Below are 57,671 nucleotides of genomic sequence, written 5' to 3' on the forward strand. Positions count from 1 at the left end.
CGAACCATACTATGCACATGTGTCAGATGGTTAATTAAGAAAATAAATAAAAAAAGGACAATCCAGTATAAAAAACTTATATATGGTAAATAGTCTATATAAATGAGGACAATCGATATATTACTTAAAAAACTCAAGAAAAGGATTTTCAAAAATGACCAATTAATATTAAGCAATAATGAAATCATTTCATAAGTCATGATAAATAAAATACCATTCATACAATAAGTTAATTCAACATAGACATCCATCTTGCTTACCCCTTTATCATCATATATGATGATAAATAAAAAAGATGTCAAAAAAGATATCTTGACATAAAAAAAGTATGAACCAAATCATACTTTTTACTCATTATTTTTTAGAACGATCAATAGCTTCCATTACAGCATTTCTAAAATTATTTTCTTCTAAAGCTTTAACACCTTTTATCGTAATTCCTCCAGGAGAACAAACTTGATCTTTCAAAATACCTGGATGTAATTGAGTCTCTTTAACCATTTTTGCACTTCCTAAAACAGTTTGACTAGCAAGTTTATAAGCCAATTCTCTAGGAAGTCCATTTAAAACTGCTCCATCAGCCAACGCTTCAATAAACATATAAACAAATGCTGGTCCACAACCACTCAAAGCACCACCTGCAACCATTTGGTAATTATCAATGATATAAACTTCTCCAATACTTTCAAACATTTTTTGAACATAACTTAATTCTTCAGTTGTTAATGTATTGTCCCTTTCAAACAAAGTTGTCCCTTCTAAAACTTTAGCTGGTGTATTAGGCATAATTGTTAGATGATGACTTCCTGGTAATAATTCTTCATATTTATCATTTCCATATCCCGCTACAATTGAAACAATCACTTGTTGATCAATAACTGCTTTGATTTTTGAAATAACACTTTCTACGACATTTGGTTTGACCCCCATCACCAAATAATCACAATTTTTAACAACATCTTGTTCACTTGAACATACATGAATGCCAAAATCATGTTCATACATCTTGAGTTGTTGACTATTTATATCATAGCCATATACCTCATTACCTTCTATAAAACCGCTTTTAATAAGTCCTTGGCAAATTGTCCCTGCCATATTCCCTAATCCTATAAATCCAATTCTCATTTAAATTTCCCCCTTTATAAAAATGAGCTAACATCGTTAGCTCACCTTATTAAATTCTTCTATTTTTGATAAATGCTGGTGGAAAACCATCATCTTCGTCTTCATCATCATAAGATTCAAAAGTTTGAGGTTCCTCACCTAAAGGTCTTGCAACTGAAGGTTGTACAGTAACTTCTTCTTTTTCTTCTTCAAATCCTGTAGCAATAACAGTAACAATAATTTCATCATCTAAGTTTTCATTAATAGCAATACCTAAATAAGTATTAATATCATCTCCAACTTCTTGTGAAATTGTTTCAAGTGCAATATTTGCATCATATAATGAAATATTTGGTCCACCAGTTACATTAATGATAGCATCTTTAGCACCAGCTACTGATACTTCTAGTAATGGTGAAGAAATTGCACGTTTTGCTGCTTCTTTTGCTTTATCATCACCTGATGACATACCAATACCAATTAACGCATTTCCTCTATTTTTCATAACTGCGCAGATATCAGCAAAGTCAAGGTTGATAAATGCAGGAACAGCAATTAAATCAGTAATTGTTTGAACACCTTGTCTTAATACATTATCAGCTTCTCTAAAAGCTTCTTGCATTGGACGACCACCAATTAATTGTAATAATCGGTCATTTGAAACAACAATAATACTATCAACATTGGCACGTAATTCATCAATTCCTTCAATAGCTTGTTTTTTACGTTTCATTCCTTCAAATGTAAATGGTTTAGTAATAACACCAACTGTTAAAGCTCCTAATTCACGAGCAATTTTAGCAAAAACAGGAGCTGCACCAGTACCAGTTCCACCACCCATACCAGCAGCAATGAAAACCATATCTGCACCTTCTAATGCAGTTCTAATATCTCCTTCAGATTCTAAAGCAGCTTTTTTACCTATTTCTGGATTACCACCTGCTCCCAAACCTTTAGTTAAATCTTTTCCCAAAACAATTTTATTTTCTACAGGTGAACGTCTTAAAACTTGTACATCTGTATTTGCGACAAAGAATTCTACTCCTCTAACACCTTCTTCAACCATACGATTAACAGCGTTATTTCCTCCGCCACCAACACCGATGACTTTTATCTTTGCAACTTGTTCAAAATCTAATTCTTCGTTCATGTTTTATCCTCTCTTTTATCTATTCTTCTTCGCCAAAGAAAGTATCTAGTAATCTACTAAATCTTCCTGTTTTCTCTTTTGGATCTTTTACTTTTGTAAGTCCTTTAAATCTCACAGCCATTGTATTAGAAATATCTGGTAAAATAACTGATGTTTCATAAGGACCTAAATATTTAGCACGATCAGACATATAAAAAATCATTCCTACAGCAGAAACATATGCCATATCTCTAATACCAATAATATCTGGACGATATACTCTTACTGGTCCTTCTAAAATACGACCAGCAACTTTATCTAGTAGCTCAAGTTCTCCTCCGCCACCAACAATAAGTGTTTCATAATGTTGACCATTATCAATAACACCCACTTTTTCTTTAATTACATTTAATATATCAACTGTTGCTTCTTCCAAAATACATGCAAAGTCTTTTTGAGTATAATCTTTACGTCCATCTGGAAGTTCAGTTGTATGAATAATATCTTCTTGTCCAACAGTATAATCTAAAGAACCATATTTGACTTTATAAGTTTCTGCTTGATTCATAGAAATTTGTAAATGTTGAGCAATTGCTCTTGTCAAATTGTATCCTCCAACAGAACATACTGTTAAATATTTCAAATATCCATCTTTATAGAAAGATATTGTTGACGTTTTATATCCCATATCAATAATCAATGCACCTTCTTGAAGATAAACCGCATCAAAAGCTTCTTTCGCACACGCAAAAGCATTGATACAAATATCCATTACCTCTAAACCTGACTTTTCTACAGCCGTAATATATGGATATAAAATTTGTTTTTGTGAAGTAATAATCAAAGTATCAATAATTAAATTTCTTGATGCTTCTCCAATTGGAGGCACTTGACTCATACCAAAGTCACCATTAAAACGTACTGGAATTACACACACAACTTCTTCATCATGTGATTTTTTAAATTTTGCTGATAATTTCAATCCCTTAACAATATCATCTTTCGAAATCTTATCATGGTCACTTAGTGAAACACTACTGTTACTTTGATAAAGTTTAGAACGAATAGTAGGAATTGTAAGACCAACTGCTTTAATCTCTCCATCAAGGAATTCATTAGCTTCTTGAACAACTGCTTTAATGTCATTCACTAATAAACCCTCATTTTCAATGATGCCTTTTTTTACACCATGACTAGGGACTTTTTTAGAAAAAAGAACATGTAAATTAGAATTGATAATTTCACCAACTAACAATTCAATTGAAGCACTACCTATATCTAATACTGCATAAACTTCATTCATGTCTATCTCCCCTTACTACATATACCATTATATTATCATAAAAGCTACGATATTTAAAGGTTTTAGTTTCAACCACGTAGCTTTTTCATGTACTATTTAATTGTATACATAGACATTTTTTCCTAAAAAATTATAGTATTTATAATCTGGATAACTTTGTACAACAAGGTAGTAATTTGTTGATGTAAGTTGTTTTTTCATATCTTCAATACGAACATAAAAAATCTTTCCATCATCTAATTCTAATCTACATCTTGTTTGATCTTTTTCATCTGGTTCAAAGACTATACTTGAAATTTGATTTTGAACAACAGATGGTAATTTTACATATGCTTGAACAAATGATTGAAAATGTTCTTCATCAAAATTCATCATTTGTGGACATCTTTGTACATAAGACAACCATTTTTGTTGTTGATCTTGTTCAATCACACCATCTTGATCAGCTACATAAAGAATATTATTAACATAACCATATAATGAAGCATTATTTTCTTTAATATTTATTTTAATATTCCCTATTAGATCCTTTGAAACAGTTGCTTTTTCAACAAAAATTATATTTTCAATTTGTTTAGCAATTTGTTTTTTATTAACCTTAAAAAAATACGTTTGTTTTGATTTAATAGGTAACTGTTCAACAATAGTTTCTTGACTTGTGACTTTACATCCTGTCACTGTAATCTTTTTTACTTTAGACATATCACTAAAGAAAAACACAAGTAAAAAAGCTAAAAACAAAGCAATGATAACTAAGCATCCTCTTCTTTTTCTTTTTTTCTTTTTTAACTTTCTTCTCATTGATTGAACTTGATTTTCATCATGTTCATTATATATATAAGTTGTCATTTTTAAGACTCCCAATTAATAAAACGTACTTCTGGTTTTAATAAAACACCAAATTGATCTTGAACTGTTTTTTGTACGTAAAAAATAAGATCATAAATATCTTTAGCTGATGCATAACCATTATTAACAATAAAGTTTGAATGTTTTGGAGAAACTTGTGCTCCTCCAATTTCATATCCTCTAAGTCCTGCATCATCAATATATTTCCATGCTGATGAACCTTCAGGATTTCTAAAAACACTTCCTGCACTTGGTTTATTCCAAGGTTGCGTTGACATTCTTCTTTCTTTTCTTTTATCTAAAGTTTCATTAATTTCTTCAACACTTTTATTTTCTAATTCAAAAGTTGCTTCTAAGACAATCCATTTTGGATGATCTTGAATAATAGAATGTCGATAAGAAAATTCCATTTCATCTTTTGATAATTCAACAACTTTTAAACGTTCATCTAATACTTTTACTGATTTAACAACTTCACTTAAACATGATTTATAGGCACCAGCATTCATAAAAATACCACCACCAATATTTCCTGGAATACCACCCATAAATTCAAATCCACTTAATCCGATTTTAGCACAATCATAGGCTAATTTAATCATTGTAACACCGCATTGTGCTGTTACTTCACTTCCATTGACATGATATTGATTCATATTTTCAAGTGAAATGATAATACCGTCAAAACTTTTATCTGAAAACAATAAATTCGAACCTCTTCCAATAACAAAAAGTGGAATACGGTGTTTACGACAATATTTAATAACTTCAATAAGTCCATCGACATGTTGAACCTTTACAAACAATTTTGCTGGTCCTCCCACACGATAAGTTGTATGTTTATACAATGGTTCATCTTTAAGAACTGTACCAACTTCTAATTGTTTAAGTTCTTCATAATATTTTTCAAACTTCATCATTAGTCTCCTAACATCGAAATAATTTCTTGATACATATCTTCTACAGCATTTGGTTTACCCAATTTTTTTGCATTTTCTGTTAACACATGAAGTGTAGTTTCATCATTAATAATTTCATCAATTGTTGAAATTAATTTTTCACCTGTTAAATCTTTTTCAAGAATCATTTTTGCTGCATGATTACTTTCTAATTCACGAGCATTATATTCTTGATGATTAGCTGCAACATATGGACTAGGAATCAAAATAGCAGGTACACCTAATGCTGTAAGTTCAGCAAGTGTACTTGCACCCGCACGAGAAATAATAAGATCTGTCGCATGCATTAAAGATGGCATATCATCAACGTATGGTACAATTTTAACATTTTCGTTTGCATAATCTTTCATTGATTCATAATATGGTTTTCCAGTTACATATAATACTTGATATTCTTTACCAATAAATTGGCTCATTGATTCTTTCATTGTTTGATTGACTGTTTGTGAACCTAATGATCCCATTACAATCGTTACAATCTTCTTATTTTTATCTAATCCATATTTATCATAAACATCCTTAGGAACTTCATGACTGACAACACTTGCACGAGGATTTCCAAGTAATAATGTTTTTTCTTGTGGAAATTCTTCATAAGCTTTTTGATAACAACAAATAATTTTATCAACTTTTTTAATCAAAATTTTATTTGTTAAACCAATAATTGAATTTTGTTCATGAATCATCGTTTTAATTTTTAAACTTGATGCAGCTTCTAAAGCCGAAGCGCTAGGATATCCTCCAAAGCCAATAACAATATCTGGATTAAACTTCTTAATAGCTCTTTTAGCACTTCCAATAGATTTAATAAATAATAAAGCAGCATGTGCTTTCTTTAAAGGATTACCAGCTAATCCTTTAACATTTAAACCAACATAATCATATCCAAGTTGTGGTACAACTTGTGATTCTAAACGATCCTTTGTCCCAATAAATAAAAATTCAGAATCAGGATCTTGTTTTTTTATATATTCAACTAACGCAAGAGCAGGATATAAATGTCCACCTGTTCCTCCAGCACCAACAACAACTTTCATCTCTAATCACTCCTTAAAGTTCATTATACTCTTTTTCTCTATTTTTGAGAATTGATAACTCTAAAATATGCCACTCTTTACTAAAAAAAGCAATACTTTTTTTCAAAAAAAAGATTAACCAATTTGATTAATCTTTTTTCCAAATGATAAAGCTCACTCCATTATTTCTATTAACGGCTTCAACTTTATATCCATACATTGTCACAGTTTTATAAACAATCGAAAGTCCTAAACCAAATTGTCCTTTATGACCTATTTCATAAGGTTGAAATAATGATTCTGGATGAGAATTATCTATCGGTTCACCATCATTAAATATTTCTAAATATTGATCCTTTAAAATAATTTTAATTTCATGATTCACATAACGTGCTGCATTTTCAATAATATTTTCAATACAAATACGCCAATAATCATCTTTACCTTTAAAAGACGCTTCTTGTAAATCAGTAATAATTTCTATTTGTGGATGCATAGCAGTTAATTGAAAAACAATATGTTCGATTAATTCTTTCATTGAACATGTTTCATCACCAATTTGTCCACTTATGTAATCTAGACGATTTAAATAAAGTAAACTTTTTACTTTTTTCTCTAAACGGTCTGTATTTTCTAAAATAACATCAACTGATGAATCTTTATCACCATAAGGATAAATATCATCTTTAATACTTTGAGCATATGTTTGTATTAAAGCAATAGGCGTCTTTAAATCATGAGAAATATTATGAATCATTTCTTCTTTGATTTCATTTTGTCGATCTATCTCTTCTTTCATCTCTATTAATGAAGAAGACAAGACACCTATTTCATCTTCTCTTTGTATATGCAATTCACTTTCTTTATCATTTTTTATATCATCTATATAATTTTTAATAAGCTTCAATGGTTTTATTAAAGAAGAAACCCAAATAAACAAGGCTATTCCAATTATTAGAAATGCAATATAAAAGATATCAATAACTTGATCTTTTAAATTATTAATTAACGTTTTAGAATAATCACTATAAACTAACGAAATAATATAATTAGAATCATCTGCTTTTACAATTTGATAATAAACTGTTTGATTTTGCATTTTGACCTTTTCTTGTAACTTCTTTTTATTTTTTTTAACCATTTTATATAGATCATTTTGAAAAACATAATCTAATATTTGATATTTTTTAGCAGAAATATTTTGTGCTGTTGTAAGTGTATCTTCATTAATGTTATAAGTAAAATGATAAATTTGTTTATCTGAGCCTGCATAATCAGGAGAAAAATCATATGAGTAAAAATCATTTTGTGAACGTGTCAATACATCATACATTTCATTATCAATAACATGTGTTAAGTTGTTATCGATAAGAGGTAACAAAATAGCTAAAACTCCTATCGCAATAATTGAAAAAATAATAACAAGTTGTTTTTGTAGAGAATATTTTGTAAGCATTAGTCTAAACGATATCCAAATCCATAAATCGTACGAATATTAATTTCTGGCATTTTCTTACGTAATCTTCTAAGTGTATCATCGACAACTCGATCACTACCAAAATAATTTTCGTCCCATACTTTTGATAAAACTTGTTCTCTTGAAATAGCCAATCCTTTGTTATTTAAAAAGTAAACAAGTAAATCATATTCTTTTGTTGTTAAAATGATTTCATTATTGTTATAGAATACTCTTCTCTTTTCTAAATCAATATCATAACCATCTATTTGGATTTTAGATGGATTATCATATGCACGTTTTAATAAATTATTAATTCTTAAAATAACTTCTTTAATATTAAAAGGTTTAGTAATATAGTCATCTGAACCTTTTTCTAAGCCAATAATACGATCAAATTCCTGATCTCTTGCTGACATAAATATAATTGGCATCTTAGGCTTACTTGCTTTTATTTCATTAAACAATTCAAAGCCACTTGCCTTATCTAACATAATATCTATAAGCCATAGATGTACATCATCATCTTTATGAAGTAAAGCTTCATCATAAGTATAAAACGAGCAAACACTATAGCCTTCTTTTTCTAAATAAGTTCTTACTAGATCATTTAGATTTTTTTCATCATCTATAATATTAATTTTAAACAACATCTTATTCACCTCATTTTTATCCTATTCTATTATGACCTATTATAGATAAAATATTGCCATAATCTATGGCAATATTTTGTGATAATATGTGATTTTATCTTTCAATAACAAATCCGCGTTCTTTCATTTTAGCAATGATATAATCTACAGATTGTAAACATTTTTCATTTGTATCAGCTTCAACCATGACACGTACAACCGGTTCAGTTCCTGATTCACGAACAAGAACACGTCCTTCATCACCTAATTTATCTTCAACTTCTTTAATGGCTTTTTGTACTTCTACATCATTTTGAGCTTCTTTTTTGTCTTTTACATAAACATTTTTCATTAATTGTGGATAGATTGTTACAGGTTCAACTAATTGAGCCAATGTTTTTTTACTTTCAATAACTGCTTCCATGATTTTTAAAGATGTTAAAATACCATCTCCTGTTGTTGCATGTTTAGAGAAAATAATATGTCCTGATTGTTCTCCACCAATACAGTGACCATTTTTCACCATATTTTCATTAACATATTTATCTCCTACAGCAGTTTTTTCATATTTAATACCTTCTTTATCTAAAGCTTTATACAATCCTAAGTTAGACATAACTGTTGTAACAATTGTATCATTAGATAATTCCCCATGTTCTTTTAAATATTTACCACAAACATAAAGGATTAAATCACCATCAATAACTCTTCCAAATTCATCAACAGCTAAACAACGATCAGCATCTCCATCATAAGCAAATCCAATATCTAATCCTTTTGCTTTTACTAACTCTTGTAAAGATTCGATATGTGTAGATCCACAGTTTGTATTAATATTTAAACCATCTGGTTCACTATGAATAACATATGTTTTAGCTCCTAAAGCATCAAATACACTTTTAGCAAGATTAGAACTTGCTCCATTTGCACAATCTAATCCAACTCGAATATTTTTAAATGCACGTGTAGGAATTGACATTAAATATCCTAAATATCTATTTCTTCCTACTGAATAATCTGTAGCACATCCGATTCCATCTTTTGTAGCTAGAGGAATTTCATCAATTTCCCCATCAATATATTGTTCAATTAAGCCTTCAACTTTGGCATCCATTTTATGTCCATTACAATCTAAAACTTTAATTCCATTATCATAATATGGATTATGTGATGCTGAAATCATAATTCCACAATCAAATCCATCTGTTCTTGTAATATAAGCAACACTAGGTGTTGTTGTAACATGCATTAAAGACACATCTGCACCACTTGCTGTAAGTCCAGCAACAAGAGCATATTCTAACATATAAGAACTTCTTCTTGTGTCTTTTCCAATAACGACTTGTGCATGATCTTTGTTTCTTCCAAAGTACCATCCAATATATCTCCCTACTTTATAAGCATGTTCAACAGTTAAATCTTTATTAGCTTCACCTCTAAAGCCATCAGTTCCAAAATATTTTCCCATCTTTAATCACTCCTATTTCTTTATATTAATACGAATTTGTTCATCACTATCTAAACGATACGTTAAAGTTTCGTCACTTAATTCTACTTCTATTTTTACATTATGTCGACCCTTTTTTAATCCTACAACATCTACATAAACTTTAATGTCATCATTTGTAAGCGCATTAATACGATCACTTGTTCCAATCACTGTTAAATTACAAGTATCACTAGACATAGAAATATTACTTTCTTTACCATTTTTAATATGAATTGGAATATCTGTAAATTGTCTTTGTTCCGAAGGAATAAGGGTAATCGTACCATCAACTTTAGTAAATGACATTTTATTAACACCCGAAACACTCAATAATTTTAAATCTTTAAATGTACGTCCTTCTTCTAAATCACTTACATCTACTTTAACTTTAATATTATCAATACTCTTTAATTTACTTTCATCGCCATAAATCTTTACTTTATCTTTTGAAAAAGTCATTTGATCGATTGCATATCCATTTGCAACATTTCCTGTATATTCAGGAACAAGTGGTACTGTTTTACTATAATTAGAAAGTGAACAATCCACTTTAACCGTTGAAGGAATAACACTGACATTTAAAGCTTTTCCACTACGATCAAATGCTTTTACTTTACATTCTTGAGTAAATGAATCAGTTACTCCATTTAAATCAATAATTGCTTCAACTGAATAAACATTATCAATATTATCTTGAGAACCTCTTACCTCTACTTCACTATGTTCTATATTATCTACAGAAACAGAATGTTTATCTTTTAAGCTTTCTTCATTTTTAAAACGATATCCTAAACTGAATGTTTTGGTTACTTTTTGTGAAACTGTTACCGTTACTGTTTGTGGTACAATTAAGACTTCTAAATCATTAGAAAAATTTCTTGATTTTAATTCTACCGTTTGTTCACCTTCACCTATTCCTGAAAAATCTGCATATATTTCATAATTTTTCATTAATTTCGTATTATAAATATCAATAGATGGCCCAACAAGTCCTACACTTACTGTCTCTGGCATTCCTGCAACAACAAAATCATCTTGTAAATTTTCTATTTTAACAGGCACTTGTTGAATGTAATCTCCTGAATTTGGAGTAGAAAATACATTTTCAAAATTACCACCATTAACTGTAAATAGTAAAATCGTTGCTAAAATAAATGATAATATTTTTAATGATAACGCTGATTGTAACATTCTATCTAGCGTTGAATTAATAAAATTCATAATTTTAATAGCACCATTTACAAAAGCTCTACTTTTAGAATTTATTTCTTCATTTATAGATTGTGGTGTTATATGTTTTTCTTCTGTTTTTGGTTTATCTTTTTCTTTTGAAATAAAATTCAAGAAAAAATCAGTTGTTGAATCTCGATGTTCTTGATTATTTTTACTCATCTTTATCACCTTCTTCATCTTCTGATTTAAACCAACCTAACTCATTGACCAAACTTGCTCTTAACTCTTTTCTTGGTATTTTAATAAGTTCTCCTTTAATAGCAAAGGAAATCGTTCCTGTTTCTTCAGAAACAACAACTGTCAATGAATCAGTAATTTCACTTATCCCAATAGCAGCTCGATGTCTTGCTCCATAAATAGGAGAAAGATCTTTTTGAGTTGGTGGGAAAAAGGCTGCAGCACAAACAACTCGATCATCTTTAATAATAACTGCTCCATCATGTAAAGGTGTTCCTTCCCAAAAGATTGTATTAAATAATTCTGACTTAATATCAGCGTTGATTTTAGTACCAGTATTAATATAGTCTATCAAAGATTGCCCCCTTTCAAAAGTAATTAAAGCACCTGTTTGTGTTTCAGATAATTTTGTTACTGAATCAACAATTTCATCTAATAAATGTTCTTTTTGATCATTAGATAAACGTTCCATATGATAATCTCTTTTTGTTTGCCCCATTTTTTCAAGCAACGAACGAATTTCTGGTTGAAAGATCACAATTACAGCAATAATTCCCCATGTTAAAATCGTATCAACTAAATAAGACATTGTTGAAAGTCCTAAAATACTTGTTACTAATTTAATTAACAAAATAATCAGAACTCCTTTAAATAACTGCATTGTTCTCATATTTTGTTTGAACATACTAATTCCTAAATATAAAACATACCACACTAATAATAAATCAATAACTGTACGAATAATGTTTAAAATTAATGATAGATTAACTTCTATTCCTGCTATCATTTTATCCCCTACTTTCTTTACACATATTATACTTGATGTTTTATATTTTATAAAGAAAAGATAGATTTTTATTCAAAACCTATCTTCTCTTCTTTATTATTAACAAATCTTTAAATTCTTCAATATTAACTTCTTGACCCTGTTCTTTCTTTTTCAATGCTTCTAAAACATCTTGATATCTTTTTTTCGTAAGGGGATTCGTCATCATACAAATAATAGATAAAAGCAAACATGCACATGTTACACCTATAAATAAAAGAGCAATGCCATGTTGTGTCGCTAAACTTTGTGTTGCTAATTGACCATTATAACCAATTTTATCCATACAATTTCCTAAAATACTTACCCCAATGGCTGCTGCTATTTTTTGTGAAACAGTAGCCATTGAATAAAAAATACCATCTTTTCTAACATTATTTATCAAACAATCAACTTCTACACAATCACTAATCATTGCATAAATCACTTGATACAATGCATTAAGTCCAACTACTAAAATACTTGTCATGATAATAGGACCAATAGCTGATTTTGGTTTTAAGATAAATAGAGGAAATACAATCATACATACAAACCAAATTCCCATCGAAATACACCAAGCTTTGGCTTTAGAATATTTGATAGACCATTTATTAATAGGAAACACCCAAAACAAAGCAACAATCCACATAATAATATTGACCATCGATACTTGCATATTATTTAATTGTAAATTATATGTAAGGTAATAAACTAATACACCTAAAAATACAGCTTGTGCTAAAATAGCAAAAATAAATGCTGCTGTTAAATGTAAAAAAGCTTTATTTCTTAATGGTCCATTTAATAAATCCTTAAAAGTTACTTTTTCTTTAATAATGATGACTTCTTGATTTTCATAACCTTTAGAAACTTTCCAACCAATTAAAATACTGATTGTACAAATAAAGCCAAAAATAGCAAAACAAACAGACCAAGCATTCTTTATACTTCCTACAAAAGGAGCTAAAAAAGAAGTATATGCCATGATGCCACTTCCTAAAGCAACACCTACTATAGCCCAAAATGTTCTAATAGTGGCTAATCGACTTCTTGTATCATAATCATTTGTAACTTCACCACTTAAAGAAGTATAAGGAATATCTATTAATGTTTGAAATGTATAAAATAAAATGGCAACAACAATAAAATAAATCTTTTGTGTGGTTTCTACAAAATTCCATGATGTAAATAAAAGCCATGTAACAATTCCAAAAGGAATAGCAAAAGCAATTAAAAATGGTCTTCTTCGTCCTTTTTGAGGATCTCTTGCATCAGAAATCATGCCTACTAAAGGATCTGTAATGGCATCCCAAACAGTCCCAATAGTCATAATAAAACCTGCAAAGCTTCCTGAAAGTCCTACAACATCTGTAAAGAAATATAAACCGTAAGTTGTAAACATTGTAAATGTAAACAATGTTGCAAGACCAGGTAAGCCATACAAATACATTTGTTTTTTAGTCATCTTTTTCATCTGCCATACCAGCTATCTTATAAGTATAAGGTTTAAAATATGGTAATAAGCGATCAATAACTGGTCCATAAACAAAAACTGCAATAAGTGTTCCTATTCCCCAAGAAGCTCCCATGAAAACTCCCAAAGCAAATAAAATACAATAGGAAACTGATAAACCTATACCATAACTTTTATGTAATAAATCAGCCATTGCAAAAGCAAAATATCACTTGATTGATATCCAAGACCAATAGGAATATAGTATGCTAGAGTAAGGATAATGATTAAAGATCCAGCAATAATACAACCTACTTTTAAACCAAATGACATCGCATCTACAGGTGGTAATATTGGTGCTAAAAAATCTAACCAAACATTTTCAAATGGACCTATTAAAAAGCACCAAGCTAATGTTCCTAAATGTACTAAATCTCTTCTAATAATTAAAAATACAAAGAAAACAATTCCTTCAAAAACAAGTGCTGCTGTTCCTAATTGAACATGAAAAACATTAGATAGTCCTATTTCAAAAGTAGTAAGAGGATCGCTTCCCCATTCTGGTGAAACAAGTAAAGCGACCCCTAAAGCACAAAAGAAAATAGAAGGAATAATTGCAAGTAATCTACGTGTATATCCTAAAATAGTCTTTTTATCCATCATTAATCCTCCCACTCAACAGCAATTGCTCTTACTGGTGAACCATCACAACCTACAACTTTCATTGGAATAGCAATAATATAAGGATTTTCAAAATCAATTTGATCAAAATAAGCCCAGTTTTCTCCAATCATTAAGCGTTTTTCAGAAAATAAATCATGAACTGGGAATTCTGTTCCACCTGTTTGATCAGCATTAATTGTATCAATTCCAATAAATCTAACACCTTGTTCTACTAAATAATGAGCAACTTCTCCATTAACATAAGGATGATGGAAAAATTCTTCTGTTCCTCTTTTTTTATACCAATTTGTATTAAATAAAACAATTTTACCAGGTGTAATTTGTTCTTTATAAGGTTCAATATCTTCCATTGTAATTGCTTCTTCAGCTTTTTTATCAGTAACTCTTACAATAACAGCATCTCCTAAAAAGAAATCTAATTCCATTTGATCAATTGTTGCTCCTTCATTAGAAAAATGATAAGGGGCATCTACGTGTGAACCTGTTTGTGTTCCCATTACTAATGTTGATAAATTATAACCTTCGTTTTCTAAAGTTGTTGCTACAGTAACTGATGGTTCAGGATCTCCTGGATAAATTGGTGTATCAGCTGTAAATTCCCATGATAAATCAACAATTTTTTTAATCTTATGCATTTTCTTTTTCTCCTTCATCTTTATAAGCTTTTTTTTAATAATTCTAAATAATCTTCTTTATGAATTTCTCTTGCATTATCATTTGATAAAACATTATCTGCTGATCTTTGAGCAATTGCTTCAAACTTATCTTCAGTAATTCCTTTTATTTCTTTAATTGTAGGAATATTTAATCTTCTATTTAAATCTTTTACATATTGAACAGCACTAGATGCATACTCTTGATCATTCATGCCATTTCTTTCAATACCTAAAGCATCTGCAATATCTACAAATCTATCTAAACATGCAGGAATATTATATTCCATAATATAAGGTAAAAATAAAGAATTAGCGACACCATGTGGTGTATCAAACCATGCACCAACTGTTTCAGCAAAGGCATGAACAGCACCAACATTAGAGCTAATAAATGACATACCTCCTATTGTACTTGCTATCATCATATTTCTTCTTGCTTCTTTATCATGACCATTTACATAAGCCTTTTCTAAATTTTGAGCAATTAATGAAATTCCTTTTAAAGCAAGTGCATCTGTAATTGGTTGATGAACTTTAACTGTGTAAGCTTCTATACAATGTGTTAAAGCATCCACTCCACAAGATGCTGTAAGTGATTGTGGCAAATCCAAAGTAATTGTTGGATCACAAATTGCAAGTGTTGGAATCATATGAATAGGATCTCCAACTGTCATTTTATACATTCTTGCTGTATCTGTAATAACTGCACACCATGTAACTTCACTTCCTGTTCCAGCAGTTGAAGGAATACAAATAAGTGGTAAAATTGAATGTTCTAATTCTACATCTCCCCATTCAACAGTTGTTTTTCCGTTTGTAACAATTGCAGCAACTGCTTTTGCTTGGTCCATTGCTGAACCTCCACCTAAAGCAATGATGGCATCTACCTTTTCTTCAATAGCAATTTTTGCCATTGCATCGCAATCTTCAGCTCTTGGATTAGGTTTTACATTCGTTTCTAATAAATATTCAATTCCTGCTTTTTCTAAACTTTCTTTTAATACTTGATAATGAGCTGATTTAGATAAAAAATCATCTGTAACAATCAACACCTTTTTAAATCCTAATGTTTTTACTTCATTCCCTGTTTCATTTAAAACACCATATCCTTCAACAATACGTGTTCCATGAAAAAAATTATTGACTTCTAACATATTTTCCTCCCGTTTCTTAACTACAAGTTTATTTTATGCTATATTGTAACTATACAATCAAGTGTTATTTGTGAATTTTTTAATTTAGGAAGGAATTGGCTAAAAAATGGATAATATTTATGTTTCACCAACAGAATTTGCAAGTATTTCAGGAGTGAGTCGTCAAACTTTGATTTTTTATGAAAAGAAAGGTATCTTTTTACCTGCGTATAAAAATGAAAAAGGCTATAGATTTTATTTAATGTCCCAATTAGACATTATAGCTACTATACAGTCTCTTCAAAAAATAGGACTTTCTTTAGAAGAAATCAAAGATTATATTGAACATCGTAATGCTCAAAGTACGTATGAATTATTTTCTAATAAGATTAATACTTTAAAAGAAATTATTACTACCTATCATAAAATGATCAATATGATGGAAACAAAATGTCAACTTATTACCAAAGCTAATCAAATATTGACAGATATGGTATATATCGAATATCGAGATGAGATTAAAATTATTAAAAGTGATTATATTCCTTTCAATAGTAAAGAAATCAATCAATATAAAATTTTAGGAGAACATATTAAATATAGAAAAAAACAAAACCATTCCTTAGGACATGCTATTAGTGGAATGGTTGAATGGAAAAAAATGTTAAAGTCAAAAAGAAAGAAAACATTTTATCAATATTATTACACAATTTTAGATAATCAACTAGAAGATGAAAATTATGATATTATACCTTCTGGTAATTATTTAGTTATTTATCATAAAGGAACTTATGAAACATCTTATCAATCCTATCATCTTTTTTTAGATTATGCTAAAAAAAATCATCTAGTATTAGATGACATTGCTTATGATGAAAGTTTAATTGATGAACTCACTGAAGCAAATCCACAAAATTATATTACACAAATTAGTGTCAAATTTAAAAAAGAGCTCAAATGAGCTCTTTTTTATCCATTATTTTTTCTATATTGTTGTCTTCTTTCGTTTTCAGTTAAATAGCGTTTTCTTAAACGAATGTTATTTGGTGTTACTTCTACAAGTTCATCTTCATTAATATAATCTAAGCAAGATTCTAGATTAAATTGACGAGGTCTTTTTAAAACAACTGTAGAATCTTTTGATGATGAACGTGTATTTGTCATTTGTTTACCTTTAGTAACATTAACAGTTAAATCATTATCTCTGCTGTGTTCACCAACGATCATACCTTCATAAACATCTACACCAGGACCAACGAACATAACTCCACGATCTTCAACACTTCCAAGTGAATAAGCTGTAGTTTGTCCACTATCAATTGAAATTAAAACTCCTAAGTTTCTCTTACCAACTGTTTCACCTTCCATTGGACGGTAATCAATAAATGAGTGAGAGATAATTCCATATCCTTTTGTCATTGTTAAGAAGTTTGTCATAAATCCAAATAAACCTCTTGATGGAATTGTATAAACAACACGTGTTTGTCCATCACGAGAATCCATTGTTTCTAAGACACCACGACGATATCCTAAAGATTCAATAACAGCTCCAATACAATCATCAGGTGCTTCAATTGTAACTTCTTCATATGGTTCACATAAAACACCATCGATTTCTTTCATGATTGCTTTAGGTTTAGAAACTTGTAATTCATAACCTTCACGTCTCATATTTTCAATTAAAATAGATAAGTGTAATTCTCCACGTCCAGAAACAATCCATTCTTCTTTATTTTGAATTCTTTCAATTTTTAATGAAACGTCTCTATTTGTTTCTTTAAATAATCTTTCTTCAATTTGTCTAGCAGTCACAAATTTACCATCTTGACCAGCAAATGGTGAAGTATTTGTTCCAAAAACCATTTGAATTGTTGGTTCATCAACATGTAATAATGGTAAAGCTTCTTCTTGACCAGTTGTACATACTGTTTCACCAACACCAATATCAGCAAGACCAGCGATAGCAACGATATCTCCTGCACTTGCTTCTTCAATTTCAATACGGTGTAATCCAATAAATCCATATAATTTTTGAATTCTAAATTGACTGTGGCTTCCATCAGCTCTTACACAAGTAACTGATTCATTAACATGAATCTTACCTCTTTGAATACGTCCGATTCCAATACGTCCTACATAATCATTATAGTCTAATAAAGCTGGTTGGAATTGTAAAGGTCCATCAACATCTACTAATGGTTCAGGAATTTCTTTAATAATCATATCAAATAAGCAATCCATATTTGGTACTTGTGTTGAAATATCAGGGTCTAAACTTGATGTTCCTTGTAAAGCTGAAGTATAGATTGTTGGGAATTCTAATTGGTCATCATCTGCACCTAATTCCATAAATAATTCTAAGACTTCATCCATAACTTCATCAATACGTGTTACAGGTCTATCTACTTTATTAATAACTACGATAGGTTTTACTTTAGCAGCTAAGGCTTTCTTTAAAACGAAACGTGTTTGTGGCATTGTTCCTTCATAAGCATCTACTACTAATAAAACACCATCTACCATGTTCATGATACGTTCTACTTCTCCACCAAAGTCAGCATGGCCTGGTGTATCCATGATATTGATTCGATAATCTTTATAATTAATTGCTGTATTTTTAGCAAGGATTGTAATTCCTCTTTCTCTTTCAAGGGCATTGCTATCCATCGCACGTTCACTAATTTGTTCACGGTCTTCTAATGTTCCAGATAGCTTTAATAATTGGTCTACTAATGTTGTTTTTCCATGGTCTACATGGGCAATAATCGCTATATTTCTAATATTCATACGCTACTCTCCCTTCGATAACTTCCTCATTATATCACAATAATTTGAATTGTCATTATTTATTTTTTTATGTCAAGAATTATTTTTCAATGTAAGAGTTTACACTCTATAATTTATTCAATACTTCTTGTTTAATTACTTCTAAAACACCTTGATGATCATTACTTTTAGCAATGCCATAAGCAATATCTTTAATACGTGGAACAGCATTAGCCATGGCATAACTATATTTTACCGCTTTAAGTAAAGTATAATCATTCATTTGATCACCAAATGCCATACATTCTTCAGGTTTGATATTTAATTCTTTTTGTAATAACTTGATAGCTACACCTTTATTAATATCTTCATTTTGAATATCGATCCATTCATTACCTGAAGTTGTTGCTTTAACACCTTTATCTAATCCTCTAGCAATATCATCAGCATAACGGATAATTTGATGATTAGGATCATAGATTGCTATTTTCATAATTTCGTCATCAATTTCATCATAACTTTCTACAAATTGATAATTACAATAATATGTACGGATAACTGGTTCTAAATGTTTAAATTCACTTAAACAATACGCACTTTTTACACCACATAAAATCATATTCAATTCAGGATGTTTTTCTACTAATTGAATAACAGCTTGTACTTGTTCCTTTTTTAAAGTATTTGTTGAAATAAGTTTTGCTCCTTTAGCTATATAACTTCCATTTTCACCAATAAAATACATTTCATTAGAAATTGGTAAAAATTTTTGATATAAACGGAAATATTGATTTCCTGAAGCAATGACAAACTTAATTCCTTTTTTTCTAAGTTCAGTAAAAATATCAAAAAATTCCATTGAAAATCTTTTAGAAGAATCTAAAAAAGTTCCATCCATATCTGTTGCTATTAATTTAATCATTCACTTGTCCCCTTTTTCTTCAAAAATATATTAAAGAAATATGATTTATTTTTCAATATTAAAGCAAAAGAAAAGTACGATTTCTCGTACCTTACTTTTCTATTATTCTCTTTATTACTTCTAAATCTTCATTATTTAATAACATATCAAAGATTTCATCATATTGTTTTTCCGTGAGATTTTCTAACCAGTTTATAGCTTCATTTGGATATTTCGTTTTATAGAACTTTATGACATGCGATTTTGACTTTTCTACTTTGCCTTCAGCTATTCCTTCAATTCTTCCTTCAGCCTTTCCTTCAACTCTTCCTTTAGCTTCTCCATCGACATAATGAGCCATCTTATCAAATTCAGCTTTTTCATAAGCCCAGGCTTCTTCTCTTAAGTTCATATCTTCCATAAACTTATCATATTTTTCTTTCATGATTTGTCCCACCTTTGTCATATTAATTCTATCACATTCATTTCCTTTTTCAATGACATAACAAAGCTCTTCTAATTCATTTAAATGATCTTTTCCCTTTTCTTTAACTATTTTTTCAATTTCTTTTAAAAACACATAATAAATATGTATTAAACTACCTTTATCATCATGATACTTATTATCCATAATACTAAATTTTCTTATTAATTCATGATATTTTTTATCTTCTTCATGATATAGAATTATTTGATATACCGATTGCAACTTTCGATATTCATCCCCACTTTTTATTTGTGAAGCAATATTTTTAAAAGCATAATATTGAAATCTTCGATGCAAACTTTCAAATAAACCTGCTGATTGTACTTCAATATTAATATACTCTCCTTCTTGTGTTTTTACTCTAACATCTAAAATAGATCTTTTTTCACGATAGTGATGTGTCATTAACTCAGAATTAATAACATAAAGTTCTTTGCAGCGAATAGGTGTTACTTCTTCAATAATCTTTTTTAAAATATACTGACATCCTTCATCTTCATTATCATAAACAAAATACTTAAATAATAGGTCATTATAAAATGGTATGGTTATCTTTTCTTTCATCTTTTGATCCTCCTATTATTTATATTGTATTTTTTTATACGTTTTTCTTTAAAAAAAAGAATTTATTTATTTTGATACAAATAAATTCCTTCTTTAAAACGATTTAAACCATCTTTTAATCTTTCAAATGGACAAGCTACATTCATACGAATAAAAGCTTTTCCATTTTCACCATATTCTAAACCATCACTTACATAAAGACCTGTTTTCTCTCTTATAAAAGAAGTGAGTTCAACACTATCTAAGCATACTTTATGACAATCAATCCATAAAAGATAAGTTGCTTCTGTAGGCACTACATAAACATCTTTGATTTCTTTTTGAATGAACGAAATGGCATAGTCTTTATTATTTTGAATATATTGATTTAATTCATTAAGCCAATCTTCACTTTGATTGAAAGCTGCTTTTGTTGCACATATTGCAAAACTATTTGGTTCAGCTACTTCATCTGTATTAATCCCACGATTGACTTTATGTCTTAATACTTCATTTGGTACAACAATACAAGCTGTTTGCATTCCTGCCATATTAAAAGCTTTGGTTGGTGCAATACACATGATCGTATTTTCTAAATTTGTTTTTGAAACAGAAGCAAAAGGGATATATTCTTTTTGAGGATTGGTAATATCACAATGAATTTCATCACTTAAAACAATAACATGATGTTTTGCACATAAATCACCGATTCTTTGTAAAGTTTCTTTATCCCAAATTTTACCTATTGGATTATGGGGATTACAGAAAATCATTAATGTTGTTTGACTTAAAGAAAGTTTTCTTTCTAAATCTTCAAAATCAATATGATATTCTTTTCCATCAAAAACAAGGTCACTTGATAAAACATGTCTTCCATTATTTAAAATAGAATTATAAAAAATATTATAAACTGGTGACATAATCAAAACATTTTCACCTACTGTTGTCACCTTTCTAACTACCGAAGAAATAGCAGGAACAACACCTGTAACAAACATCATCCAATCTTTTTCCATATGAAAATGATGTCTTCTTTCCCACCAATTTTGATAGGCTTCAAAATAATCATCAGGAACAGTATTATAACCAAATACTTTATGATCTACCCTATTATGTAAAGCATCTATAATGGCTGGAGCTGTTTCAAAGTCCATATCAGCTACCCACATAGGAAGTTCATTTTCTTTAACATCCCACTTATATGAATTTGTATTAAAACGATTGGTCATCTTTGAAAAATCGTACATTTTTACATCTCCTTTAATTGAATCTTTGTTTGACTTGGATCAATGATTTGATCATCAATAATCATTTCACCAATACTATGAGCACTAATTTTACCAGAAATAGGATTTGTAATACTATCAATATGACTTACAATTTGTGCATCAATATCTTTACAGAATTCAAAAGCAAGAGTCGTATTAATTAATTTACAATTAACCATCTTTAAACCTTCGATATAACATAATCCTTGTAAACTTTCAATTGTACAATTTACAAAAGTAATATTCTTTGTATTCCATGCAAGATATTCACCAATAATTACAGAATCATAAACCGTTACATTTTCACAATTCCAAAAAGCATCTTTTGAAACAAGTTTAGAATTTCTTACAACAATATTCTTCCCACCATCAAAACAATAATTACCTGATAAATTTAAACCATCAATTTCAATATTTTCACTATTCATTCCAAAATAATCACCTTTAGCAACCACATTATGTAACTTAATATCACTACATTTCCATAAGGTTTCTTGAGCATTGACCATATTAACATTTTCTAAAGAAATATGTGTCCCTCTTCTAAATGTTTTAGGAGCATCAATCACGCTATCTTTAATATTAATATGATGAGTATACCAAATACCTGATCTCGCTGTTTCAAGTAAAGTACTATTTTCTACATTGATATGATTACAATACCATAGTGGATATTTCCATTTAAAAATACTTCCACTAATATCTATATGATCACTTTCTTTTAAAGGAGATTCTCCATCTGCAAAAATACTATCTTCTACTTTTAAATCATGACTTTTAAATAAAGCTCTTTCTCCTTTTAAATAAGCTTGTTTAACTAATTCCATTTTAATCCTCCTTCATTTGTTTCTTTAACGTATATATTAAATAATCTAAACAATCTATTTTCTTTTGTTCCTCATGTAATTTATCTAATAAACAACAACGATGACACTGTAATGATTTTATCAACATCTTCAAATCATCATTATTATATTTTTTAATACACTTTGTAATAAGTTCTTCATCACATCCTGCATCTTTTAAATTCATAATTAATTCTTCAATTACTTCTTTTCCCAAAGCTCTCACCACTTTCCTTTATTATTGTAATTCTTTATCTCTATATTATCAAATACCTATAACAAATACATTTCTATACTTGCAAGGCATAATAAAGATGATTAAAATAAAAATAAAGGATGTGAAAAAATGGAATTTAGACTTTTACAATATTTTCTTGCGATTGCAAGAGAAGAAACAATTTTAAAAGCCGCTGAAAGTTTAAATGTGACTCAGCCTACTTTATCAAGACAAATGAAAGAACTTGAAGATCATTTAGGAAAACAACTTTTTATTCGTGGTAATCGTAAAATCACTTTAACAGAAGAAGGTATTTTACTTAGACAGCGTGCTGAAGAAATTGTTAGTCTTGTCGAAAAAACAGAAAGTGAAATTATGTTATTTGATGAAACTTTAAGTGGTGAAGTATGTATTGGTAGTGGTGAAACGTTAGGAATAGAAATCATTTGTAAAGCCATTCAACGTGTTCAAGAAGATTATCCTCATATCAAATTCCACTTATTTAGCGGTAATGAACAAGATGTAACGGATCGTCTTGAAAAAGGTCTGATTGATTTTGGTATGATTATTGAACCCGCAAATATTTATAAATACAATCATTTATCTTTACCTTATCAAGACTTATGGGGCATCTATATAAAAAAGGATCATCCTCTTGCTTTAAAAGAAACAATTACCCCTCAAGACTTAATGAACGTTCCTCTTTTATGTTCTTCACAAGAATTAAAATATAAACAAATTGAAAATTGGGCCAATTCTTATTTTTCTAAGTATCATATTATTGCGACTTATAATTTAATTTATAATGCAAGTATTTTAACAAAGGAATGTAATGGTGCCGTCATTTCTTTAAAAAATCTCATAGATACAAGCGGTGAAGGTTCATTATGTTTTAGACCACTGGAACCACAAATCACCTCATCACTGGCTTTTATTTGGAAAAAATATCGTGTACTTTCAAAACCTGCACAATATTTCTTAAAAGTATTAGAAGAAGAAATAAAAAAGTATTCTACCTTTTTTAATAAATAATCACTGGATAACCTTGTTCCACATTTTCATAGATTGTTTTAGCCTGTTCTTGTGGCAAATTAATACAGCCATGACTGCCATCGACCTTATAAATTTCACCACCAAAATTTGTACGCCAAGAGGCATCATGTAATCCTTGACCACAAACAAAAGACATCCAATACGTTACTTTTATTTGATAATCATATTCTTCACTTTTTAAAGTATAAGGACTTGCTTTATAAGGAATCTGCCAAATACCTGTACATGTTTCTCGGTCATTTGTTGGAAGTCCACTTACAATATCTGTTTCTGTTACCAACGTTCCTTTTTTATAAAACCATAAATGTTGTTTTTGTAAACTAATTTCAATATAATTACCATTTAAATCATCTTCACCATTTCTTTCAATTCCTTGAAATTTATAAATTGGTTCTTTTTGTATGGAAACTTTATTTTTAATATCCGCTATAATTTGTTGTTTTTCTTTTTCCTGATCTATTTGATAACCATATTTTCCTTGATTAATTGTTATTTCTTTCCCATCCGTTGTATGAAAAATTCTACTTTTTCCATATGTATCATATTTTAAAGATAACTTTGATACATATTCTTGTATTTTTTCTTCATTTATTATTCTCTTTTTACCTTTAACTTTTACCCATGATTGAAGTTTGGAATTACTTAATACTTCTGTTTTGTTTCCAAATAAATAAGTTATGGACATCTTTTCTTTTTGTACACCATTATTCAATAATCCTTTTATTTTAGAATTCAATTCTTGATCTGTAATTTCTCCAACATAATCTTTTATAAGATAACCCTCTTCATCTATAAATAAAGTTCTAGGTAAATATAAAAGTTGATATGTTTTTTCAGCACTTCCATTTATATCATATAAAAAATTCATTTTATAACCTTGATTATTTATAAACATCTGCGCATTATCCTTTGTTTCTCGATTGCCATCTGTTTCATTAATCATTAAAAAAGTAATATCATTCCCATATTTCTCATACATTTTTTCAAAGTTGGGCATTTCTCTTTTACAAGGTGGACACCAACTTGCCCAAAAATTAACAACAATTGGCTTCCCCTTATAATCTGATAACTTTACCTCATGATCATTTTCATCATACACTGTAAAATCCATTGCTTTTTCTTTAGAAATTGCCTTAACCGTTTTCTTTTCGTTATTTAAATGATAGTTTTGCCCTAATTGATTATATACATAGTTAGAAAATATCAATATTCCTATAAAACATAAAAATAAAATAACTAAATTTCTTTTCTTCATCTATCCTTCTCCTATAACATTAAAATGGAAAGCAATTTATAATACATACCTGACATCATTGCTATACCAATCACAATTAAAAACACTCCTGAAATCATATTGATTTTATTTAAGTTTCTTCTAAAAAATGCTATTGTATCTTTTAACGATTCAACAAAAATACCACATAAAACAAAGGGTATCCCTAATCCAAAACTATAAATCAAAAGAAGAAACATTCCCTTTATAATATTTCCTGAAATAATTACACTCATTAAAGCTGTACCTAAAAAAGTTCCCACACATGGACTCCATCCTATCGCAAAAGTCATTCCAAATAAAATCGCAGGAATAAAATGATAGCTTTTCATTTTATAATCAATTTTGAGCGTTTTTGCTAAAAATTTAATATTTAAAATTCCTAAATAATTAAAACCAAAGAATAATACTATTGCCCCCGTTATAAAATTAATAATCTCCTGATGATTTTTAATAACTGCCCCTATCGAACCTGTTAATGCCCCAATAAGTATAAAAATGATAGTAAATCCTAAAACAAAACCAAATACATTCGCGTTTGTTTTTTGTTCTTTTTTTTCATTATTTCCACCTAAAAGATAGGATAAATAAATAGGCAGCATTGGCAAAATACAAGGAGATAAAAAGGTTAAAATTCCTTCCAAAAATAATAATACATATTCCACTTCCTTTTTCCTCCTCGTTATTGTTGTAAAATGCTACTTAATATTTGATTATCAAAATCATTTTCTACTTTCCATTGTCGATCTTTTTTATATAAAATAACTTTAAATGTTATTTTATGATCATTATCAGGTCCCTTTTTAAATTCATTCGCAATTATTTTATAGAGTTCATTAATCATTTTTTCTTTAGAAAACTCTGTTTCTTCTTGCATTTTTTGAGCTAATTGAGCTTGTCCATTTTGTGTTATTCTTTTTAATCTAAATGAACCTATTGTTACTTTAACATCAGCTTTATCATGAGATTTTGAAACTAAATGAACTTTATAATTTATTTTTTCTAATCCTTTTGTAATATTTTTAAAAAAATCATCTTGATGTTCTGTTGGTTCTACTAAAGCACAAGCGAGCTGTGTTTTTTGTATTTTCTTCATAAATAGTTGTGATAACTTCTTTTGGTCTTTGTTATCTTTTTTCTCTTTAAAAAGTGTATCTAATCTTGCTTTTACAACAACCTCTGGTTTTGTATCATCCTTTATAGAAAATAATGTAATTATCATAAAAAAACATATAAAAGTAATTCCTAAAATAATTTTTTTATTTTTCATAATGCACCTCATTTCATAACGCATACTATCAAATAAAGTAATATCAAAAAAGCAATATATTTTATAATTAAATCGTGGAATTTTCATTATTTAGGTTTATAATTTAATTGAATATTAGAAAGGAAATGAAAAATGAACAAAACAAATATTGAAGCATTTATTGCTTTACTAAACGAAAAAAATATTGTAAAAGCAGCTGAATCTCTTTATTTATCGCCATCTACAGTAAGTACACAACTCAAGGTTTTAGAAAATGAGCTTGGTTTTAAGTTATTTGAACGTCATAAAGGGCATAAAACAGTTACCCTTACACCTAAAGGTGAATCTTTTAAAAAAATAGCTTATGATTTTTTATCTTTGATAAATGAATGTGATCAATTAAAAAGTAGCGAAGAGAAGAACTTTATTTCAATTGCGACAGCTGATAGTTTTTTAGCGTATAATCTAGCACCTTTTTATCGTGAACTTGTTTTTGGAAAGGAAAGATTTAATCTTGAAATTAAATTACAACCTGCTGATATGATTTATTCTCTCATCAGCAAAAAAGAAGTAGATATTGGTTTTGTTACATACCAAATTAATTATCCAGATGTGAAGGTCGAAGAAGTTTTTTCTGATGAAATGGTTGTTCTTGTTCATCAAAATTCTCATATAACAGGGAATACAATTCACCCAAGTAACCTTGATCCAGAAAAAGAACTTATTGTTGGCTCTCCAAAAAATAAACATATTGGCTGTGGTGCTACTTTTAATACCTGGCGAGCAACTTGGATTGACGCTAAAAAAAGACCTTTAGTTCGAGTTAATAGTATTTCTGTTCTATATCATTTTTTATCTTCAAATGAAATTGAGTTTTGGATGTTTGCTCCTATGACTACCGCAAAAGAGTTAGTTAAAGAATATAATTTAAGAATTTTAACATTAGAAGAACATCCACCAAAACGTGTATGTTATAAATTAACTCATCGTCACACTACACAAACTGTTCAAAAAAATATTGATTACTTTAATTCAATATTAGTTGACTATATTAAAGAACATTTTATTTAAATGATTTTATCACAAAGTAAACATTCCTCGTTTTACAACATTTTCTTAATATATTCATTTATCAAAAATATTAGAGGAAATAAAAAAGTATTCTACCCTCATTAGAATACTTTTTCATTATTATTATTTTAAATCTTCACCATTTGTTTCGATGACTTTTTTATACCAATAGAATGATTCTTTTCTTCTTCTTGCAAAATCACCTGTACCATCATCATATCTTTCAACAAAGATAAATCCATAACGTTTAGCCATTTCTCCAGTTGAAGCTGAAACTAAGTCAATACATCCCCAAGGTGTATATCCTTTTAAATCAACACCATCTAAAACAGCTTCATGCATTTGTTCAATATGACTTCTTAAATAATCAATACGATAACTATCTCTTACTTTACCATCTTCATCAATTTTATCATAAGCACCTAAACCATTTTCTACAACAAAGATAGGTAATTGATAACGATCATAGATTTCATTTAAAGAATATCTTAAACCAACTGGGTCAATTTGCCATCCCCAATCAGAAGCTTTTAAGTATGGATTAGGAACACCACCTAAGATATTTCCTTTTCCACCTTCTTTAGTCTTATCAGCAGTTTGACAATTTGACATATAATATGAACATGTATAGAAATCTACTGGACCAGAGGCAAGAATTTCTTCATCGCCATCTTCCATTTTAATTTCAATATTATTTTCTCTAAAATATCTCTTCATATAATTTGGATATTTACCACGACATTGAACATCACTACAGAACCAGTTCATTAAATGATTTTTTTGTTGATTTTCAATTTGATCATCTGGATTACATGTAAGGCCATAACTTGTAGCCATAATTTGCATACATCCTACTTGATAATTTGGATCAATTTCATGAGCCATTTTAACTGCTAAAGCACTGGCAATAAATTGATGATGTAATCCTTGAAAACGATTTTGAGGAACATCCACTTGATCCATAAATTCCATTTCTTTAATTTCATTTAAGATTCCTTGCCCTAAAAAAGCACCCATTGCTGTTGTAGCACTATTGATTTCATTAAAAGTCAACCAATATTTTACTTTTCCTTTATATCTTGTAAAGATAGCTTTACAGAAATTCAAATAACAATCAATCATACGACGATCAACCCATGAATTCCATTTTTTAGTTAGATTAAATGGTACTTCATAATGTGAAATTGTAATAAGTGGTTCAATACCATATTTTAAACATTCATCAATTAATTCTTCATAGAATTTTAAACCTGCTTCATTTGGTTTGTCTTCATCACCATTTGGGAAAATACGTGTCCAAGCAATAGAAAAACGATACATTTTAAATCCCATTTCTGCAAATAAAGCAATATCTTCTTTAAAACGATGATAATGATCGATTGCATCATGACTTGGATAGAATGTTCCTTCTTCTAAAACTGGTGTAATTCTTTTACTTTTTGTAGCAGTTCCTCCTGTACAAATATCTGGACAAGAAATACCTTTACCACCTTCTTGCCAGCCACCTTCTAATTGGTTTGCAGCAGTTGCTCCACCCCAATAAAAACCTTTTGGAAAACTCATCTTTCTTCCTCCTTATTTTTGTTATACAAAATTTCAAAGCTATTATAACGTATTCCTTTAAAAACCATTATTTTTTTCATTATTGTAAAATTACTTGACAAAAAAAGGAGCTGTAACGAATAAATAGTTTTTACTGTTTATCGAGGAGTTACAGCTCTTCTTTTTTTATTCTTAGTTTCTATTTAAAATGTGAATTACTTTTTTCAAAATGTTGACGCACTTAAAAAGAACTAACCCTTTTCTTAAAAAAAATTTTATGCTAGTTGCTTTCTTCTGTGCTTACCATCTGCTTTTGTTTATGATATTTTCTTATATTATGTCCTATCGCTACCATGATGATTTCTGTTTTTACACCAGAATTTCCTCTTCGATGCATCTTGTCATACTTCTGGTTCATTTTCCAATCTCCAAATGTTCCTTCCGTTTCATTGCTTCTTTGAAACATCAGTTTTATTCCATCTGCACTTTTTACATTTTTTTGAACTTCTTTTTCATACTCTTCCAGCTGAAAGTTATGTACTATCGTTCTGCCTTCTTTTGATTTTGTGCATTTTGATTTCATTGGGCATTCTTTACACTTGTGACATCTAAAATGCATATTTATTTTTTCATATTCACTTCTGCTGTCCTGAGTTACTTTTTCAAGTTCAAACTCATGACCGGCTGGACATATGAAGTTTCCTTCTTCTGTTCTTTTCATATGTTTCTTATGAAATTTATTTTTTTCATTTGTTTTTTCCTGTGACTTATAATATCCTGAATATTTCATATACAGTTCGATATTGTTTTCTTTACAGTAACTGTAGTTGTCATAGCTTCCGTATCCTGCATCAGCCGGTGTTTTCTTTGGCAATCTCCCATAGGCACTTTTATACTTCTCCATGAATGGAATATATGTTCTAAGATCATTTCCGTCACTGCTGATATAGATATTTCTTATATATCCATCACTTACTCCTATTTGAACATTATATCCTGGCTTGAATACGTTTGTGTGATTATAATAATCATATTTCATGTGCATGAATGTTGCATCTGGATCAGTCTTTGAAAAACTGTTTCGATTTCCTAAAAGCTCCATATGAATGGCATATTCCCATAGCTTTATTGCGTGTCCCTTAAGTTCGTCATACAATCTTTGTATGTTGCTTTTTCTTTTTCCTTTTCCATGAACAAATTCGATATTGTAATCTTTCATATATCTTTCGATTCCATCGGCAACGGCAAGCATGTATTCTATGCTTGGTTCCTTAAGAAGCGAATAATTCAAGGCAATATTCTGTTCTGCAAAATATTTATTGATTTTCTTTAGACAGAGTATTACCTTTTTCCATCTTTTAGTTCGATTCCTGATTGTATTTGCACGCCAAACGAATGTGTTCTTATTGGCGTTGGCTTCATATTTGGTACCATCAATACACAAAACATCCGTATTGATAGAAATTTTTGATTCTATGTATTTATTGATTTCATAAAAGATATCCTCAATCGGCATAGTCAGATCATCATGAATAAATCTTTGAAATGCCTGATGAGACGGCTTCTGATTTTGAGCGATAAACATATATCGGATATCGGTCTTACATAGTTTACTGAGTTTTCTGGTAGAAACATATCCTCTGTCGGCCATAGCCAACATGATGAGTTTAAACATCATAACTCCATCATAGCCATGAGTATTTCTGTTAGTGAAGTCGACATATCTAGCAATATTAACCTCCTCAACGACTTCAATAACAGTTCTACAAATATCATCATGAGCAATATCTTTTTCAAAAGACAAATTAAAATTTAATAGCATATATGGTTGATATGCGTTATAATTCTCAATGTATTCTAGTGTTTTCATCGACAACTATTATACCAAAAAAACGGGCTTATGCCCGTTTTGGCTATTCAAATAATTTAGGGGCCTCAACTTTGGGGGTCTACTTTAGGGGGCAACTTTAGGGGGATGAACTTCTAATAATTGCCATTGAAAAACAACAGCTAGGATTCTGGCTGTTGTTTCTTTTTATAGTTCATTTATCATTTATATTGTCTAGATACTATGAAAGGAACTATATGAATAATGATATCATGAAATTTTTAAACATTGAAGATAAAGACATAATTATCTCTAAGATTTTAATTGATGGAAATACTAAGATAATTTATTTAGAAAAGACTCTCAAAGTCGAATATTGCCCTGCCTGTTCTTCTAGAATGCATTCAAAAGGAAAATATATTAGAAAAATAAATCATCCTATCCTACAGGATGGCTATCAATTAAAACTTATTGTAACTCAAAGAAAATGGAGATGTACCAACCCTCAATGTAATCTTTACTTCAATGATCAGTTTAACTTTATTAGTAAATATAAACAGTCATCTAATATTACTCCTTATATGATCCTTAATGAAATGAAGAATATACATATCACTACTGCAGATGTCGCTAGAAAATATAATATTTCTGATACTTCCGTACATTATATATTTCTACAATATTTGAACATAAAACGTCTTCCTTTACCTGAAATAATTTCTGTCGACGAAGTATTTTTAGATATTGACTATAAGCATCGTTATGCTCTGGTCATTATGGATTTCAATACTCTAGAAATCGTTGATATCCTTCCCAACAGATGGGAGGAAACAACAAATGCCTACTTTTTATCCATTCCATTGGAAGAACGAAAAAACGTTAAATACCTTATATGTGATATGTATAACCCCTATATCAACTATACAAAACGCTATTTTCCTAACAGTATTGCTATCATTGACAGCTTTCATGTTGTTTCTTGGATCATAAGAAAGATAAATAACTATATCAACGATCTAAAAAAGAAATTCCAAATAAGAGATAAAAAGCTTTACGAAGACACTTGTATAAAAAATAATAAACCTATAGATTTTAAAAATATGCCAACATCTAAAGAGGTCTATCTTCTTAATAATTTTAAATGGCTCATATTACAAAATGTAGAAAATATAGACTATCAAAGTAATGTTAGATACAACCACAAATTAAAAGCTTATTTAAATACTTATGACTATGAAAAAATGTTTTTCCAATTGGACGATAATCTTATACAAATCAGACGTCTAAAAGAAAAATATATCGAGTTTAATAAAACCAAAGAAAGGAATCTAGAAAAAATCAATACTCTCTTAAGCTATATTATTGATTGTTATTCTCATTCAACATTAATCATGTTTAAAGAATTTCCTGAATTATTAAAAGATCATAAACAAGAAATCATCAATTCATTTATTTATATAACTGATAATAATGGAAATGAACGAAGACTATCTAACGGGCCTATGGAAGGATATAATAGGACTCCTAAAGATTTCAAAAGAAATTCAAGAGGATTAAGCAATTTTGAATATGCAAGAAGTAGATTGATTTGGGCTAACAGGAAAAACGAACCTATTTTAGCCACTCCTAAATCAAAAAAAGAAGTATATAAATTTAAAAAATAACTTGTTAAATGTATCTAGACAAAATTAAAGGAACAACCTATTTGATTGTTCCTTTAAACTTATTTTCTATGAATTTTTAGGTTGCCCCCTAAAGTGCCCCCTAACTTTCAACAGGGTTTTCTTAAAACCCCTAAAGTTGTCCCCTAAATAATTTGGCTTTCCCCCTAAATTATTTGGTTACCCCCCGTTTTTGCGTTATAGAAACTATTTTTAAAAACTATTTATTCGTTACAGCCCCTTACTCTCCAAATGAAATTCCCATTAATTTAGCATTTTTAACAACTTCACCAGCAGGATCAACATACTTTAACTTTCCTGCTGTTTCTTGTAAAGGAATTGCTTTTACTTCAGTTTTATCAAGTATAATCAATTTTCCATAATCATGATTTAAAATCAATTGTGCTCCTGCAATTCCAAAACGTGTTGCCATTAAACGATCATAAGAACAAGGATTTCCACCTCGTTGAATATGTCCAGCACATGAAACACGTATTTCACTATCAATATATTCTCCTAGCTCTGTTGCTATTTCATAAGCAACAGACATACCATTTCTACTAGCAACTTTTGCTTTATATTTTTTCTTTGATAATAAACTATCAGCCTCACTAATAGCTCCTTCAGCACAGGCAATAATCGTATAATTTTTTCCATTCTTTTGATTTTCTTTAATCTTTTTTACAACTGCCTTAATATCATAAGGAATTTCTGGTAATAAAATCACATCTGCATGACTTGCAATACCAGCAGCTAAACAAATATGACCTACACGATGTCCCATAATTTCTACAACAAAAACACGATCATGGCTTTTAGCTGTTGTTTGAATTTCATCTAAATAATGAGTTGCAATATCTACTGCACTTTGAAATCCAAAAGTATAATCTGTTCCCCACGTATCATTATCAATCGTCTTAGGTAAACCAATAACATTCAAGCCTTCTTGACTTAACATATTTGCTGATTTTAAAGAACCATTTCCTCCTAAAACAACTAATCCATCTAATTTTAATTTCTTATATGTTTTTTTCATTGCTTCAACTTTATCAAAGCCATCTTCAATAACACGCATTTTTTTAAAAGGACAACGTGAAGTTTTTAAAATTGTCCCACCAACATTTAAAATATCCTCAAAATCAGTAGGTGACATTTTTTTATAATCCCCATACATTAATCCTCTATAACCTTTAAAAAAACCAATTAATTCAATATCTTTATCTTGACGATAAAGTGTTTTTGCAAGTGAAGCCATTGTTGCATTTAAAGCTTGACAATCTCCACCACTTGTTAAAATTCCTATTTTCATAAAAACCTCCTATTTAACATCATTTTTAAAAAAGTATTCTTGACTATTCATTAATGCCTTTTTATTTTTTATCTTCTTGTATTTACCATTATTTTCTAAACGTGATGCTTTAACATTATCATTTAGCATACATTCAAACATCATAAGTAATTTATGTTTCAATTTACTATCTAAAACAGGCGCTGCCACCTCAACTCTTCTTTCCAAGTTTCTAGTCATTAAATCCGCTGAAGAAATATAAACTTGAGGATTTGTTTTTCCAAATATATAAATTCTTGAATGTTCAAGATATCTTCCTACAATAGAAATTACCCTAATATTTTCAGTATACCCTTCTACACCTGGAATAATACAACAGATACCTCGTACAATTAAATCAATTTTAACACCTGCTTGAGAAGCTTCTACTAATTTATCAATCATTTTTTTACTTGTTACTGCATTACATTTAAAGCCTATATAAGCTTCTTTTCCTTCTTTAGCTAAAGCAATTTGTTCATCTATATAAGTAAAAATATGAGATAACATACAATGAGGTGCAACCATTAATAAATCTGTATGATTTTCTGTTTCTCCTAAACATAAATGATTAAAGACACCATTGATTTCTTCACCTATTTCATACTTAGATGTCATTAAAGATAAATCTGTATATAATTTTGATGTCTTTTCATTATAATTTCCTGTTCCAATTTGACTAATATAATTAATATCTCCACTATTTTTATAAGTAATCAAACATAATTTAGAATGTACTTTAAGTCCATCTAATCCATAAATAACACGACATCCTGCTTCTTCTAAACGTTTTGACCAACCAATATTATTTTCTTCATCAAAACGTGCACGTAATTCAACTAAAACAACAACCTCTTTACCATTTTCAGCTGCTTTAATTAAAGATTTTACAATTTTAGAATTTTTAGCAACACGATATAACGTCATTTTAATACTTACAACATTTGCATCATGACTTGCTTCATCTAGTAATCTTAAAAATGGTGACATGGATTCAAAGGGATATGTTAATAAAATATCTCTTTTTAAGATTTGTTTAATCATTGGTACTTTATTTTCAACCATGGCATTATTACGAGATTCTAATCTCTTATAAAATAATTGAGGTTGTATATATTTCAAATGATCTCTTAATTCACCTACAAAACCAAAATCTAATGGTGAATTACTTACAAAAACTTGATTTTTCTTTAAATTTAAGAAATTCATTAACATTAATACTTCTAATTCTTCTAATCCTGGAGACATCTCTAATCTCATTGGAGATAATCTTCTTCTTTATTTAATCAAAGTTTCCATCATTTCACGATAATCATCATGACCATCCAATGAATGATCATCTTCATCAATATCAGCACTTCTTGTTACTCTAATAAGAGCTTTACTTTTTACAGTATATTTAGAAAAAATACGTGATACAAAATGTAAAATAAGATCTTCCACTAAAATAAACTGACCTGGTTGACTAGGAAGTTCTACTAATCTTTCATCCATAGCATTTGCACAAGAAACAATTCCCATTTTACGTTTTCCTTTTTTGGATTCTAGACGTACGACAACATATTCTTCTCTATTATTAAGAAATGGAAAAGGTTGTCTTTTAGAAATAACTTGTGGTGATATCAAAGGCAATAATTCTCTTTCAAAATATTCTTCAAAATAATGTCTGTCTTCTTTATTTGTAATATCTTTATATTTTATAATTGACCAATGGTATTGTTTTAATTCCTCCATTACTTGAAAATATATTCGATCTTTCTTTTTGTTTAAAAATGCTGCTCTTTTTAAACAAGCTTTTAATTGTTCTTCACCAGTCATTAATGTCTTATTATCTTTTGAATCAGGATAAAATAACATCTGATCATAAATAGAACCAATACGTACCATAAAAAATTCATCTAAATTTGTTTGAAAAATAGAAATAAAACTCAATTTTTCAGCTAATGGTACTTGAGGATCTTTTGCTTGCATTAACACACGATCATTAAACTTCAACCACGATAATTCCCTATTTTCTTTATAAACACTCATAGTATATTACCTCCATATCTACTTACATTATACTCTTTTCATTCGTTTACAAATAATTTTTTGCCTTTTTATTTTATAATTTTTAATTCGACATAAACTATCAAGATTATGTAAATTTTTTATCATTCACCGTGGTTTTAAAAAAAGGTTGTAATCTTTATAAATAGTCAAGCTATTCATTCATTACAACCTTTTAATATTATTTATCTTCTAATAAAACTTCACCATTAGATTCAATAATTTCTTTATAACGATAATAAGAATCTTTAAGTTTTCTTTCTAAAGTACCATGACCATCATTAAAACGATCCACATAAACAAAACCATAACGTTTTTTCATTTCTCCTGTACCAGCAGAAACAACATCAATTGGTCCCCAATATAAATATCCACGACAATCAACACCATCTTCAATTGCTGCATTGACATTTTTTAAATGTTCTTCAATATAATGAACTCTAAAATCATCATGAATTTCACCTTTATCATCAATATTTTCATCTAAACCAACACCATTTTCTACAATTAATAATGGTAAATGATAACGATCATATAAAACATTTAAAGTATAACGTAATCCTACTGGATCAACAGCCCATCCCCAAGGTTGAGGTGCTTTATCTTTAAGATATGGATTATCTCTACAAGTAAGACCACCAGTATCTACTTTTAAATTCACATCTCGATCAAATGTTGTAGAACGATAATAACTAAATGATAAGAAATCAACTGTATTTTCTTTAATTAATTGTAATTCTTCATCACTAAATTCTACAGTTACTTGATCTTCTTTCCATACTTTCTTTAAATAAGTTGGGACAATACCTAAACAGAAAGGATCAGCCATAAAGAAAATATTCATTCTTTGAGCATCTAATGTACCTACAACATTTAAAGGATCACAGTTATATGGATAAGTAGCTACTGAAGAAGCAGTCATCATACATCCAATTTGATAATCTTTACTGATTTCATGTCCTAATTGTACAGTTTTAGCATTAGCAATTAAAATATTATGATAAGCATCCCATTGATCTTGTTTTGTAGTTGAACCAATTGGATCACTTGGATCTTTAGGATCTTTAATTGTTAAAACCCCACCAGCTACAAGTGGCATTCTAAATAAAGCATTGACTTCATTAAATGTAAGCCAGAATTTAACTTTTCCTTTATAACGAGTAAAAACAGTTTTTACATAACGTAACCAAAATTCAATCAATTGAGGATTAGACCATCCACCATATTCAGTAATTAAATGTAATGGTGTTTCGTAATGTGATAAAGTAATTACAGGTTCCATTCCTAATTCATTCATACATGCAAACATATCATCATAATAAGCAAGACCTGCTTCATTTGGTTCTAATTCATCTCCATTAGGAAAAATTCTTCCCCAAGCAATTGAAGTTCTAAAACTATTGAATCCCATACCTTTCATTAATTTTAAATCTTCACGATAACGATGATATCCATCTACAGCATCATGTGATAAATAAACTTTATCTGGATTTAATGACATTTCATATTTTTTCTTATTTTCATCCCATTTAATACCAGGATCTTTAGACATAATTCCTACAAGTACATCTGTAACGTTTGGTTGTTTACCATCTTCCAACCAAGCACCTTCATATTGATTAGCAGCAATAGCGCCACCCCATAAAAAATCTTTTGGAAAACTCATTTTCTCTACCTCCGTTTATCTAGCTGTATTATAGCACTTACAAAATACAAGATTTACTCGTTTAATATTTTGAAAAAAGTAAAAAAGAAGAATCATTGATTCTTCTTCTAATACTTATAGAAACCTTCTCCAGAAGCCATTCCTAATTTTCCCTCATCAATATATTTCTTTAACATCTTAGCCATACCTTTAAAATTATAAGGTGCTAAAAATGATGGAACTTTCAAATACATTGAAACTATATTATATGCTGTTGTAAGTCCTACTGTATCTAATATTTGGAAAGGTCCTTTAGGAGCACCTGTACCAAGTGTCCATGCTTTATCAATACTTTCAGGATCACTTATACCATTAACATACAAATCCATTCCTGAAAATAATAAAGGAACAAGCATCGAATTTAATAAATAACCAGATTTTTCTTTTCTTACAGGTAATGGTATCATTCTTATTTCTTTAGCAAACTCCATAATTATATCAAAATATTTTTGATCTGTTTGTTTTTGTGCCATGACTTCTGTCATATTATTTTTCCAAATACTATTAGCAAAATGCAACGACAAATATTTATCTGGTCGTTTTGTATATTTAGCAAACTTAGATGGTAATAATGTAGATGAATTTGTGACAATAATTGTTTTTTCAGGTAACAAATCCGCCATTTTTTTATAAATATCTATTTTTTGTTCAACATTTTCTGCCATAGATTCAATAATCAAATCTGCATCACTAACAGCTTTATTTAAATCTAATTCTAGTTTGATATTTTCATAAGCAAGATTTGCTTTTTCTAAACATTTATCTTTATCAAAATCTTCATAATCACTAATACCCATAGCCCAATTTTGTGGTGTCTTTCCTTCATCACTATCCATCAAAGTAATTGTATCATGATAAACCTCTTTTAAATGATCTAATTTAGGCTGACATCTTCCTATACTTCCCTCACTTCTAAGCCAAATCGTTACATCAAAACCACAATAAGCTGCTTGATAAGCAATTTGACTTCCTAAAACGCCTCCACCAATAACAACAACATTTTTAATTTCCATAAATCATACCTCCTACCTTTATTTTAACATTTTGTTAAAATATTCACAAAAGTTATTTTTACTTTTAGTTTGAACTTCATAGATAAAAAAAGAGTCCTTTTAAGGCAATGTCATTAAGTTAAGACTTTTTTAAGAGAATTTCTATATTTTATAAAATATGGGGGTTCTTTTTTTTATCTATTGACATGACTTTGATTTTGTGCGGCTTATAATGAATATTCTTTATATTCATTATAAGCCCTTTTTAGTAGGTGTATTTTTCAAAGGAGGATATTATCTATGTCAAATAAAAATACTAAAATTGCCTACTATTCCCCAAAGTGGATTTCTCGTCGCTTGGATGATGTTATCGATTCTACTGTAGAGTCTATTGGATGTTTTTGTGTTGATCCGGTTTCTAATTTTACCAGAAGCCGTATTCTTACTCCCAAGACACTTATTAAATTTATTTTAGGTTTGCAGGCTCACTCTTTGCCAAGTGAAGTTTCTGATTATTTTACTTCTTCAGATACTGATATCCCATCAGTATCTGCTGTTTCACAACGCCGTGACCTGTTGTACCCTGAAATTTTTAAATCTATCAACAGAAGATTTCTTTCTTCCATTGATAATCTGTCCACATTGAATGGTTACTATATTCTTGCACAGGATGGTTCCGATATCAATCTGCCCTTTTTACAGGATGATACTCAAATCTCTTATGGTCAGGATTCTATTGTTTGTCAATATCATCTGAATGCCTTGTATGACTGTATCAATCATGTATTTTGGGAATCAAGAATTGATCTGCCAACCAAAAAAAGTGAAGTAAGCGCACTGATTGATTTTATCAATCACCGTAATTATCCTGAAAATTCAATTATTACAGCTGATAGAAACTATGAAAGTTACAATCTCATGGCTCATTGTATTGAAAGTAATCAAAAATTTGTATTCAGAGTTAAGGATATCGATACGAAAAAAGGAATTTTGACATCTCTATCCCTACCCGATGAAATATTTGATATTACTGTTACTCGTACGCTTACAAATGTACAAACAAATGAAGTCAAGAAAAATGAAAACAATCAATTTGTATTTGTTCCTTCAACTTCTGTTTTTGATTATCTCGATGCCTGTAATCGTTTCTATGATCTTAGTTTTAGAATCATAAGATTTAAAATAGCTGGTGATAAATATGAAACATTGGTTACCAATCTTGATGAAAATGAATTCAAATTAAGTGATTTCAAAGATCTTTACCATCTTAGATGGAATGAAGAAACGGCATTCTATTATCTCAAATACGCAGTTGGCATGCTTTATTTCCATTGTAAAAAAAGGCAGCATATACAGCAGGAAATATACGCATCAATTTTATTTTATAACTATGCAAATTTGATCATTCAAAATATAAAAAAGAAGATGGAGATTAAAAAGACAAAGTACATATACAACATCAATGTAAGATCAGCATTGACCAACATAAGAAACTATTTTCGTAATCAAATAAAAGAATCCATCCTGATCAGAAACATAAAAAAATATCTGACCCCATCAAGGCCAGATAGAAACGTTCAACGTTCTATAAAACGACAATCACCAAGAGCGTTAAATAATAGAACAAGTTGACAGAGTTATTCTAACATAATTTTTTCTAGATATCACAAATTTTTTTGAGCCTAGACACTGGTTCTTTTAAAGTGCGTCAAAAATAAGATAATAAACCAAATTATTTAGGATAAAACAAAAAGAACAGAACATAGAAATATGTCTGTCCTTAACTTAACATAAATAGAACTGTCTTTTGTACAATGCCACCTTAACTTAATGACATTGCCTTTTAAGGACTCTTGACTTCTATTCAGCTTTTGTTGAATTTACTTCTTCAAACATTTGAGGAATAACATGTTTATCTTCTTTATTTTTATATTTGAAATAAACAATTGTTAAAATTGAACATACAATTAAGATTCCTGCAAAGACTGCAAATTCAACTGAAAGAGATGGAGCAGTCATACTAATTGTTTTTCTGAATCCATCTACACTATAAGTATATGGAACAAATTTATGAATAGCTTTGTAGATAGCTGGACCTGTATCTAATGGATATGTACCAGCAGAACCACCTAAGTTAATAATCATAAATACAAGTAATAAGAAGTCTCCAATAAATCCAGTTGTTAAACTTAACAACATGACAAGTGACATGAATGCCGCCGATACAAGAATTGCAAGTAAATAAGTTAAACCTAAATTAACAGGTTCAAAACCATTGATAAGTCTTAAAGCTGTTACCATTGCAATTGCAGCTAATGTAGAAACTGTATACATAACAGTTGCTTTACTTGCCCAATATTTTAAAGCATTTTCAGCTTTTTTAATACCATGTCTAATTGGATACATTAAAGCAAAGGCTAAGCATGTTACATATAAACCAACTGACATCATATATGGAGCCATTGCATGACCATTATTTTCAACTTTTGAAATTTCTTTATGACTTGTTTCAACAGGTGTAGCAACCATATCAGTTGTTTTATCTGTTGAATCTATCTTACTTTCTTCTGCACCAGATTTTAAGGCATCATTTAAAGTTGTAACACCATCTGCAGCACTTTTAATACCATCACCTAAAGTATCAGAACCAGCTGCTAATTGACTAGCACCATCACTAATTTGACCAGCACCAGAAGATAATTGGTTAGCACCATTCATTAATGTTGAATTATTGCTTACTAATGTTGAAGTACCTGCAGATAATCTATCAATACCACTTGTTAGAGCTCTAATACCTTCAGTCAATGAAGGAACATTACTATTTAATGAAGAAGTTCCTTGTGCTAAAGCAGAAGCTCCACTTGTTAAAGCGGTATTATTTGTAGTAATTGTTGTTAAACCACTTTGTAAAGTAGTAACACCACCCATGTAAGATTGTACACCAGCATTTAAGTTTTGAGCACCACTAGCAAGTTGAGAAACATATTGTTTTAAACCTGCTTGTTGAACATTACCATTTGCATCACTTACACCATTAATTCCTGCATTTAATTGTTGCACACCAGTATTTAAATGTTGTGCTCCTTGATCTACTTGATTAGCACCACTTACTAATGCTTGAATTTGTTGAGTAGATTCAGTTGATGAAAGCGAACTAGCTAATTGTTCTCCACCATTCGCTAATTGTTGATAAGTAGCTAATAATGTTTGTAAAGTACTTGCATCAACATTTTGCATCAATGCTTGGAATTGAGCAGTACTTAATTTACTAAAGTCTGTTGTACCAAAACTTTGTTGCATTAAAGCAGTCAATTGAGCATTAACAGCTTTATTACCATTAATAAGAGATTGTCCAGCTGTAGCTGCACTAGATAATTTACCAGCTAATGTTTGAACACCTTTATTTAATGCTGAAGTACCTGTTACTAATTGAGCACTTCCACTTGCTAAATCTGAACTACCTTTTGATAAAGTTGTACTTACTGAGGAATTAACACTTGTTAATCCTTCAGATAATGCTGTAGCTCCAGCAGTAATAGCATCATTATTAGCAACTAATTGATTTGCACCATCTAAAGCTTGGCTTACACCACTTGTATATTGATTAATTCCAGTATTAAGTGATTGTGCACCACTATTTAATTGACTAATTCCATTAGCTAATGCAGGAGTTGCACTACCTAAAGAGTTCATACCAGTTTTTAATTGATAAACTCCATCATTTACTGTAACAACCCCATCAGTATAATCTTTTAAACCATTTGTTAAAGTATTTGTTCCATCTTTAAATGTTAAAGAACTGCTTGCTAATACTTTTAAATTATCACTAATTGTTTTGTTACCATCTTCTAATTGATTCATTCCATCAGATAATTGTTGAGTACCATCACTTGCCTCAGCAAATCCATCTGACATTGTTCCAATTGAAGTAAAGATTGTTTCCGCATATGTCTTAGTAACTGATGATGAAACTTCAGCTTTAATTTTAGCGATTGCTGAATCATCCATCTTTGATGCAACATAGTTTGTACCAGGATTTGTTGTATAATTTAAAATCATCTTTTTAGGATTTTTATCCAACAAAGTTGTTGCATTCTTTGAAAAATTACTTGGAATCGTAATGACCATATAATAGTCACCATCTTTTAGTCCCTTATTTGCTTTTTTAGCACTTACAAAATGAAAATCTAACGAATCGTTGTCTTTTAATTTATCGACTAGTTGACCACCAACATCTAATTTCTTATCGTTGTATTCAACTGCCTTATCTTTATTAACAACAGCGACAGGAAGATCTCCACTGTTACCATATGGATCCCACATAGATCCAAGGAAGACAACAGTGTAAATACTAGGAATAAGGATAAGAGCGACTAAAACGATTTGAATCCAATGGTTTTTTAAAATGTTTTTCCACTCTTGCTTAATCATAAATATCCTTCTTTCTATCTTCTATAGATATTTTACATCCATAGATATATAATATCTATAGAGTATTATAATTTTTTCAATACAAAAGTCAACATTCTTACATACAAAATATAAAAAATTAAGTATAATAAAAAAAGGGAAGGGATTACAAATGAGAATTAGAAAGAGTTTTGAACAAGCAATTTGTATTTTATTACTTATTGGCACAAGCGAAGGACCACTTAAAAGTCATGAATTAAGTAAAATGTTAGATGTTTCTGATTCATATTTAAAAAAAGTAACAAGACAGCTTGTTGTTGCTGGTTTGATTACTTCTAAGGCTAGTAAATTAGGTGGCTTTATTTTAAATAAAAAAATGAATGATATTTCTTTTTTAGATATTTTTGAAGCAATTGAAGGAAAAGAAAAATTTATTGAAACAACACATTTAGTAGATAAAGTTTTTGATCCAGCATTAAATGTACAACATACCGAAGATATCATTATCAATCATTTAGATGCCGCTGAAAATCAATATAAACAAAAGCTTAAAGAAATCAATCTTGGTGAAATCACAAATTATGTTCATCAAAATTCCATCTAAAAGCAGGCTTGGGAATATGGTTCCCTTAATAAGCCTGTTTTTAATTAGATCTATTTATTAAATAATAATTCTAATAAATGAATACCATTTCCTTTTCCTAAAAGAATTCCTTTTAAGCATCGATTACAAACACAAATAATTTTCTTATTATCAAATTGTTGCACATATTCTCGCATATATTTTTCTTGTACTTCTTGAGGGTAATGTGATAAATGTGTATCGTCTAATTCTTTTGTTTCATAGTGGAGTGTTCCACAAAAAATAGAATTTTCTTTATTATTTTTTATTTCAATAACTTCAATATTCATTTTCTTTAAAAGACTTCTAACAGCATGATGTACTTCAGGATGATTTCTATCACGAAAACAATCTTGTAAATACATTTTTTGTCCATGATAATCAGGAAAATCAAAATTATCTAATTGATCAAAATATTCCCAAACAGACATGGTCTTTACTTGATTCTCTATTTGTTTTCTACAAGCTTGACAAACATATAAACCAATATCATCCTTTTTAAATTCTCTTTTATCAATTCTACAACATTTTGCAATCGGCATTTGTTTTTCAAAATAATCCTTTACTTTTTTCGCTGTTTGAAGATGCATTGTAGCAAAATTACAACTTGGATAATAAATATACATATTCTTTCCTCCTATAGCATTTGAATCAACACTTCACTGATTCCTGCAAGAATCATGACTAAAATAGGATTCAATTTATATTTTCTAAGCAATATTAAACAAATAACAAAAACAATCATTGCATGATATCTTAAATAAGATATCCCAATAATAGATTCTTTAAAAAATGAAGAAATTAAAATACTTATACCACTAATTGCAATCATCGAAACAACTGCTGGTCTTAAATAAGCTAAGATTGTTTTCATCACTTCCAAATTTTTATATTTTACATATAAATAAGCAAGTATTGAAACAATCACACATGAAGGTAAAATACATCCAAGTGTTGCAATCAATGCTCCTGGTAAATGAGCAACATATTGTCCTACGAAAGTAGAAGAATTAACTGCAATTGGGCCAGGTGTCATTTGAGAAATTGTAATAAGATCTGTAAATGTATTTTGACTGATCCAATGATATGTAGAAATTACTTGTTGACTAATAAGTGGTAAAGCTGCATATCCTCCACCAAAGCTTAATAAACCTATTTGAAAAAAGGCCCAAAATAATTGTAAATAGATCATGCTTTTTCCCTCCTCATTACTAAATCAATAATAGCAAGTAAAATACATCCTAAAATAATGTACATAATATTAATATTAAAGAAATAATTTAAAACAAATGAGACAATCATGATTAAAATATTTCTACCCTGATGTTCATCCATAACACTTAAAGCCATATCATAAACAACACTTACAATAATTGCTCCAATTCCTGCACGCATTCCAAGTAACATCGCACTTATAATTTTATTCGTAATAAATATTTTATAAAAATAAGCTATCACACTAATGATCACAATTGGAGGAATAATTGTTCCTATCACACAAACAACAATCCCTAAAATGCCTGCCATTTTATATCCTAAAACAATAGCTCCATTAACAGCTATTGCTCCTGGAGCACTTTGTGCAATCGCTACTAAATCCAACATTTCTTTTTCATCAATATAATGGAGCTGATCCACAAATCTTTCTTTTAATAAAGAAACAATCACATAACCTCCACCAAAAGTAAATGCTGATAAATAAAGTGTTGAGGTAAACAACTCCATTAATAATTTTCTTTTTTCCTTCATTTCTATCACCTATTTCATCTTAATACACATTGATTCATCTGTAAAATATTATATAATTATATTATACATAGGTATTTACCTATATAAGGAGGTATTATGACATTTCGACATCTAGAAATCTTTATGAGTGTTTATCAAAATCAAAGTATTACCAAAGCATCCAAAGAATTACACATTAGCCAACCTTCTGTTTCATTAGCTATTAAAGAATTAGAGAAAAAATATCAAACACCCTTATTTGATCGTATGAACCGTCAAATTTATCCTACAGAAAAAGCTCATCTTTTATATAATCATTCTTTACAGATTCTTTCATCTCTTGAAAATATGGAGAATGAAATGTATGAAGATCATTTAGAAAATATATCTTTTGGTTGTAGTGTTACTATGGCACAAGTTTTTTTGCCTCATTTATTAAAGAAATTAAAGAAACTATATCCAACCATTCATTTTCATATTATTGTTAATAATCTTGAATATATAGAAAATTTACTTTTAAAAAATGAACTTGATTTTGCTTTAATTGAAACAACACCACTTCATCAATTAAAAAAAATTGCTTTCTATCAAGATGAACTTGTTATTGTTGTTCATCAAAAGCATCCTTTATTAAAATCAAAAAATTTAAAAGAATTAGAGCATTTTGATTATTATTCACGTGAAAAAGGAAGTTCTATTTATGAACTTGTTCATAGTTATTTTATAAGTCATGATTTAGGTATTGTGCCAACTATTGAATGTACAAATCCACATGCTTTAATTGAACTTGTTAAACAAAACGATGGTTTTACGATTCTTCCTTATTCTTTAGTTAAAGAAGCAAATGAAGTATCTTATTTAAAAAGTAATGATTTTCAAATACAAAGAACTTATCATATTGTCATGCACAAAGACAAAAAACTTCTTCCTCTCTATCAAGAAATATTTGAGCTTATTAAAAAGGAATAATGACCAAAAATCATTATTCCTTTTATTATTTAGCTTTAATTGCCCAACGCATTTTTGTTGATTTAGCTCTTGAATTTCGATGACATTCTTCTTTAGTAGGGCGAATTACATTTCGACATACATCTTCATAAACGCCACTATTTTTCATTTCTTTAAAAGCCTTTTTAACAATACGATCTTCACCTGAATGGAAAGTTAAAATAGCTACTTTTCCTCCTGGTTTTAAGATAGTAGGAAGTTTTTCAACAAATTCATATAAAACTTCAAATTCTTGATTTACTTCTATTCTTAAAGCTTGAAAAACTCTAGCTGCTGTTTTATTAACAATATCTTTTCTATTTCTATCTTCTATAAAATTTAATGTTTTATCAATAATTTTATAAAGTTGACCTGTTGTTTCTACTTCCATTCCTGAACGAATAAATGAATAAATATTTCTAGCTAGAATATCTGCATAAGGTTCATCTGAATTTTCTACTAAAATATTTTCAAGTTCTTCTTTAGATAGTTCTTTTAAGATTTCAGAAGCTGGTCTTCCAGCTTTGGGATTTAATCTTAAATCTAATGGTCCTTCTTTTTTATAAGAAAATCCTCTTTCAGGATTATCTATTTGCATAGATGAAACACCTAAATCAGCCAATACAAAATCAAACTTTCCATATTTTTCACTTACTTCATCAATATTTCTAAAATTTGTTAAAATCGATGTGAAAATATTTTCATCAAATCCTTTATTTCTTAATCTTTGTGTTGTCTTTTCAATTTCAATTGAATCAATATCTAATCCATAAACATGACCTTGACCTTCTAATTTTTCTAACATTTTAGAAGTATGACCGCCATAACCTAATGTACAATCTAAACCAACTTGTCCTGGTTGAATATCTAAAAAATCTAAAATCTCATCAACCATAATAGAAATATGCATTCCTGCTGGTGTACTTCCTTTAGAAATAACTTTTTCAATCGTTTCTGGATATTTTTCTGGATTTAATTCTTTATATTTATCTTCAAAATTTCTAGGGTGTGTCCCTTTATATCTTTTTCTTCTTTTATGTATTTGTTCACTCATAATTATTCCTCATTCTTTTTACTATTATAATATAACGAATAATTGTCTAATAAACAATAAAGAAATAAGATATTATTTTTGAAGTGCATTTCTCTTTTTCATTTCATTACGATAAAATTTCATAAAAATAAATAATATCATAATACTTATTATCGAAAATATTATTAATAACATAGAAGGCATAACATATGTATTTGTATGACTTTGAACACTACCAATAATTACAGGGAAAAAAGCTGCCCATATTGCTTGTGTACTTAATATTGAATAATTAAGAGAAAATGTACGATGTCCAAATAATTCTCTCATTACAGATGGAATAGAAGTTGCATTACATCCATATGAAATTAATAATAAAGCTGCTCCAATAATATAGATGATTATATTTTTTGAAGATAATCCTATAAAAATAAAGATTGTTGACATAAGGGTTCCTAAAGATACAAGAATCAAACTTTTAATAACACCTAATTTATCAAAGAAAAATCCAAAAATAAATCTTGCAAAACCATTACAAAATGATACTAAAGAAACAACTGTTGCTGCTAAAGCAGCACTTATACCGATTGTTTCTGTCATCATTGGAGCATTATGATTTAATATACATAAACCAACTCCTGGAAGAATCACAATGATAAGATAATAAATCCAAAACATGGGCATTTTAACCATATCAGCTGTAATGACATTATAATCTTGTTTTCCTTCATGACGATTTCTTTGAGGCAATAAATCTATTTCTTTCAAGTTTGGATCACCTACATAAAATCCAAGTAAAAATAAACCGCATCCACAAACCATAGCAACCATTCTAAAAGCAATTACAATTCCATGATTTTCAATATTGAACTAATCATTGGTCCAAAAACAGCAGTCGATAAAGCATATCCCATTAATAATAAACCTGTTGCTGTTTTTTCTGGCATCCATAAAGGACAAGCTGAAATAACACAATTATATCCCATTCCTACAATGATTCCATAAGATGCATACAACATATAAATATTTGTAGAAATACTTGTTAAATAAAAACCAATTCCAATTAATATTCCTGATATTTTGATAATATGAGAAAATGATATTTTTTTACTCAAAATTCCTGTAAGAATACTACCTACAGAGAAAAACAAAGTATTGATCGTAAACGCGAATGATGTTTGACTTCTTGACCATCCATTTAACGTTTCAATTGGTACCACAAATAAACTCCAGGCAAGAGTCACTCCTAAACATAAACAACATAAAAAACCTGCTATTAATTTTAATATTCTTTTTCTTTTGATATTCATTTTATTTTTTCCTTTCAAGATGCATATACATCTTAATTAATAAAAAAAATAAATGTGAGCACTTTCAAAAATTGAAAAAAAAGATAAAGTCAAATGACTTTATCATTAAATATTTGCAGCTTGTTTATTTTGATACTTTTCATAAGAAATAAGAAAAGGTGTATAAATAACAATAGAAACCACAATTAAGATAGCTTGTGTAATTGCACCAAAAATACTTGCTCCTGTTGCTAGAAAACCAAAGATAATTGGTGGTGTTGTCCAAGGAACTGTTAAACAAGCTACTGGACAGAATCCAATAATAGTAAGTATATATCCGATTACAATATTAATAAGTGGTGTTATTACAAAAGGAATACCTAAAATTGGATTTAATACAAGTGGAATACCAAAAATAACTGTTTCATTAATATTGAATAATCCTGGTACTAGTGATAAAGAAGCAATTGCTTTATTATCATCACGTTTTGAGAAAATCAATATCGCAACAACAAGTCCTAGTGTTGCTCCTGCACCACTGAATTCCCCACACATTTGTAAAAAATACATATTAATAACATTTTTAGGTGTTTGACCTTTACTAAAAGCTTCTACATTTTCAAGTGCTAAAGGTGTAAATAAAGATTCTTTAACAGCAGCTAACATATTAGCACCATGAATTCCTACTAGCCAAAATAACCCAAGTAATAAATAGATGACAAGAACACCTGGAATTGTTGCACCAATAGAGCCAAGTGGTCCTTGAATACCATTTTTAATCACATCGTTTAAGTAAAGTCCTGTTAAATGATAACAAGCAGACCCTATACATGATGTCACAATAAGTGTAAGTGTTGCTGGTATTAAAACTTCAAATGCTCGTGCAACACCAGGTGGTACTTGATCTGGCATTTTAATTTTTAAAGCATCTTGTTTTTCAAAGAAACAAAACAATTCAACAGATAAGATTCCAATAATCATCCCTGTAAATAAACCTGTTGCCCCAAGTTCATTACTCGCGATTCCCGTAAAAGCTTCTTTAGCGCCTTTAACTACATGTGACGTATTTGTTACTGATAACCATGCTGCAAGTCCTACAAGTCCTGGGATATATCCTGCTTTTTCAGCTGTCATATTCCAAACACCTATTTCTTGAGCAATCCCTAAAGTAATTCCTACTGTAATACAACTAATTGTACAAAAGTTAATGGCTTGAAATGCTGGATTTAAAAAATCTAAAATCATAATTGGTTTAAAAAACATTCCAAGTCCTGTGTCTGCATTTACAAGAACATTACACCATAAAACGCCTACAGCCCCCGCAATTGTAAGTGGCATAAAGTTTTGAAATGCATTTTTAATTGCAGATAAATATTTGTTTTGTCCACACCATGCCCCCACACGGCCTAGAACATCTGCCATCTTGTCCATAAATTTTCCTCCTTCATCCTTACTTCGACTTTTGTCCCCAACAAAAATCTTGATAAAAATATATCACTATGATAAATAATTGTCAACATAATAAAAAAAACAAGGTTTCCCTTGTTAATCTTTAAAATAATAACCAACACCTACTTCTGTCACAATAAAATGCGGATGATTCGTATCTTTTTCTATTTTTCGACGAAGTGTAGCCATAAATACTCTTAAAGCATTTTGATTAGAATGATCTTGATAACCCCAGATTTCTTTTTGAATGTAATTATGTGTTAATACTTTACCTCGATGTTCAATTAAAAGCTTTAAAAGATTAAATTCAATCGGTGTTAAATGAATTTCTTCTTGGTCTATTAATACCTTTCTAGAAATAAAATCAACCTCTAAATAATCCTTTTGATATTTCTTTATTTCTTCATCTTCTTTTTTAGATAATCTTTTAGCTACTCTAATTCTAGCTAGAAGCTCTCCCATATAAAATGGTTTTACAACATAATCATTTGCTCCTAAATCAAGTGCTTTAATTTTTTCTTGTTCTTCTAATCGTGCAGAAACAACAATAATAGGTTTTGATGATATTTTCCTAATTTCTTGAATTACTTCAAGTCCATCAATATCAGGTAATCCTAAATCTAAAATAACAATATCAGGTTGATGACTATAAAAAAGACTCAAAGCTTCATGTCCTTGTGTTGTCATTAAAATACGATATCCTTCTTGTTCAAAAGACATCTGTAGAAAATGAGAAATATATGGGTCATCCTCTACAATCATGATTAAATCATTCATTATACATTCAACTCCTTATCGCTAGGAATAGTAAATATAAAACATGCTCCATCTTTTTCATTCTTTGCCCAAATTTTTCCACCATGAGCTTGAATAATTGCTTTACAAATAGCAAGACCTAATCCTATTCCTTTTTGACTATCATTGGAAACATTAGTATCTGTAACAAATTCTTCAAAAATATCATCTAATATCTTTTTAGAAATCCCTGTACCTGTATCTTTAATCATAAACTGTACTTCATCTTCCAATTTCTTTACATGGATCGTAATTTGATCTTTTTCTTTTGTATACTTGATTGCATTATTTAAAATATTAATAAATACTTGGACCATTAATTTACCATCCACATTAATAAATAATAAATCTTGAGGTACATCCACAACCACATTTCTTTTTTCTAATTCAGGTAAATGTTGAATAGCTTCATAAATCAAATCATCTACAACTTCTAAGTTTTTATGTAAAACTAAATTTCCACTTTCTATTTTAGACATGTTTAAAATATTTTCAACGATTTGAGTAAGCCAATGTGCTTGATCATGTATGTCTTTAGCAAGTGAATAAACATCCTCATTTGTAAGATGTTCTTGATTCATCATAAGCTGACTTGCTCCAACAATTCCTGTAAGTGGTGTTCTTAAATCATGTGAAATACTTCTTAACATACTATTAAGCATATGTTCTCTTTCCATTGCTACTTTTATTTTTTCTTGTTCTAAATAAGTAAGTTCTCTTTCTAAAGCATTTCCTAATTGATTAGCAGCTGCTTTAATGATGATCATTTGATCTTCATTTAAATCTTGTTGACTTAATATTTCAATACTTCCTAAAACACGATTCATTCCTATAATAGGAATTATCTTTTTGCTTTCTTCTTTTACTTCTAAAGAAATATGTGTTTTTATTTGAATACTTTCTTCAATATATTGATTTCCTTTTAATAAAATATATTCGATCCTTGAAACATTCAATAATCTTTCTGATAAGCTATATAATTGTTTAGAAATACTTTCATTCTTTTTAGAAATAATAATTTGTTTTTGAAAACGATCCGTTAAACTACAAGCAATAACAGAAGTCATCAAAAAGAAAAGAATAAGCATAAAATCATTAGGATCACTAATATGAAAATCATAATTAGGATTAATATACAAAAAATTAAAACATAATACACTAACAATAGATGCTAATAAACCATAAAAATATCCTTTAGTAAATGTAGCAATTAATAAAACCCCTACAATAAATACCATTAAAATATTTTCTTTTCCAATCCCCATTGAATTTAAAGTAAGCGAACAAAATAATTCAATCGAAATAATAATACCAAAATAAACTAAATACCTTAATTTTTCTTTCATAAAATCACCAAGATTATCATGACATACATTTTAGAATCATATCAACATCTTTTTTCTTTCCTATGACTAAAAGATGATCTTCTACATTAAAAACATAATCTACCGAAGGTAAAAAATCTGTTTTATTATCTTTTTTTATTCCTATGATATAAATATGAAAAGCTGCTCGAATATTAATTTGTTTAATTGTTTTTCCTAACCATTGACGTAATGCAGGAATTTCATAAATAGAATATTCATTATCCAATTCAACATAATCATACAGATTATCATTACTTACACGCACAGCTAGTTTTTCAGCACTATCTCGATTAGGATAAATAACCTCATCCGCCCCATTTTTTAATAAAAATTTAGCATGTATATCTCTTGTCGCTTGAGAAATAACATACTTAGCTCCTAATTCTTTGAGTAAACTTGTTATTTCCAAACTACTTTGGAAATTAGTCCCAATACAAACAAAACAAATATCAAAATTAGCGACACCAAAACTTTGTAAAACATCTTCATTTGTACAGTCTCCTATTTTAATATTCGAAATCAATTTTGTTAGATCTTTTAAACGAGATTCATCTTTATCTACGATCATCACTTCATTTCCAAGTGAAATCATATTACTTGCTAGATGGTGACCAAAACGTCCCATTCCTATAATTAATACTGTTTTCATAACTCCTCCTATCCAATAGCTATTTTTTCTACTGGATTTTTACAATTTGAAATTTTCTTTTTTCTTGAAAGACTTAAAGCTAAAGTTAAACTTCCTACACGACCACAATACATTAACAAAATAATCACAATTTTAGAAAGCATTGTCAGTTTTCTTGTAATTCCTGTTGAAATTCCTACTGTTCCAAGTGCTGAAAAGATTTCAAAAAAGACATCTTGCATTGGAAGTTGTGGTTGCGTGTCAAAAAGTACAATTGCACTTATAAAAATAAATATAAAATTTATTAAAAAAACAGAACATGCTTTTTTTATTGTTTTACTATCAAAACGACGATTAAATGCATTAGCTTCACTTTTATTGGTCATTGTAGCATATACAAAAATAGTCAAAACCGCAAAGGTCGTTGTTTTAATACCTCCGGCCGTTGAACCAGGACTACCACCAACAAACATTAAAAACATCATTAATAAGCTTGTTGAAGGTTTTAAATGAGAAACATCAACTGTATTAAATCCAGCTGTACGACAAGTTACAGATTGAAAAAATGAAGCTAAAATTGTTTCTTCTTGAGACAATGAAGAAAGTGAATTTTGACATTCAAATAAATAAAATAATACAGCTCCAACAACAATTAAAATGATTGTTGTTAGTAAAACGATTTTTGTTTGTAAAAGATATTTTTTAAACTTGAGTCCTTTTTCATAAATATCTTGCCAAACAATAAATCCCAAGCCTCCTATCATAATTAATACCATGATTGTCATATTAACAATTATATTAGAAGCATAGGGTGTTAATGATCCATATGGTTCTATTGTTCCAAGTAAGTCAAATCCTGCATTACAAAACGCAGATATCGCATGAAAGATTCCTAAATAAATTCCTTTTAATAAACCAAAATCTTCTATAAAAACAAGACTTAAAATAATTGCTCCAATTCCTTCAAATAAAAAAGTCCCTTTTATAATATGTTTAACAAGTTTAACCCCGCCTGCCAACTTTAAAGAATTGACACTTTCTTCAATCAAACCTCTCTGTCTTAAACTAATTTTTTTCTTGAGATAAGTGGCTAGAAAAACCCCAATCGTAATAAAACCTAAACCACCTATTTGAATTAAAAGTAAAATTACAATTTGTCCAAACAATGTCCAATGTGTTGCCGTATCATAAACAACTAAACCTGTTACACAAGTGGCACTTGTCGCTGTAAAAAGCGCATCTAAAAAATCCGTATGATTACTAGAAACAGGTAACAAAAGTAAAAACGTTCCAACTAAAATAACAATTGCAAACCCTAATGCAATGATTTCAACATTTGTTCTTCTTTTGATCATATAAATGTTTTATTAACCTTTCTATGTCTTCTGTTGTTTGTAATAATTCAATATTTTCTTGATATAATTCTTCATACTTTTGTTTGCCAATTAAAGAATAAACTTGGACATCTAACATATCTCTATGAATACGATAATTCATTAATAAGTTATAATAATCATCTTCACAGCATAAAATGACATATTGATAACTTTGTTCAAAGTGATATATTTCTTGTTTTGGTATACATTTGATTGTATCATTTTCATATTTTTTTACCATTTGATACGTTTCATCATAAATAATAAGCATCGTTGGATATTCTATACTTTCTATAAGCTCATCAAAACAACTCATTTGTTTATATCCAATAAATAAAACAGCTACCAAAACTAAGACTAATATAAAATCTATCATAATACTCCCCTCTTTACTTTTATTATAAAATGGGAGGTATTAAGATAGTGTTAAGATACCTTGTATATACATTAATAAAACATAAATAAAAAGGGCTAAGATATTCTTAACCCTACCAATAATCTCGTTGTTGATCGGTAACTTCTAATGTTTTTGTATTCACTAAATAAAAATCAACAAGACTTTGTGTGCTACTTTTTTTTATATACTTTTCTAAAACAATTTCATAATCTTCATCATTATTTTTATATTTATTAAATACAAGAGATAATGTATATTCATCATTTGTACTTACAACTGCATAAGGATAACCTTTAGCGTCATATTGATAATCAAAACAAGGATTGTCTAATTTATTTTGTGCTATTAAAAGATCATACACTTTTTCAAAATAAACTCTTTCAGGATCATTTTCTAAATCAGTAGTATCATTTTCTTGTTCTGTTGTTTCTTGATTTGCTTCTTCTGTTTGATTTTGTGACTCACTTTCATTTGTATCCTCATTACTTGTTTGAGAGTTAGACATTTCAAAAGGGTCTGGAGCAAAGTAAAATTTTAAATCTCTATCATTAGAAAGCTCATAGACTTTAATATCTTTTTGTTTTTCTAAAATATAAATAAAGTAATAATCTTTTTTATATTTAAAATAAAGCATATGATTATTGATCCTATGCAATTTTACTATTTCAGATGAACTATTTTTTTCAAAATAAGCATTCCCATCGCCAACAATCAAAGTATAGTGTGTTGAAATGTATGTTTCTAAATAAGTTTGATTTTTAATTTTAGAAATGAATTTATCATTTTTAGCTTCATTTTCTAAAGAAATAACTTTCATTTTTTGATTTTCTAAAATATAGAGCACACTTTGATAATCTCCTACTTCTGCCTTATTTGAAACATTCTTTATTTGTCTTTCAAATTTTCCATAACCTTTTTTATACTGACTATAAAGTGTAAGCTTTTGATTTTGTCGTGTATAAGCCATGTCATTATCTAAACGATGAATATCATTACTCATAACAAAAGGTAAGGCAATATAGAATACAATCAATAATAAACTTACATAAAGACCTATTCCTTTTTTAAACTTCTTCGCTACAAAAAAGATAAGCGCCACTCCTAGTATAATACTTGTTATTTGAATAATAGGTATAAGAATTGTTGAAAGTGAAATCATTTCAACATGATTTAGATAACTATAAATACTTCCTAATACAAGATTACCTAAACTTAATGAGAAAAATACAAAAAGAAATGCAAAACAGCTAACAAATAATTTCTGTTTTCTTCCATTAATTGGTTTTTTATTCTTCACAAATTGATTTAAATAATCATAAAGATTTTCATCTTTTTCTATCACAATAGAATAATCTATAAAATTTAAAGTTATTGTTTCTTTTGAAAGAACATAATTTTCTAGATCCTTCATTTCTATAAACATATTATTATAAAAAAAGCGATTATTTTCATCAATATAAACTAAATCATAGCCTAATATCTTTTTCTTTCTTCTAAAATTTAAATTGATAATTACCATAGAAGCTACAAAAAGAATAATCCATACATAATCAAATCCATATAAAATACTTTCTATTGCAAAAACTAATAATAAGACATATAAAGATAAAATGGTTAATTGTTTATAAAATTGTTGTTTGATTATATTTTGATATTCAAATTCTTTAATATGTAATTCCATATAAACCACCTCGCTTTTATTATATATATTAGATATGGAAATTCTGTGTTCTTTATTTATTTTTATTTAAAAAGGCAATAATTGTTTGATAAACATCTTCATTATAAAAAATACTTCTTCCATGATCTGCATCATGAACTCTACCAAAAGTGACATCATAATGATATTCTTTAAGTTTTTCATATAGTTCTATACTTTGAGTAATAGGTACAACATGATCTTTATCTCCATGAAGAATGAGAAATGGTGATAAAGACATATCTTCCTTTAAATAAGTCATTGGTGAAGCTTTCATTAAAAGTTCTTTATCTAATGAGCCTAAAAAATCAATCACATTTCTTTCTTCATGCCAATCATATTTACTATACCAATTATTAAATGTCATAAAATTTGTGACTCCATATAAATCAATGATACCTTTAAAATTATATTTTTCTTGTAAAGCTACAAGCAGCGCAATATGTCCTCCTGAAGAATCACCACTTAAAAATACATGTTTAAAATCAATGGGATAATTTTGATAGTTTTCTTTTAAATATTCTATTGCTTTGATAACATCATTTACTTGTGTTGGATATTTATATTCAGGAGCACCATGGTATTCAATAATTGCATAAGCATACCCTGCTTTTACAATCGGCATAAAATCAAAAATATGATCATTCATATCTTGTTTATACCATCCAGAACCTTGTACATGAATTACTAATGGATATTTTCTCTTTTCATCTAAAATTGTATTTGGAAATAAAAAACGAATCATACATCCTTCTTGATATTCTATATCTTTCATACGACATCTTAGATTTTCTTTATTTCCTTTAAGCTCTAAAGCACCATTTATATTGGATGTATATCGTGGAAATGTTTCATAACTATAATCTTTAACTTTCATAACAAACCTATTTTATACTTTCTACAATTTTTTCAACAAGCTCTTTTGAAACTACATCATAATCATTTTCATGAGGAAAGGGTGCATATGCATAAGAAACTTCATGTGTTTGAGTTGTTGGATCATTGACCCAATCTTTACAAGAACTATGTA

The 57,671-nt window shown here is 28.9% G+C and carries 54 protein-coding genes and 1 pseudogene (1 of these 55 running past the window's edge); 7 read left to right on the forward strand and 48 right to left on the reverse strand.

The features are described 5' to 3' along the window. Positions 1–354: 354 nt before the first annotated feature. From proC to ACLVEP_RS02720, 16 genes are all read right to left on the reverse strand, one after another. On the reverse strand, positions 355–1,128 hold the full coding sequence (gene proC, locus ACLVEP_RS02645; protein WP_412582642.1) for a pyrroline-5-carboxylate reductase: 774 nt from the start codon (positions 1,126–1,128) through the stop codon (positions 355–357). Positions 1,129–1,177: 49 nt separating this feature from the next. Further along, positions 1,178–2,257: a cell division protein FtsZ gene (gene ftsZ / locus ACLVEP_RS02650; RefSeq protein ID WP_412582644.1), complete on the reverse strand. Its 1,080-nt coding sequence runs from the start codon at positions 2,255–2,257 to the stop codon at positions 1,178–1,180. 19 nt (positions 2,258–2,276) lie between these two features. Further along, complete coding sequence (locus tag ACLVEP_RS02655; RefSeq protein WP_412582646.1) at positions 2,277–3,539, reverse strand: cell division FtsA domain-containing protein; 1,263 nt, start codon at positions 3,537–3,539, stop codon at positions 2,277–2,279. A 96-nt stretch (positions 3,540–3,635) separates the two neighbouring features. Next, positions 3,636–4,388: a cell division protein FtsQ/DivIB gene (locus ACLVEP_RS02660; RefSeq protein WP_412582648.1), complete on the reverse strand. Its 753-nt coding sequence runs from the start codon at positions 4,386–4,388 to the stop codon at positions 3,636–3,638. Between the two features lie 2 nt (positions 4,389–4,390). Beyond that, positions 4,391–5,305: a UDP-N-acetylmuramate dehydrogenase gene (gene murB / locus ACLVEP_RS02665; protein ID WP_412582650.1), complete on the reverse strand. Its 915-nt coding sequence runs from the start codon at positions 5,303–5,305 to the stop codon at positions 4,391–4,393. Between the two features lie 2 nt (positions 5,306–5,307). Next, positions 5,308–6,384: an undecaprenyldiphospho-muramoylpentapeptide beta-N-acetylglucosaminyltransferase gene (murG, locus tag ACLVEP_RS02670; protein WP_412582652.1), complete on the reverse strand. Its 1,077-nt coding sequence runs from the start codon at positions 6,382–6,384 to the stop codon at positions 5,308–5,310. A gap of 127 nt (positions 6,385–6,511) precedes the next feature. Further along, on the reverse strand, positions 6,512–7,819 hold the full coding sequence (locus tag ACLVEP_RS02675) for a histidine kinase dimerization/phospho-acceptor domain-containing protein (RefSeq protein WP_412582654.1): 1,308 nt from the start codon (positions 7,817–7,819) through the stop codon (positions 6,512–6,514). After that, entirely contained in the window at positions 7,819–8,472 is a 654-nt protein-coding gene (locus tag ACLVEP_RS02680) for a response regulator transcription factor (RefSeq protein ID WP_022001805.1), read from the reverse strand. Before ACLVEP_RS02680 ends, ACLVEP_RS02675 begins: the two co-directional genes overlap by 1 nt. 94 nt (positions 8,473–8,566) lie before the next feature. Next, positions 8,567–9,919, reverse strand: coding sequence for a phosphoglucosamine mutase (gene glmM / locus ACLVEP_RS02685; RefSeq protein ID WP_412582655.1), 1,353 nt, complete (start codon positions 9,917–9,919; stop codon positions 8,567–8,569). A 12-nt stretch (positions 9,920–9,931) separates the two neighbouring features. Beyond that, entirely contained in the window at positions 9,932–11,332 is a 1,401-nt protein-coding gene (locus ACLVEP_RS02690) for a YbbR-like domain-containing protein (protein WP_412582657.1), read from the reverse strand. Beyond that, on the reverse strand, positions 11,325–12,137 hold the full coding sequence (cdaA, locus tag ACLVEP_RS02695; protein WP_412582658.1) for a diadenylate cyclase CdaA: 813 nt from the start codon (positions 12,135–12,137) through the stop codon (positions 11,325–11,327). The genes ACLVEP_RS02690 and cdaA overlap by 8 nt, the downstream gene beginning before the upstream one ends. Before the next feature lie 79 nt (positions 12,138–12,216). Beyond that, positions 12,217–13,632 carry an MFS transporter gene (locus ACLVEP_RS02700; RefSeq protein WP_412582660.1) on the reverse strand — a complete coding sequence of 472 codons (1,416 nt, stop codon included), beginning with the start codon at positions 13,630–13,632 and terminating at the stop codon, positions 12,217–12,219. After that, positions 13,616–13,747 (reverse strand): hypothetical protein, encoded by a 132-nt coding sequence (locus ACLVEP_RS02705; RefSeq protein ID WP_412582662.1) that lies wholly within the window; start codon positions 13,745–13,747, stop codon positions 13,616–13,618. The genes ACLVEP_RS02700 and ACLVEP_RS02705 overlap by 17 nt, the downstream gene beginning before the upstream one ends. Before the next feature lie 44 nt (positions 13,748–13,791). Continuing rightward, entirely contained in the window at positions 13,792–14,271 is a 480-nt protein-coding gene (locus tag ACLVEP_RS02710; protein ID WP_412582664.1) for a hypothetical protein, read from the reverse strand. A 2-nt stretch (positions 14,272–14,273) separates the two neighbouring features. Then, positions 14,274–14,930 carry a cyclase family protein gene (locus ACLVEP_RS02715; protein ID WP_318000799.1) on the reverse strand — a complete coding sequence of 219 codons (657 nt, stop codon included), beginning with the start codon at positions 14,928–14,930 and terminating at the stop codon, positions 14,274–14,276. 20 nt (positions 14,931–14,950) lie between these two features. After that, the gene (locus ACLVEP_RS02720) at positions 14,951–16,105 is read right to left on the reverse strand and encodes an iron-containing alcohol dehydrogenase (protein WP_412582666.1); all 1,155 of its coding nucleotides are present in this window, start codon (positions 16,103–16,105) and stop codon (positions 14,951–14,953) included. A 106-nt stretch (positions 16,106–16,211) separates the two neighbouring features. Between ACLVEP_RS02720 and ACLVEP_RS02725 the strand changes: the two genes are divergently transcribed. Continuing rightward, the gene (locus tag ACLVEP_RS02725) at positions 16,212–17,045 is read left to right on the forward strand and encodes a MerR family transcriptional regulator (RefSeq protein WP_412582668.1); all 834 of its coding nucleotides are present in this window, start codon (positions 16,212–16,214) and stop codon (positions 17,043–17,045) included. Positions 17,046–17,053: 8 nt separating this feature from the next. On the opposite strand, the gene typA is transcribed toward ACLVEP_RS02725, so the two are convergent. The 6 genes from typA to ACLVEP_RS02755 all read right to left on the reverse strand — a co-directional run bounded on the left by typA (position 17,054) and on the right by ACLVEP_RS02755 (position 23,111). Beyond that, a complete protein-coding gene (gene typA, locus ACLVEP_RS02730) occupies positions 17,054–18,871 on the reverse strand; it encodes a translational GTPase TypA (RefSeq protein ID WP_318000751.1) in 1,818 nt (605 codons plus the stop codon). Between the two features lie 106 nt (positions 18,872–18,977). Next, positions 18,978–19,772 (reverse strand): Cof-type HAD-IIB family hydrolase, encoded by a 795-nt coding sequence (locus tag ACLVEP_RS02735; RefSeq protein WP_412582669.1) that lies wholly within the window; start codon positions 19,770–19,772, stop codon positions 18,978–18,980. Between the two features lie 91 nt (positions 19,773–19,863). Next, the gene (locus tag ACLVEP_RS02740) at positions 19,864–20,802 is read right to left on the reverse strand and encodes an Rpn family recombination-promoting nuclease/putative transposase (protein ID WP_412582670.1); all 939 of its coding nucleotides are present in this window, start codon (positions 20,800–20,802) and stop codon (positions 19,864–19,866) included. A 62-nt stretch (positions 20,803–20,864) separates the two neighbouring features. Then, positions 20,865–22,028 (reverse strand): MalY/PatB family protein, encoded by a 1,164-nt coding sequence (locus ACLVEP_RS02745; protein WP_412582671.1) that lies wholly within the window; start codon positions 22,026–22,028, stop codon positions 20,865–20,867. A 2-nt stretch (positions 22,029–22,030) separates the two neighbouring features. Next, a complete protein-coding gene (locus tag ACLVEP_RS02750; protein WP_412582672.1) occupies positions 22,031–22,876 on the reverse strand; it encodes a DUF3737 family protein in 846 nt (281 codons plus the stop codon). Between the two features lies 1 nt (position 22,877). Then, the gene (locus ACLVEP_RS02755; RefSeq protein ID WP_199588461.1) at positions 22,878–23,111 is read right to left on the reverse strand and encodes a hypothetical protein; all 234 of its coding nucleotides are present in this window, start codon (positions 23,109–23,111) and stop codon (positions 22,878–22,880) included. A 129-nt stretch (positions 23,112–23,240) separates the two neighbouring features. On the opposite strand from ACLVEP_RS02755, the gene ACLVEP_RS02760 reads away from it, so the two are divergent. Then, the gene (locus ACLVEP_RS02760) at positions 23,241–24,143 is read left to right on the forward strand and encodes a LysR substrate-binding domain-containing protein (protein ID WP_412582673.1); all 903 of its coding nucleotides are present in this window, start codon (positions 23,241–23,243) and stop codon (positions 24,141–24,143) included. Here the strand turns inward: ACLVEP_RS02760 and ACLVEP_RS02765 are convergent. The 3 genes from ACLVEP_RS02765 to ACLVEP_RS02775 are packed head-to-tail and all read right to left on the reverse strand — an operon-like array spanning position 24,133 to position 26,707. Further along, positions 24,133–25,419, reverse strand: a complete 1,287-nt coding sequence (locus tag ACLVEP_RS02765) for a redoxin domain-containing protein (RefSeq protein WP_412582675.1) — start codon at positions 25,417–25,419, stop codon at positions 24,133–24,135. The two genes, ACLVEP_RS02760 and ACLVEP_RS02765, sit on opposite strands and share 11 nt — an antisense overlap. A gap of 11 nt (positions 25,420–25,430) precedes the next feature. Further along, positions 25,431–26,102, reverse strand: a complete 672-nt coding sequence (locus tag ACLVEP_RS02770) for a cytochrome c biogenesis CcdA family protein (protein WP_412582677.1) — start codon at positions 26,100–26,102, stop codon at positions 25,431–25,433. Between the two features lie 17 nt (positions 26,103–26,119). Beyond that, positions 26,120–26,707 (reverse strand): DUF5105 domain-containing protein, encoded by a 588-nt coding sequence (locus ACLVEP_RS02775; protein ID WP_412582678.1) that lies wholly within the window; start codon positions 26,705–26,707, stop codon positions 26,120–26,122. 132 nt (positions 26,708–26,839) lie between these two features. Here ACLVEP_RS02775 and ACLVEP_RS02780 point away from each other — a divergent pair, with 132 nt between their 5' ends. Continuing rightward, positions 26,840–27,757 (forward strand): LysR family transcriptional regulator, encoded by a 918-nt coding sequence (locus ACLVEP_RS02780; RefSeq protein ID WP_412582680.1) that lies wholly within the window; start codon positions 26,840–26,842, stop codon positions 27,755–27,757. A gap of 123 nt (positions 27,758–27,880) precedes the next feature. Here the strand turns inward: ACLVEP_RS02780 and ACLVEP_RS02785 are convergent, their stop codons facing one another. Both ACLVEP_RS02785 and ACLVEP_RS02790 read right to left on the reverse strand, forming a co-directional pair. Beyond that, positions 27,881–29,320 (reverse strand): glycoside hydrolase family 1 protein, encoded by a 1,440-nt coding sequence (locus ACLVEP_RS02785; RefSeq protein ID WP_412582681.1) that lies wholly within the window; start codon positions 29,318–29,320, stop codon positions 27,881–27,883. A gap of 259 nt (positions 29,321–29,579) precedes the next feature. Further along, on the reverse strand, positions 29,580–31,169 hold the full coding sequence (locus ACLVEP_RS02790; protein WP_412582683.1) for an IS1182 family transposase: 1,590 nt from the start codon (positions 31,167–31,169) through the stop codon (positions 29,580–29,582). Between the two features lie 215 nt (positions 31,170–31,384). Between ACLVEP_RS02790 and ACLVEP_RS02795 the strand changes: the two genes are divergently transcribed. Next, complete coding sequence (locus ACLVEP_RS02795; protein WP_412582684.1) at positions 31,385–32,791, forward strand: ISL3 family transposase; 1,407 nt, start codon at positions 31,385–31,387, stop codon at positions 32,789–32,791. A 238-nt stretch (positions 32,792–33,029) separates the two neighbouring features. Here the strand turns inward: ACLVEP_RS02795 and ACLVEP_RS02800 are convergent, their stop codons facing one another. From ACLVEP_RS02800 to ACLVEP_RS02820, 5 genes and pseudogenes are all read right to left on the reverse strand, one after another. Beyond that, positions 33,030–34,097: an ATP-dependent 6-phosphofructokinase gene (locus tag ACLVEP_RS02800; protein ID WP_318000286.1), complete on the reverse strand. Its 1,068-nt coding sequence runs from the start codon at positions 34,095–34,097 to the stop codon at positions 33,030–33,032. Positions 34,098–34,106: 9 nt separating this feature from the next. Further along, positions 34,107–35,381: pseudogene (ppk1, locus tag ACLVEP_RS02805) on the reverse strand (polyphosphate kinase 1); the annotation flags it as partial. Positions 35,382–35,393: 12 nt separating this feature from the next. Continuing rightward, positions 35,394–36,146, reverse strand: a complete 753-nt coding sequence (locus tag ACLVEP_RS02810) for a hypothetical protein (RefSeq protein ID WP_412582686.1) — start codon at positions 36,144–36,146, stop codon at positions 35,394–35,396. Between the two features lie 199 nt (positions 36,147–36,345). Then, on the reverse strand, positions 36,346–37,830 hold the full coding sequence (locus ACLVEP_RS02815; protein WP_412582688.1) for a glycoside hydrolase family 1 protein: 1,485 nt from the start codon (positions 37,828–37,830) through the stop codon (positions 36,346–36,348). A 107-nt stretch (positions 37,831–37,937) separates the two neighbouring features. Then, complete coding sequence (locus ACLVEP_RS02820; RefSeq protein WP_412582690.1) at positions 37,938–38,882, reverse strand: 3-hydroxyacyl-CoA dehydrogenase; 945 nt, start codon at positions 38,880–38,882, stop codon at positions 37,938–37,940. A gap of 279 nt (positions 38,883–39,161) precedes the next feature. On the opposite strand from ACLVEP_RS02820, the gene ACLVEP_RS02825 reads away from it, so the two are divergent. Beyond that, entirely contained in the window at positions 39,162–40,493 is a 1,332-nt protein-coding gene (locus ACLVEP_RS02825; protein WP_412582691.1) for an IS4 family transposase, read from the forward strand. Positions 40,494–40,721: 228 nt separating this feature from the next. Here the strand turns inward: ACLVEP_RS02825 and ACLVEP_RS02830 are convergent, their stop codons facing one another. Further along, positions 40,722–43,292, reverse strand: coding sequence for a YhgE/Pip family protein (locus tag ACLVEP_RS02830; protein WP_412582692.1), 2,571 nt, complete (start codon positions 43,290–43,292; stop codon positions 40,722–40,724). Between the two features lie 151 nt (positions 43,293–43,443). Between ACLVEP_RS02830 and ACLVEP_RS02835 the strand changes: the two genes are divergently transcribed. Further along, positions 43,444–43,875: an Rrf2 family transcriptional regulator gene (locus ACLVEP_RS02835; RefSeq protein WP_119363833.1), complete on the forward strand. Its 432-nt coding sequence runs from the start codon at positions 43,444–43,446 to the stop codon at positions 43,873–43,875. A 50-nt stretch (positions 43,876–43,925) separates the two neighbouring features. Here ACLVEP_RS02835 and ACLVEP_RS02840 read toward each other — a convergent pair whose 3' ends face one another. From ACLVEP_RS02840 to ACLVEP_RS02850, 3 genes are read right to left on the reverse strand one after another with little or no spacing between them, the layout of a single operon-like run. Then, positions 43,926–44,519 (reverse strand): hypothetical protein, encoded by a 594-nt coding sequence (locus tag ACLVEP_RS02840; protein WP_412582694.1) that lies wholly within the window; start codon positions 44,517–44,519, stop codon positions 43,926–43,928. An 11-nt stretch (positions 44,520–44,530) separates the two neighbouring features. Continuing rightward, complete coding sequence (locus tag ACLVEP_RS02845; protein WP_412582696.1) at positions 44,531–45,085, reverse strand: chromate transporter; 555 nt, start codon at positions 45,083–45,085, stop codon at positions 44,531–44,533. Beyond that, positions 45,082–45,642: a chromate transporter gene (locus tag ACLVEP_RS02850; RefSeq protein ID WP_412582697.1), complete on the reverse strand. Its 561-nt coding sequence runs from the start codon at positions 45,640–45,642 to the stop codon at positions 45,082–45,084. Before ACLVEP_RS02850 ends, ACLVEP_RS02845 begins: the two co-directional genes overlap by 4 nt. Positions 45,643–45,738: 96 nt before the next feature. On the opposite strand from ACLVEP_RS02850, the gene ACLVEP_RS02855 reads away from it, so the two are divergent. Then, complete coding sequence (locus ACLVEP_RS02855; RefSeq protein WP_412582699.1) at positions 45,739–46,590, forward strand: LysR family transcriptional regulator; 852 nt, start codon at positions 45,739–45,741, stop codon at positions 46,588–46,590. A gap of 25 nt (positions 46,591–46,615) precedes the next feature. Here the strand turns inward: ACLVEP_RS02855 and rsmH are convergent, their stop codons facing one another. From rsmH to ACLVEP_RS02915, 12 genes are all read right to left on the reverse strand, one after another. Then, positions 46,616–47,662 carry a 16S rRNA (cytosine(1402)-N(4))-methyltransferase RsmH gene (gene rsmH, locus ACLVEP_RS02860; protein ID WP_412582701.1) on the reverse strand — a complete coding sequence of 349 codons (1,047 nt, stop codon included), beginning with the start codon at positions 47,660–47,662 and terminating at the stop codon, positions 46,616–46,618. 72 nt (positions 47,663–47,734) lie between these two features. Next, a complete protein-coding gene (locus ACLVEP_RS02865) occupies positions 47,735–48,472 on the reverse strand; it encodes an MFS transporter (protein ID WP_412582702.1) in 738 nt (245 codons plus the stop codon). An 11-nt stretch (positions 48,473–48,483) separates the two neighbouring features. Next, positions 48,484–48,951, reverse strand: coding sequence for an MFS transporter (locus ACLVEP_RS02870; protein WP_412582704.1), 468 nt, complete (start codon positions 48,949–48,951; stop codon positions 48,484–48,486). A gap of 105 nt (positions 48,952–49,056) precedes the next feature. Beyond that, a complete protein-coding gene (locus tag ACLVEP_RS02875) occupies positions 49,057–50,361 on the reverse strand; it encodes a PTS sugar transporter subunit IIC (protein WP_412582707.1) in 1,305 nt (434 codons plus the stop codon). A gap of 114 nt (positions 50,362–50,475) precedes the next feature. Next, complete coding sequence (locus ACLVEP_RS02880; RefSeq protein WP_318000356.1) at positions 50,476–51,156, reverse strand: response regulator transcription factor; 681 nt, start codon at positions 51,154–51,156, stop codon at positions 50,476–50,478. Then, entirely contained in the window at positions 51,156–52,520 is a 1,365-nt protein-coding gene (locus ACLVEP_RS02885) for an ATP-binding protein (protein WP_412582709.1), read from the reverse strand. The genes ACLVEP_RS02880 and ACLVEP_RS02885 overlap by 1 nt, the downstream gene beginning before the upstream one ends. Positions 52,521–52,536: 16 nt before the next feature. Then, a complete protein-coding gene (locus tag ACLVEP_RS02890) occupies positions 52,537–53,190 on the reverse strand; it encodes a potassium channel family protein (RefSeq protein ID WP_412582710.1) in 654 nt (217 codons plus the stop codon). 8 nt (positions 53,191–53,198) lie between these two features. Then, on the reverse strand, positions 53,199–54,524 hold the full coding sequence (locus ACLVEP_RS02895) for a TrkH family potassium uptake protein (RefSeq protein ID WP_412582711.1): 1,326 nt from the start codon (positions 54,522–54,524) through the stop codon (positions 53,199–53,201). Next, positions 54,499–54,921: a hypothetical protein gene (locus ACLVEP_RS02900; protein ID WP_412582712.1), complete on the reverse strand. Its 423-nt coding sequence runs from the start codon at positions 54,919–54,921 to the stop codon at positions 54,499–54,501. The genes ACLVEP_RS02895 and ACLVEP_RS02900 overlap by 26 nt, the downstream gene beginning before the upstream one ends. A 112-nt stretch (positions 54,922–55,033) precedes the next feature. Continuing rightward, positions 55,034–56,623 (reverse strand): hypothetical protein, encoded by a 1,590-nt coding sequence (locus ACLVEP_RS02905; RefSeq protein ID WP_412582713.1) that lies wholly within the window; start codon positions 56,621–56,623, stop codon positions 55,034–55,036. A 52-nt stretch (positions 56,624–56,675) separates the two neighbouring features. Continuing rightward, a complete protein-coding gene (locus tag ACLVEP_RS02910) occupies positions 56,676–57,518 on the reverse strand; it encodes an alpha/beta hydrolase fold domain-containing protein (protein WP_412582714.1) in 843 nt (280 codons plus the stop codon). Between the two features lie 7 nt (positions 57,519–57,525). Beyond that, positions 57,526–57,671, reverse strand: partial view of a copper homeostasis protein CutC gene (locus ACLVEP_RS02915; protein ID WP_412582716.1) — the end only. It continues 598 nt past the right edge of the window; the window shows 146 of its 744 coding nt (coding positions 599–744); the start codon falls outside the window, past its right edge; the stop codon is at positions 57,526–57,528.

Origin of the sequence: Faecalibacillus sp. (assembly GCF_047023275.1) — a bacterium.
Lineage (GTDB): Bacteria > Bacillota_I > Bacilli_A > Erysipelotrichales > Coprobacillaceae > Faecalibacillus.

Coding starts and splice junctions, on each gene's coding strand:
- ACLVEP_RS02750 (WP_412582672.1), bottom strand. CDS start 22,876: ATGGAATTAGTTAAACAAGCTTATTTAAAAGGAGAAAGAGCTTTATTT.
- cdaA (WP_412582658.1), bottom strand. CDS start 12,137: ATGATAGCAGGAATAGAAGTTAATCTATCATTAATTTTAAACATTATT.
- murB (WP_412582650.1), bottom strand. CDS start 5,305: ATGAAGTTTGAAAAATATTATGAAGAACTTAAACAATTAGAAGTTGGT.
- ACLVEP_RS02885 (WP_412582709.1), bottom strand. CDS start 52,520: ATGAAAGAAAAATTAAGGTATTTAGTTTATTTTGGTATTATTATTTCG.
- ACLVEP_RS02865 (WP_412582702.1), bottom strand. CDS start 48,472: ATGGTTGCTATGGTTTGTGGATGCGGTTTATTTTTACTTGGATTTTAT.
- ACLVEP_RS02845 (WP_412582696.1), bottom strand. CDS start 45,085: ATGATCTATTTACAATTATTTTGGGCCTTTTTTCAAATAGGTTTATTA.
- ACLVEP_RS02795 (WP_412582684.1), top strand. CDS start 31,385: ATGAATAATGATATCATGAAATTTTTAAACATTGAAGATAAAGACATA.
- ACLVEP_RS02740 (WP_412582670.1), bottom strand. CDS start 20,802: ATGAAAGAAAAGATAACCATACCATTTTATAATGACCTATTATTTAAG.
- ACLVEP_RS02815 (WP_412582688.1), bottom strand. CDS start 37,830: ATGAGTTTTCCAAAAGATTTTTTATGGGGTGGCGCTATTGCTGCTAAT.
- ACLVEP_RS02870 (WP_412582704.1), bottom strand. CDS start 48,951: ATGAATATCAAAAGAAAAAGAATATTAAAATTAATAGCAGGTTTTTTA.
- ACLVEP_RS02835 (WP_119363833.1), top strand. CDS start 43,444: ATGAGAATTAGAAAGAGTTTTGAACAAGCAATTTGTATTTTATTACTT.
- ACLVEP_RS02910 (WP_412582714.1), bottom strand. CDS start 57,518: ATGAAAGTTAAAGATTATAGTTATGAAACATTTCCACGATATACATCC.
- ACLVEP_RS02780 (WP_412582680.1), top strand. CDS start 26,840: ATGAACAAAACAAATATTGAAGCATTTATTGCTTTACTAAACGAAAAA.
- ACLVEP_RS02675 (WP_412582654.1), bottom strand. CDS start 7,819: ATGCTTACAAAATATTCTCTACAAAAACAACTTGTTATTATTTTTTCA.
- ACLVEP_RS02850 (WP_412582697.1), bottom strand. CDS start 45,642: ATGAAGGAAAAAAGAAAATTATTAATGGAGTTGTTTACCTCAACACTT.
- ACLVEP_RS02715 (WP_318000799.1), bottom strand. CDS start 14,930: ATGCATAAGATTAAAAAAATTGTTGATTTATCATGGGAATTTACAGCT.
- ACLVEP_RS02785 (WP_412582681.1), bottom strand. CDS start 29,320: ATGAGTTTTCCAAAAGGTTTTTATTGGGGTGGAGCAACTGCTGCAAAC.
- ACLVEP_RS02775 (WP_412582678.1), bottom strand. CDS start 26,707: ATGAAAAATAAAAAAATTATTTTAGGAATTACTTTTATATGTTTTTTT.
- ACLVEP_RS02680 (WP_022001805.1), bottom strand. CDS start 8,472: ATGTTGTTTAAAATTAATATTATAGATGATGAAAAAAATCTAAATGAT.
- ACLVEP_RS02655 (WP_412582646.1), bottom strand. CDS start 3,539: ATGAATGAAGTTTATGCAGTATTAGATATAGGTAGTGCTTCAATTGAA.
- ACLVEP_RS02720 (WP_412582666.1), bottom strand. CDS start 16,105: ATGTTAGAAGTCAATAATTTTTTTCATGGAACACGTATTGTTGAAGGA.
- ACLVEP_RS02690 (WP_412582657.1), bottom strand. CDS start 11,332: ATGAGTAAAAATAATCAAGAACATCGAGATTCAACAACTGATTTTTTC.
- ACLVEP_RS02800 (WP_318000286.1), bottom strand. CDS start 34,097: ATGAAAATAGGAATTTTAACAAGTGGTGGAGATTGTCAAGCTTTAAAT.
- glmM (WP_412582655.1), bottom strand. CDS start 9,919: ATGGGAAAATATTTTGGAACTGATGGCTTTAGAGGTGAAGCTAATAAA.
- ACLVEP_RS02710 (WP_412582664.1), bottom strand. CDS start 14,271: ATGGATAAAAAGACTATTTTAGGATATACACGTAGATTACTTGCAATT.
- ACLVEP_RS02830 (WP_412582692.1), bottom strand. CDS start 43,292: ATGATTAAGCAAGAGTGGAAAAACATTTTAAAAAACCATTGGATTCAA.
- ACLVEP_RS02890 (WP_412582710.1), bottom strand. CDS start 53,190: ATGAAAACAGTATTAATTATAGGAATGGGACGTTTTGGTCACCATCTA.
- ACLVEP_RS02825 (WP_412582691.1), top strand. CDS start 39,162: ATGTCAAATAAAAATACTAAAATTGCCTACTATTCCCCAAAGTGGATT.
- ACLVEP_RS02725 (WP_412582668.1), top strand. CDS start 16,212: ATGGATAATATTTATGTTTCACCAACAGAATTTGCAAGTATTTCAGGA.
- ACLVEP_RS02735 (WP_412582669.1), bottom strand. CDS start 19,772: ATGATTAAATTAATAGCAACAGATATGGATGGAACTTTTTTAGATTCT.
- ACLVEP_RS02840 (WP_412582694.1), bottom strand. CDS start 44,519: ATGTATATTTATTATCCAAGTTGTAATTTTGCTACAATGCATCTTCAA.
- typA (WP_318000751.1), bottom strand. CDS start 18,871: ATGAATATTAGAAATATAGCGATTATTGCCCATGTAGACCATGGAAAA.
- ACLVEP_RS02855 (WP_412582699.1), top strand. CDS start 45,739: ATGACATTTCGACATCTAGAAATCTTTATGAGTGTTTATCAAAATCAA.
- ftsZ (WP_412582644.1), bottom strand. CDS start 2,257: ATGAACGAAGAATTAGATTTTGAACAAGTTGCAAAGATAAAAGTCATC.
- ACLVEP_RS02745 (WP_412582671.1), bottom strand. CDS start 22,028: ATGTACGATTTTTCAAAGATGACCAATCGTTTTAATACAAATTCATAT.
- ACLVEP_RS02810 (WP_412582686.1), bottom strand. CDS start 36,146: ATGAGTGTTTATAAAGAAAATAGGGAATTATCGTGGTTGAAGTTTAAT.
- ACLVEP_RS02765 (WP_412582675.1), bottom strand. CDS start 25,419: ATGAAGAAAAGAAATTTAGTTATTTTATTTTTATGTTTTATAGGAATA.
- ACLVEP_RS02905 (WP_412582713.1), bottom strand. CDS start 56,623: ATGGAATTACATATTAAAGAATTTGAATATCAAAATATAATCAAACAA.
- ACLVEP_RS02820 (WP_412582690.1), bottom strand. CDS start 38,882: ATGGAAATTAAAAATGTTGTTGTTATTGGTGGAGGCGTTTTAGGAAGT.
- ACLVEP_RS02705 (WP_412582662.1), bottom strand. CDS start 13,747: ATGGGAGCTTCTTGGGGAATAGGAACACTTATTGCAGTTTTTGTTTAT.
- ACLVEP_RS02900 (WP_412582712.1), bottom strand. CDS start 54,921: ATGATAGATTTTATATTAGTCTTAGTTTTGGTAGCTGTTTTATTTATT.
- ACLVEP_RS02790 (WP_412582683.1), bottom strand. CDS start 31,169: ATGAAAACACTAGAATACATTGAGAATTATAACGCATATCAACCATAT.
- ACLVEP_RS02875 (WP_412582707.1), bottom strand. CDS start 50,361: ATGGACAAGATGGCAGATGTTCTAGGCCGTGTGGGGGCATGGTGTGGA.
- proC (WP_412582642.1), bottom strand. CDS start 1,128: ATGAGAATTGGATTTATAGGATTAGGGAATATGGCAGGGACAATTTGC.
- ACLVEP_RS02760 (WP_412582673.1), top strand. CDS start 23,241: ATGGAATTTAGACTTTTACAATATTTTCTTGCGATTGCAAGAGAAGAA.
- ACLVEP_RS02895 (WP_412582711.1), bottom strand. CDS start 54,524: ATGATCAAAAGAAGAACAAATGTTGAAATCATTGCATTAGGGTTTGCA.
- ACLVEP_RS02880 (WP_318000356.1), bottom strand. CDS start 51,156: ATGAATGATTTAATCATGATTGTAGAGGATGACCCATATATTTCTCAT.
- ACLVEP_RS02660 (WP_412582648.1), bottom strand. CDS start 4,388: ATGACAACTTATATATATAATGAACATGATGAAAATCAAGTTCAATCA.
- murG (WP_412582652.1), bottom strand. CDS start 6,384: ATGAAAGTTGTTGTTGGTGCTGGAGGAACAGGTGGACATTTATATCCT.
- rsmH (WP_412582701.1), bottom strand. CDS start 47,662: ATGAGTGAACAAATACATAAAAGAAGAAAAAGATATAAAGGGACACAC.
- ACLVEP_RS02700 (WP_412582660.1), bottom strand. CDS start 13,632: ATGAAAAAGATGACTAAAAAACAAATGTATTTGTATGGCTTACCTGGT.